Origin of the sequence: Nitrosomonas communis, assembly GCF_024102715.1 — a bacterium.
GTDB lineage: Bacteria > Pseudomonadota > Gammaproteobacteria > Burkholderiales > Nitrosomonadaceae > Nitrosomonas > Nitrosomonas communis_B.
The window spans coordinates 1-57,671 of the sequence record NZ_JAGFJM010000052.1; the positions used below are offsets into that span (position 1 = coordinate 1).

General features: G+C 47.5%; 50 protein-coding genes (1 of these 50 running past the window's edge). 12 read left to right on the forward strand and 38 right to left on the reverse strand.

All coding sequences use genetic code 11. The features are described from left to right. Nucleotides 1-106: 106 nt before the first annotated feature. The 5 genes from J5I83_RS04995 to J5I83_RS05015 form a co-directional block, all read right to left on the reverse strand. Nucleotides 107-418, reverse strand: a complete 312-nt coding sequence (locus J5I83_RS04995; RefSeq protein WP_304053791.1) for a SulP family inorganic anion transporter — start codon at nucleotides 416-418, stop codon at nucleotides 107-109. A gap of 174 nt (nucleotides 419-592) precedes the next feature. Beyond that, nucleotides 593-1,336, reverse strand: a complete 744-nt coding sequence (locus J5I83_RS05000; protein WP_304053792.1) for a DUF2182 domain-containing protein — start codon at nucleotides 1,334-1,336, stop codon at nucleotides 593-595. A 97-nt stretch (nucleotides 1,337-1,433) separates the two neighbouring features. Beyond that, nucleotides 1,434-2,042 carry a DUF1326 domain-containing protein gene (locus J5I83_RS05005; protein WP_304053793.1) on the reverse strand — a complete coding sequence of 203 codons (609 nt, stop codon included), beginning with the start codon at nucleotides 2,040-2,042 and terminating at the stop codon, nucleotides 1,434-1,436. A 22-nt stretch (nucleotides 2,043-2,064) separates the two neighbouring features. Beyond that, on the reverse strand, nucleotides 2,065-2,799 hold the full coding sequence (locus J5I83_RS05010; protein ID WP_304053796.1) for an SDR family NAD(P)-dependent oxidoreductase: 735 nt from the start codon (nucleotides 2,797-2,799) through the stop codon (nucleotides 2,065-2,067). Continuing rightward, on the reverse strand, nucleotides 2,796-3,455 hold the full coding sequence (locus J5I83_RS05015; RefSeq protein WP_304053797.1) for a DUF938 domain-containing protein: 660 nt from the start codon (nucleotides 3,453-3,455) through the stop codon (nucleotides 2,796-2,798). Before J5I83_RS05015 ends, J5I83_RS05010 begins: the two co-directional genes overlap by 4 nt. A 224-nt stretch (nucleotides 3,456-3,679) precedes the next feature. On the opposite strand from J5I83_RS05015, the gene J5I83_RS05020 reads away from it, so the two are divergent. Further along, on the forward strand, nucleotides 3,680-5,251 hold the full coding sequence (locus J5I83_RS05020; protein WP_304053890.1) for a sigma 54-interacting transcriptional regulator: 1,572 nt from the start codon (nucleotides 3,680-3,682) through the stop codon (nucleotides 5,249-5,251). Nucleotides 5,252-5,401: 150 nt separating this feature from the next. Here the strand turns inward: J5I83_RS05020 and J5I83_RS05025 are convergent, their stop codons facing one another. Both J5I83_RS05025 and J5I83_RS05030 read right to left on the reverse strand, forming a co-directional pair. Then, nucleotides 5,402-6,439 (reverse strand): cytochrome-c peroxidase, encoded by a 1,038-nt coding sequence (locus J5I83_RS05025; protein WP_304053799.1) that lies wholly within the window; start codon nucleotides 6,437-6,439, stop codon nucleotides 5,402-5,404. A 210-nt stretch (nucleotides 6,440-6,649) separates the two neighbouring features. Beyond that, nucleotides 6,650-8,047: a hypothetical protein gene (locus J5I83_RS05030; RefSeq protein ID WP_304053800.1), complete on the reverse strand. Its 1,398-nt coding sequence runs from the start codon at nucleotides 8,045-8,047 to the stop codon at nucleotides 6,650-6,652. A 294-nt stretch (nucleotides 8,048-8,341) separates the two neighbouring features. Here J5I83_RS05030 and J5I83_RS05035 point away from each other — a divergent pair, with 294 nt between their 5' ends. Further along, nucleotides 8,342-8,716 (forward strand): exosortase system-associated protein, TIGR04073 family, encoded by a 375-nt coding sequence (locus J5I83_RS05035; RefSeq protein ID WP_304053801.1) that lies wholly within the window; start codon nucleotides 8,342-8,344, stop codon nucleotides 8,714-8,716. A 192-nt stretch (nucleotides 8,717-8,908) separates the two neighbouring features. On the opposite strand, the gene J5I83_RS05040 is transcribed toward J5I83_RS05035, so the two are convergent. The 12 genes from J5I83_RS05040 to J5I83_RS05095 form a co-directional block, all read right to left on the reverse strand. Next, nucleotides 8,909-10,219 (reverse strand): MFS transporter, encoded by a 1,311-nt coding sequence (locus J5I83_RS05040; RefSeq protein WP_304053802.1) that lies wholly within the window; start codon nucleotides 10,217-10,219, stop codon nucleotides 8,909-8,911. 312 nt (nucleotides 10,220-10,531) lie between these two features. Next, on the reverse strand, nucleotides 10,532-11,041 hold the full coding sequence (locus tag J5I83_RS05045; RefSeq protein ID WP_304053803.1) for a hypothetical protein: 510 nt from the start codon (nucleotides 11,039-11,041) through the stop codon (nucleotides 10,532-10,534). Nucleotides 11,042-11,224: 183 nt separating this feature from the next. Next, nucleotides 11,225-11,725, reverse strand: a complete 501-nt coding sequence (locus tag J5I83_RS05050) for a hypothetical protein (protein ID WP_304053804.1) — start codon at nucleotides 11,723-11,725, stop codon at nucleotides 11,225-11,227. Nucleotides 11,726-12,124: 399 nt separating this feature from the next. Continuing rightward, nucleotides 12,125-12,664, reverse strand: a complete 540-nt coding sequence (locus tag J5I83_RS05055) for an Hsp20/alpha crystallin family protein (protein WP_304053805.1) — start codon at nucleotides 12,662-12,664, stop codon at nucleotides 12,125-12,127. A 41-nt stretch (nucleotides 12,665-12,705) separates the two neighbouring features. Beyond that, the gene (locus J5I83_RS05060; RefSeq protein WP_304053807.1) at nucleotides 12,706-13,104 is read right to left on the reverse strand and encodes a hypothetical protein; all 399 of its coding nucleotides are present in this window, start codon (nucleotides 13,102-13,104) and stop codon (nucleotides 12,706-12,708) included. Beyond that, nucleotides 13,101-13,295, reverse strand: a complete 195-nt coding sequence (locus J5I83_RS05065; RefSeq protein WP_304053810.1) for a DUF2934 domain-containing protein — start codon at nucleotides 13,293-13,295, stop codon at nucleotides 13,101-13,103. The genes J5I83_RS05060 and J5I83_RS05065 overlap by 4 nt, the downstream gene beginning before the upstream one ends. Before the next feature lie 239 nt (nucleotides 13,296-13,534). Continuing rightward, nucleotides 13,535-13,945 carry a hypothetical protein gene (locus J5I83_RS05070; protein ID WP_304053812.1) on the reverse strand — a complete coding sequence of 137 codons (411 nt, stop codon included), beginning with the start codon at nucleotides 13,943-13,945 and terminating at the stop codon, nucleotides 13,535-13,537. A gap of 23 nt (nucleotides 13,946-13,968) precedes the next feature. Next, nucleotides 13,969-15,042: a metallophosphoesterase gene (locus J5I83_RS05075; RefSeq protein WP_304053815.1), complete on the reverse strand. Its 1,074-nt coding sequence runs from the start codon at nucleotides 15,040-15,042 to the stop codon at nucleotides 13,969-13,971. Next, nucleotides 15,035-16,264: a cytochrome-c peroxidase gene (locus J5I83_RS05080; protein WP_304053818.1), complete on the reverse strand. Its 1,230-nt coding sequence runs from the start codon at nucleotides 16,262-16,264 to the stop codon at nucleotides 15,035-15,037. Before J5I83_RS05080 ends, J5I83_RS05075 begins: the two co-directional genes overlap by 8 nt. Nucleotides 16,265-16,536: 272 nt before the next feature. Next, the gene (gene raiA / locus J5I83_RS05085) at nucleotides 16,537-17,097 is read right to left on the reverse strand and encodes a ribosome-associated translation inhibitor RaiA (RefSeq protein WP_304053820.1); all 561 of its coding nucleotides are present in this window, start codon (nucleotides 17,095-17,097) and stop codon (nucleotides 16,537-16,539) included. A 20-nt stretch (nucleotides 17,098-17,117) separates the two neighbouring features. Further along, entirely contained in the window at nucleotides 17,118-17,570 is a 453-nt protein-coding gene (locus J5I83_RS05090) for a CBS domain-containing protein (protein ID WP_304053822.1), read from the reverse strand. A 50-nt stretch (nucleotides 17,571-17,620) separates the two neighbouring features. Next, nucleotides 17,621-17,809 (reverse strand): hypothetical protein, encoded by a 189-nt coding sequence (locus J5I83_RS05095; RefSeq protein WP_304053823.1) that lies wholly within the window; start codon nucleotides 17,807-17,809, stop codon nucleotides 17,621-17,623. A 412-nt stretch (nucleotides 17,810-18,221) separates the two neighbouring features. Between J5I83_RS05095 and J5I83_RS05100 the strand changes: the two genes are divergently transcribed. The 3 genes from J5I83_RS05100 to J5I83_RS05110 all read left to right on the forward strand — a co-directional run bounded on the left by J5I83_RS05100 (nucleotide 18,222) and on the right by J5I83_RS05110 (nucleotide 21,058). Continuing rightward, nucleotides 18,222-19,718, forward strand: coding sequence for a PAS domain-containing sensor histidine kinase (locus J5I83_RS05100; RefSeq protein ID WP_304053824.1), 1,497 nt, complete (start codon nucleotides 18,222-18,224; stop codon nucleotides 19,716-19,718). Next, nucleotides 19,715-20,338: a response regulator transcription factor gene (locus J5I83_RS05105; protein WP_304053826.1), complete on the forward strand. Its 624-nt coding sequence runs from the start codon at nucleotides 19,715-19,717 to the stop codon at nucleotides 20,336-20,338. The genes J5I83_RS05100 and J5I83_RS05105 overlap by 4 nt, the downstream gene beginning before the upstream one ends. A gap of 144 nt (nucleotides 20,339-20,482) precedes the next feature. Further along, nucleotides 20,483-21,058, forward strand: a complete 576-nt coding sequence (locus tag J5I83_RS05110) for a nitroreductase family protein (protein WP_304053827.1) — start codon at nucleotides 20,483-20,485, stop codon at nucleotides 21,056-21,058. 170 nt (nucleotides 21,059-21,228) lie between these two features. Here J5I83_RS05110 and J5I83_RS05115 read toward each other — a convergent pair whose 3' ends face one another. From J5I83_RS05115 to J5I83_RS05155, 9 genes are all read right to left on the reverse strand, one after another. Beyond that, the gene (locus J5I83_RS05115) at nucleotides 21,229-22,389 is read right to left on the reverse strand and encodes an N-acylneuraminate cytidylyltransferase (protein WP_304053891.1); all 1,161 of its coding nucleotides are present in this window, start codon (nucleotides 22,387-22,389) and stop codon (nucleotides 21,229-21,231) included. Continuing rightward, a complete protein-coding gene (locus J5I83_RS05120) occupies nucleotides 22,389-23,267 on the reverse strand; it encodes an N-acetylneuraminate synthase family protein (RefSeq protein ID WP_304053828.1) in 879 nt (292 codons plus the stop codon). Before J5I83_RS05120 ends, J5I83_RS05115 begins: the two co-directional genes overlap by 1 nt. A 125-nt stretch (nucleotides 23,268-23,392) precedes the next feature. Further along, on the reverse strand, nucleotides 23,393-24,793 hold the full coding sequence (locus J5I83_RS05125) for a surface carbohydrate biosynthesis protein (RefSeq protein ID WP_304053829.1): 1,401 nt from the start codon (nucleotides 24,791-24,793) through the stop codon (nucleotides 23,393-23,395). 24 nt (nucleotides 24,794-24,817) lie between these two features. Beyond that, a complete protein-coding gene (locus J5I83_RS05130; protein WP_304053831.1) occupies nucleotides 24,818-25,954 on the reverse strand; it encodes a phosphatidylserine/phosphatidylglycerophosphate/cardiolipin synthase family protein in 1,137 nt (378 codons plus the stop codon). 254 nt (nucleotides 25,955-26,208) lie between these two features. Then, entirely contained in the window at nucleotides 26,209-27,264 is a 1,056-nt protein-coding gene (locus tag J5I83_RS05135; protein WP_304053833.1) for a glycosyltransferase family 2 protein, read from the reverse strand. A gap of 145 nt (nucleotides 27,265-27,409) precedes the next feature. Further along, complete coding sequence (locus J5I83_RS05140; protein ID WP_304053835.1) at nucleotides 27,410-28,708, reverse strand: 2-hydroxyacyl-CoA dehydratase family protein; 1,299 nt, start codon at nucleotides 28,706-28,708, stop codon at nucleotides 27,410-27,412. A gap of 203 nt (nucleotides 28,709-28,911) precedes the next feature. After that, complete coding sequence (locus J5I83_RS05145) at nucleotides 28,912-29,838, reverse strand: rhamnan synthesis F family protein (protein ID WP_304053837.1); 927 nt, start codon at nucleotides 29,836-29,838, stop codon at nucleotides 28,912-28,914. Between the two features lie 28 nt (nucleotides 29,839-29,866). Then, on the reverse strand, nucleotides 29,867-32,380 hold the full coding sequence (locus J5I83_RS05150; RefSeq protein ID WP_304053839.1) for a vitamin K epoxide reductase family protein: 2,514 nt from the start codon (nucleotides 32,378-32,380) through the stop codon (nucleotides 29,867-29,869). A 395-nt stretch (nucleotides 32,381-32,775) separates the two neighbouring features. Continuing rightward, nucleotides 32,776-33,813, reverse strand: coding sequence for a hypothetical protein (locus J5I83_RS05155; protein ID WP_304053840.1), 1,038 nt, complete (start codon nucleotides 33,811-33,813; stop codon nucleotides 32,776-32,778). A 634-nt stretch (nucleotides 33,814-34,447) separates the two neighbouring features. Here J5I83_RS05155 and J5I83_RS05160 point away from each other — a divergent pair. Continuing rightward, entirely contained in the window at nucleotides 34,448-35,872 is a 1,425-nt protein-coding gene (locus J5I83_RS05160; protein WP_304053893.1) for a DEAD/DEAH box helicase, read from the forward strand. Nucleotides 35,873-36,056: 184 nt separating this feature from the next. Here J5I83_RS05160 and J5I83_RS05165 read toward each other — a convergent pair whose 3' ends face one another. After that, complete coding sequence (locus J5I83_RS05165) at nucleotides 36,057-36,314, reverse strand: hypothetical protein (RefSeq protein WP_304053842.1); 258 nt, start codon at nucleotides 36,312-36,314, stop codon at nucleotides 36,057-36,059. A gap of 15 nt (nucleotides 36,315-36,329) precedes the next feature. Between J5I83_RS05165 and J5I83_RS05170 the strand changes: the two genes are divergently transcribed. Next, the gene (locus J5I83_RS05170; protein WP_304053844.1) at nucleotides 36,330-37,892 is read left to right on the forward strand and encodes a hypothetical protein; all 1,563 of its coding nucleotides are present in this window, start codon (nucleotides 36,330-36,332) and stop codon (nucleotides 37,890-37,892) included. Nucleotides 37,893-38,087: 195 nt separating this feature from the next. Here the strand turns inward: J5I83_RS05170 and J5I83_RS05175 are convergent, their stop codons facing one another. The 5 genes from J5I83_RS05175 to J5I83_RS05195 all read right to left on the reverse strand — a co-directional run bounded on the left by J5I83_RS05175 (nucleotide 38,088) and on the right by J5I83_RS05195 (nucleotide 44,180). Beyond that, nucleotides 38,088-39,656 carry a bifunctional aminoglycoside phosphotransferase/ATP-binding protein gene (locus J5I83_RS05175; protein WP_304053846.1) on the reverse strand — a complete coding sequence of 523 codons (1,569 nt, stop codon included), beginning with the start codon at nucleotides 39,654-39,656 and terminating at the stop codon, nucleotides 38,088-38,090. A gap of 28 nt (nucleotides 39,657-39,684) precedes the next feature. Further along, nucleotides 39,685-40,083, reverse strand: coding sequence for a TraR/DksA family transcriptional regulator (locus J5I83_RS05180; protein WP_304053847.1), 399 nt, complete (start codon nucleotides 40,081-40,083; stop codon nucleotides 39,685-39,687). A gap of 234 nt (nucleotides 40,084-40,317) precedes the next feature. Beyond that, nucleotides 40,318-41,070: a sulfite exporter TauE/SafE family protein gene (locus J5I83_RS05185; RefSeq protein WP_304053849.1), complete on the reverse strand. Its 753-nt coding sequence runs from the start codon at nucleotides 41,068-41,070 to the stop codon at nucleotides 40,318-40,320. A gap of 330 nt (nucleotides 41,071-41,400) precedes the next feature. Then, nucleotides 41,401-44,004 carry a bifunctional diguanylate cyclase/phosphodiesterase gene (locus tag J5I83_RS05190; protein ID WP_304053850.1) on the reverse strand — a complete coding sequence of 868 codons (2,604 nt, stop codon included), beginning with the start codon at nucleotides 44,002-44,004 and terminating at the stop codon, nucleotides 41,401-41,403. Next, nucleotides 44,004-44,180, reverse strand: coding sequence for a hypothetical protein (locus J5I83_RS05195; RefSeq protein ID WP_304053852.1), 177 nt, complete (start codon nucleotides 44,178-44,180; stop codon nucleotides 44,004-44,006). Before J5I83_RS05195 ends, J5I83_RS05190 begins: the two co-directional genes overlap by 1 nt. Nucleotides 44,181-44,285: 105 nt before the next feature. Between J5I83_RS05195 and J5I83_RS05200 the strand changes: the two genes are divergently transcribed. The 3 genes from J5I83_RS05200 (at nucleotide 44,286) to J5I83_RS05210 (ending at nucleotide 46,991) form a co-directional block, all read left to right on the forward strand. Continuing rightward, nucleotides 44,286-44,411, forward strand: coding sequence for a hypothetical protein (locus tag J5I83_RS05200; protein ID WP_304053856.1), 126 nt, complete (start codon nucleotides 44,286-44,288; stop codon nucleotides 44,409-44,411). 610 nt (nucleotides 44,412-45,021) lie between these two features. After that, nucleotides 45,022-45,435 (forward strand): nitrosocyanin, encoded by a 414-nt coding sequence (locus J5I83_RS05205; RefSeq protein ID WP_304053858.1) that lies wholly within the window; start codon nucleotides 45,022-45,024, stop codon nucleotides 45,433-45,435. A 476-nt stretch (nucleotides 45,436-45,911) separates the two neighbouring features. Next, the gene (locus tag J5I83_RS05210) at nucleotides 45,912-46,991 is read left to right on the forward strand and encodes an endo alpha-1,4 polygalactosaminidase (protein ID WP_304053860.1); all 1,080 of its coding nucleotides are present in this window, start codon (nucleotides 45,912-45,914) and stop codon (nucleotides 46,989-46,991) included. Nucleotides 46,992-48,172: 1,181 nt separating this feature from the next. Here the strand turns inward: J5I83_RS05210 and J5I83_RS05215 are convergent. The 3 genes from J5I83_RS05215 to dnaK form a co-directional block, all read right to left on the reverse strand. Next, a complete protein-coding gene (locus J5I83_RS05215) occupies nucleotides 48,173-49,180 on the reverse strand; it encodes a sodium:calcium antiporter (protein ID WP_304053862.1) in 1,008 nt (335 codons plus the stop codon). Between the two features lie 111 nt (nucleotides 49,181-49,291). Then, nucleotides 49,292-51,691, reverse strand: coding sequence for a Lon protease family protein (locus J5I83_RS05220; protein ID WP_304053863.1), 2,400 nt, complete (start codon nucleotides 51,689-51,691; stop codon nucleotides 49,292-49,294). Nucleotides 51,692-51,834: 143 nt separating this feature from the next. Continuing rightward, nucleotides 51,835-53,730 carry a molecular chaperone DnaK gene (gene dnaK / locus J5I83_RS05225; protein ID WP_304053866.1) on the reverse strand — a complete coding sequence of 632 codons (1,896 nt, stop codon included), beginning with the start codon at nucleotides 53,728-53,730 and terminating at the stop codon, nucleotides 51,835-51,837. Between the two features lie 2,060 nt (nucleotides 53,731-55,790). Between dnaK and J5I83_RS05230 the strand changes: the two genes are divergently transcribed. Further along, nucleotides 55,791-56,288 (forward strand): CHRD domain-containing protein, encoded by a 498-nt coding sequence (locus tag J5I83_RS05230; protein WP_304053868.1) that lies wholly within the window; start codon nucleotides 55,791-55,793, stop codon nucleotides 56,286-56,288. A 231-nt stretch (nucleotides 56,289-56,519) separates the two neighbouring features. Next, nucleotides 56,520-56,801, forward strand: a complete 282-nt coding sequence (locus tag J5I83_RS05235) for a hypothetical protein (protein WP_304053871.1) — start codon at nucleotides 56,520-56,522, stop codon at nucleotides 56,799-56,801. Nucleotides 56,802-56,993: 192 nt separating this feature from the next. On the opposite strand, the gene J5I83_RS05240 is transcribed toward J5I83_RS05235, so the two are convergent. Continuing rightward, nucleotides 56,994-57,671, reverse strand: partial view of a hypothetical protein gene (locus J5I83_RS05240; RefSeq protein WP_304053873.1) — the 3' portion only. Its footprint extends 870 nt past the window's final position; 678 of the gene's 1,548 nt are visible here — the last part of the coding sequence; its start codon lies off the right edge, out of view; the stop codon is at nucleotides 56,994-56,996.

Sequence of the window (57,671 nt, forward strand, 5' to 3'; positions counted from 1 at the left end):
AAAAACGCGCCGCCGCCTGCGCAATGGTAAGTCCTTCCTTCTTGCGAACGGACAAAACTTTGCAGCGAAATGATGATGGATAAGTCATCTATGAATTGTAATCAATTTATTTGAGCTTTGCTATATATTCATCTGTTCCTGGCTCAGCAATGGAACTCACCCCTGTAGCTACCATCAATGCGACCATAGCAACCGGCCCGACTGAAAGCTGCCGGGAGGTACCGAATATGGCATAAAGAATTAAAGGAACGAGGGATGCATACAAGCCATAAATCGGTGGGAGTCCAGCGAGCATTGCGTATGCCATTCCTTGTGGGATGAGCATGATACCGACGGTCAAGCCTGCTGACACATCACCGCGCAAATCTGCTTTACCGTAATTAGGCAACCACGAAAGGATAGGTATAAGATTACTCATTTTCTTTACTGCGTTATCGCTGGAAATACGAGAAATTATTATCCAAACTTCTACAGGTAATAAAAAATGCTCATTCGTTCTACCGTTTTCCTACTGTGACGTTTCCCAAACTGCGTTTATCCATTTTTATCGGACTATTTTTCATAAGCACAGTGCGCTCAAACAAGATTTCGGTCAGATTAGCCAGATTCCCCAGCCTATCAGCAACACCCCCCCTGCGCTACCAATCATTCGGCTGGGGCCGGGCACTATTTTTTCCAGCGCAACAAGCAAAGTGATCAATACCATGCCAAGCAAATTCATGACACCCACGGCAAACATAATCAGCATCTGTGCCCAGCAGCACCCCACACAAATACTGCCATGCTTTAGTCCCATGTAAAAAGCACCTCTCATACCTTCTCGCCACTCCGTTAACAAAAAACCCAGCGGCGAGCGACAAGCTTGTAAAAAACCATGTTTCCATGGCGTAAACTGATAAATGCCCGCTCCAATAAAAATGGCGGCTGCCAGGCGCTCATTCTGGTTTTCCATCATCGGGGATAAAAAATGTAACCCATGCAATTGCCACTGCAGCCATGTCAGTCCTATACTGAACACTAGCCACACCACCAAGTAAGCCAGAATAAACAGCGCATTCAAATGAGGCAAGGATGGATTACGTTGCTTGCAGATCTTGGAAAACACTAAAAACATGGGGATGGCTGAGGGCAGCATCATGGCAGCCATCATCACCGCCCACATCAGATAAACCAGCCCAAAATCAATCAACTGCCAGGAAGCAATGTCTGTCGGAAGCATCCACATGGCCAACATGGGCAGTGAAGTCATCTGCCAGTGTTGATAAAACAGATAGCCCCAGCCTGCGATCATAACAGCCAGCAGGCACAGCAAAATTACCGCTTGGGTATTAGGCATGAAATAGTAATTGACGCCCCCTGCTCTCGCTGAACAAGGACTCTTGAATGTATTCCGCCATACTAGAAAAAGGCAACAACAGATTTCAATCAGCCGGTTAAGGTTGGTAGCTAAACGGAGAATAAAAACCATTGCGCTCAGTAAATTGCCAGGACTTATCGTAATCCTGGTACTGATAATTAATGGATCTGGCCACCACGGCTGGGTGGCTAGTCACCACGCATAACGGCGGGTTATTAATGGTGGCCTCCCCTCCCTTGATCCCTTGAATTCCTTCAATTTCTGCCTGCGCGATGCCAGGTATAATCAGTTGCCGTTTATTGCCTTCTTCCCGGTAATCAATTTCAATTTTCGTAGCACCCAATACTTCACTGACAAAACTCATCAAAATGGCTGGATGTCCACCCTGTTGACCACTGAAAATTTGAGTGATGGCATCAAACTGCGCATCGTCTGCTTGCTCATCCACATAAAGGGCAGCTTGCCAATTGCCCTTTATCATAGTTCCAGGAGAATAACAAGCCAAGGCGACATTCAACCCGTCCAGCGGCAATCCATCGAGATGACCTGACTCGATATGCCAGGCTACCAGTAATTTGCAATTACCTTCAGAGGGAGGCTGAAGCCAAATACAAGGGCAGGATGTCACACAATTACAGGTCTCAAAATAGCTACCCTGCAAACGCCAATTGGTTGTTTTATTCATGGTGTTTTCCTGATCGTTTTTTTCAAAAAGGTTCTTTAAAAGGACGCAAGTCCAGTTCATGTGTCCATGCACTAGGCTGCTGTTGATGGATGGTCCAATAGGTCTGGGCGATCGCTTCAGGTTGTAATAGTCCCGCTTCACCCTTTGCTTTTATATATTCCGGAAACTGGCTGCGTGCGCGCTCGCCGTCGATGACCCCGTCGATGATAGCATGAACGACGTGGATGCCCTGGGGAGAAAATTCTCTTGCCAGACCCTGCGCCAACGCCCTCAGACCAGCCTTGGTCGAGGCAAAGGCAGTAAAGGGGGGTTTGGCTCTTAATGAAGCAGTGGCACCGGTGAAAAATAAGGTGCCATGTTGCTGAGCCTGCATCATGCCGATCATTTGCTTGGCAAACAAAAAAGCGCCCAGGCAATTTTGTCGCCACAGAATTGCAAATGTCTTGGTCTCCGTTTCTAGAAAAGGAGCAGGAATGTTGCTGTCTACATTATAGGCTGCAATGTCGATGGCATCGCCCCGTAAGCGGACAATTTCGAACAATTGACTGACATTCTGTTCAATCGTGATATCCGCCACCACGGGCGTAACAGCGCCTCCTCGCTGCTGGATATGTTGCGCCACTTCCTTGAGTTTTTCTCCACTGCGGCCAGCAATGAAGACATGCAATCCTTTTTCAGCAAAAAGGGTGGCAAGTGCTGCCCCCAGCCCGCGTACCGGCCCGACACCTGCGATGATGGCTGAAGCCGACTGACTCACTGCGCTATTTTGCCAAAAACCAGCGAAAAATTATTGCTGGGCATTTCAATCTGCTCCTTGAGCGCCATGCCATGCTTTGCTGCTGCTTCTTTCAAATCAGTAATATCCTTGAGTCCCCATTCAGCTACACCTGCAGATCTGAGTGTGGCATCAAATTCTTTGTTGGAATCAGTCGAGAACGCTCCATGCACACGGAAAGGTCCGTAAATCAACAAGAATCCGTCATCCTTAAGCAGATGTTCTGCACATTTCATCATGCCATCGGCAATCGAAATGGGCGCTACCTGGAAAATGTTGATACAGAAGATCGCGGCAAATGATTTTTCCGGCCCTGGATTAAACCAGGTTTCAGGATTGATTAAATCCAGATGGACAGGATCAGCAATATTATTATTCCCGCGTTCGCTGGTAAGCTTCTTGATGTTGTCAAAAATTTCAATATCCTTATCAGACGGATGAAAATGCAAATGACTAAAATGGGGCGCAAAGTAGTTGATGTGCATTCCGCTGCCACTGGCCAATTCCAGAATACGTTCAGGATCCCTGGGCAACTTCTCCTTGAGCACGCCGAGAATGGGTTCACGATTGCGCGATCCTGCCCAGGCTACGTACTCGCTTAACGGATGAGGATCGAGCGGTGGCATCTCTTGATTCATACGTGACTTCTCCTAATGATGAAGTAAAACTAAAAGATTTAATCAAAAATCTGGGTTTATTCGTGCATTAACAATTTTAGACTCAATAAAATAGGAGCAAATTTCATACCATTGAGCATAAATAATTTCTTCTATGATTTACAATATGTTAACCAATAAACATTGCCTGATTAATGTAACTGTGATTCAATTTGTGAAGTTTTATTTCACAAAATTCATTGATCATGAGCAACAACCCTCTTTCTGAATTAACACCAATTTTTTTTCTGCAAACCTTTATTCTTGAGCTGATGCATGCCAGCGAGCAACAAGGACAAAAGCACTGTGAGCAGCTGATTGAGCATATCGCCAAAACCGCAGGATGTTTTTTTGAAGAAACTTATCGAGAAAATACACATAAAAATGAACAGCTCGATATTGAAAGTTATATCGAACTCATACTCGGCATTAAAAACAATATCGGCGGTAAATTTTCACTGGTCTCAACTAATCAGGACTGTATTACAGTTACCAATTCCCGCTGTCCTTTCGGTGAGCAAGTTACCAATTTTCCAGAATTATGCAGAATGACCTCCAGTGTATTTGGAGGTGTCGCGGCCAGAAACTTTGGTTATGCCAAAGTTGAAATCAAAAAAAGCATCGCCCGCCGGGACGGCAGGTGTGATGTATGTATTTACACCACCCCCCAGGCAGCAAAAGGGCATGCAGGAATGGAATATACCGATACAACACCGGTCAAGGAAATTAAGGACATTGATGAGCTGCACTGCCGGATTGAAACAAGTATGCAACGGCTTTGGCACAAACAGAGCAAGCAAATATCAAAAAAGGACCAGCCTCCAGCGATCGTAGCAAAATCATCCATGATGCAGAAAATACTGCAATCAATCGAGATTGTTGCACCCACCTTGGCAACGGTGTTAATTCAGGGCCAAACAGGGGTGGGTAAGGAGCTGATTGCACGTGCCGTCCATGCGATGAGCGATCGTAGCCAAAAACCGTTCATCGCCATTAACTGCGGGGCAATCCCAGAAAGTCTAATTGAGAGTGCCTTGTTTGGACATGAAAAAGGTGCTTTCACCGGAGCTATTGAAGTACACCAAGGCTATTTTGAGCGAGCCGAAGGTGGCACTCTGTTTCTAGATGAAATAGATTCATTATCCCCAGCGGCACAAACCCGATTGCTTCGTGTGATCCAGGAAGGTGAATTAGAAAGAGTAGGTGGCAGGCAAACGCTAACAGTTGATGTAAGAATCATTTCAGCAACAAACCAAAATCTGGAGCATCTCGTTAAACAAGATCTGTTTCGTAACGACCTGTACTACCGCATCAACGTAGTCTGTTTAAGCATTCCCTCCTTGGCTGAACGAGCAGAAGATTTACCTTATCTTGTGCAATTGATCATTCAGCGTTTGAACAAGCGGTATCATAAAGAAATTGAATCAGTCAGTCGTGACGTCATGCAAAAAATCCGGGCCTATCATTGGCCAGGCAACGTTCGTGAGCTGGAAAACATCCTCGAACGCAGTATTTTATTTGCCAACGGTAAAGAAATGAACGAACTAGATTTAGAACTTCCAACTGAGACAAAAAGTATTGTTGAATGGAAAGATGTGAAAGAACATACTCTCGCCAAAATTGAACAATCATTCCTTGAAAAAGCTTTAAAACAGCATCACGGAAATATAAAGAAAGTCGCTGAAAACATGGGTATTACATCACGCGCTGTTTATGCCAAATTAAAAAAATACAAAATAAACCTGGCAGATTACCGCAGGCTTGATCGAGAATCATAAAAGGATTGAATATTTTTGAATATAAACCTACATTTTCTGAATGTTAGAGATAAATCAATTAATGATTTGTTGAGGGTACAGAGTAATATTTCACCCTACTCTACACCCCCAATGCCAATATCAATCAATTTATTTTTATAATTCTTAAGCTTACTCCTGATCCTTGGCTGTCAGCGATCCCAGGAATGCTTTCACATCCCTGACAAACCCATCACCGACTTGCCGGCCGAGCTGATGCTCTGCCATTTCCCGAATCGCCTCATCCAGCGTTTTTACAGAACCATCATGGAAATACGGGCCCGTTTTGGTGATATTTCTAAGGCCAGGTACTTTAAATACCTTCCTGTCACTTTCAATGCCGGTGACTTCATAGCGTCCCATATCATTTGTTTCATAGGGCTTGACAAGACCCAATTTCTTGAATGAATTACCTCCAATGGCAACGCCATTGTGGCATGTGGCACATCCCATATGGACGAACTTTTTCAGTCCTCGTTTCTCATCTTCCTTCAGCGCATTTTCGTCACCTTTAAGGTAATCATCAAAGCGGGAAGGTGTGAGTAATGTTCGCTCAAAAGCACCAATAGCCTTACCAACATTTTTGTATTGGAATGGATCCTTATCATCTTTAAAAGCTTGTGGGAAAAGCTCTTGATACTCCTTGATTTTTTTCAATTTGCTGATAACAGCCGACTCACTCGGCATACCCATTTCTATTGGATTCAAGATTGGGCCAAGTGCTTGCTCCTCGACATCCTTCGCGCGTCCATCCCAAAACTGGGCGATATGCAGCGCTGCATTGAGAGTGGTGGGCGCATTCCTGCCGCCACGTTTACCTTCATGACCTGGCGAGGTTGGTTCATTATCTACCCCAAATTGATTAAGCAAGTGACAAGAATTACAAGCAATCTTGTCATTGACTGACAGCCTAGGATCCATATACAGCAATCGACCGAGCTTGATTAAAGTTTCGTTTTTTTTCTCGTCGATAATTGAGGCAGGCAATGGCTCAAAGTAAAGCTTGAGGGTAGCTGCATCCAGTTTATGACCCTCACCATGCATACCGCCATGGTGACCCCCATTGTGCATTCCGCCATGGTGACCACCACCTCCATGCTTTTTGCCTTCATGGCTCTCGGCGTATACGTGTGTACTCAAAATAAGCGTTAGCAATAAGATCAGTTTCATAGAGCCCCCATTAAATATGAATTGTTAAGATACCAGTTAAATCATTATTGAATTAGCAAATAACAAACTGATGTCTCGAGGAAATCACTAAAAAGTAAATCTTGCCTATTCAATCTAATGCTGAAGCTGGCCACTTCGCGTTTAATTGTATACCTAAGCTATAGTTCTTACACTCCCCACAAATACATTCAAATTTCTTTCCCAAAATAATCATTTGGCAATGGTAATGGGCAAACCGAGAGATTTTGCATCTGTCACAGTCAAGCGAAAAAGTATATAGAGCAATTGGAACGCATTTTTATTCCAATGCGCATCGGGTCCTGCGGTATTTATTGCATAATACTGATCATGCGAGCGAACCGATAACGCTGTATTTGCAATCGGCTTAACTGATATGAGAATGTCCATGGTATTAACAGGATTTTCATCTCTGGCAATAGGAGGAGTACGCGGATCTTTTTCTACATGGTATTCCAACTCTTCCCCAAGCGAATGACTGAGAAAATTGAGAATCGTATGAAAACTCCTTAACCGGAAAGCACCTCTGATAGGCCATTCTCCCCCAACATAGCCTGGGCGGATATCAAAAGCAACATCGTTCTCTATCCATAGATTGGTCAAATCATATAAATCTTCTCGTTCCTCGCAACACAGCGTATCGGGATCATAGTTGGTGATCAGAATAGGCCCTAATACTTGTTTGCTGAGCGTATAAGATTCCTCCTCCGGGTTGTATTTGACGGCAAATTCTTTTTCCAAAGATTGAAAACCTTCTGCTAATACAGCACTAACTGGAATAGTCCAGCTCCGCTCAAATGTCAGCGGCTCTGCATACAACTGCTTCTGATCCTGAATGGCTGACAGATGGAGCACTACGCGACGAAACATCTCATAGCCACTTCGATCCGATGGGCTGTTATGATAGGTAGCTTGCTGCAAGTGCCTTTGCTGCCGCAAACGCAGGCGACGCTCCTGCTCTTCGGTAAGTTGCATAGCCGAATGAAAGCGATGACGGCGGTCCTGCGCCTCAATGTATTCATCTAGCGTCTCGCGACGATCAGCTCGCTGCTTGGCATCATGATGGAAGCGGTGACGATGGCGATGCCTTATATTATCCTTCTGAGTAGGAGGAATGTTAATGGACTGTTCGTCATGTTGCAGACGGACTTCCTGCGCCATCATTCGCAGCATCATATCCACATCAAAGTGCTGGCGAAGCAATAGCGTAAGCTTATGCTGACTAAACGGTGTAAGAAGTCGTTGCGTAAATTCGTCACTTGCAATCGGATCAATACTGAAGGTAGGGTTCTCCGAAACGCCGCCGCCAAATATCGGGACGAGCATGCCACCGCTGTCACCAGTTAAAGCAGGGGTAGCGCCTGCATTTGCACTAAAATCGAATGTAGCCGCAATAGTGGAGACTCTGGTGAAATGGAGCGGTTGATGATGCTGGGCTCGAGCAATATTAACCAGTAGCTGCTTAGCATCTGCATTGACCACAGCTTCATCATAAGCCATCACCGCACGGTTGAGTGTAATGGGCGACAAGCATGCAGAAAGCATAGAAATAAACAAGCAACACAGAAGCAGACGCACTAACTGTTCCATAAATAATATGTAATTCTTTTAGCTGTCAGTTTACTCTCAGCATTTTGCAAATATCGCCAGTTTGATGCAACCAGCACCTAATCCAACTGGATCAACCAGACCAATTGTTTATAAAAACCCCGGGAGTGCAGCCTCCGTGTAAAGTAACAACGTTAACTTACGTTAAGAGGTTTTCAATATCATGAAAATGCGCTAGATTGATCGAACATTTTCAGTATACACATCTTCCTGATAAGAATTAAAATCAGCATGGATCCTGACAATTTTTACCACCACACCTCACAGGAGAAAGCAATGAAAAAACTAGCGGGTCTGTTACTCTCTGCCCTATTCTTTTTATCATCTCAAATAGCCATGGCGCAAACCTATACTATATATGGCGAAAGAATGACACAAAGTTATCCAACCATGGCGGGTGAGAAGCTCATGAATGGCATCGTTAATGCAGCGACAGGTTTTGTTGAACTACCCAAAACGATTATTTTAACCAGTCAGCGCGATGGCGCGCCCTATGGTTTAACAGTCGGACTGCTCACCGGTCTTATCCACACTGTTGGCCGCACTGTGTTTGGCGCATTGGATATTGCAACGTTTTTCATCCCCACGCGCCCAACAGTTTATCCACCCTATATCTGGCAAGATTTCCACAAAGAAACTACCTATGGATAAGAATTAGCAGATTTACAGGTCGTTGAAATGAAGGAAGTGAATTTACTACTACCGATTTTTTACGACCCGTGATCTGGCAAAAAATAGCAGAATGAGACTGCACCCCATTCCAGTCATCAGAATACTTTCCAATCCTGAATAATTTTGATCAATTACTCAGGATTTCAAAATAAGCATCCTCAGAAAGCTTTTTTATTTTTCAGGACTGTGTAACGCAGCCTCCTGCCCTCTCGGTACATTTACTCCCATTAAAATCGCCAGGCCAATAACAAAATAGCTCCCTGTTATCAACATAGCGAGACGATGATCACCATGTGACATCCAACTGACCAGTCCATAGGTAATCGGACCAAGGATAGATGACAGCTTTACCGCCAATCCCCATAGCCCGAAAAATTCTGCACGCCGGGAAGAAGGACTGAATAATCCGACCAATGCCCGTCCAGCGGATTGGGAAGCACCTAGGCACAAACCTGCGATATTGGCAGCCAACCAGAATATGACAACATTTTCAGCCTTCCAGATCAGCAAAATCATAATAATCCAGCCGATGAGCGTTAATACAATAGTAGGAACATGACCCAATTTATCTTGTATGTTACCAAAGACAAATGCCCCCAGCGCAGCAGTAACATTGACTAGCAGGATTAACCATATCGTATCACTTGTGTTAAATCCCATTGCTTGCTGGGCATAGATTGCTGCCAAAGCGATGACTGCTTGAATGCCTGCTTGATAGAAAACGAGGCAGGCAAGGAAGCGCACCAGATCTTGGTAATGGCGTACATGTTTGAGCGTGCTACCCAAGCGGATAAAAGCCTCTTTTATGACGTCTTGTCCGGCAAGATGGGGTTGTGGCACAGCTCGCTCTTTCAGGTAAAGAAAGGTGGGGACACAAGCAACAGCAAAAATAGCAGTAGTTATCAACATCGTTACCGGGACGAAATGATCAGCTTCTTGCCCTTGTTGCTGCGCCCATGTGACATAAGCAAGCGAACAAGCCAGGCTGAACAAGCCACCTATATAACCCAAACTCCATCCCCAGCCAGATACTTTTCCCAGCGCTCTGCTTTGTGCCAACTCGGGTAGAAAGGCAGCTATCAGATTTTCACCACTGCCAAAGAAAAAGTTGCTAAAAATAATGAGTATGATCGCTAACCATAAATCACCCGGCCCAGCGAAATAAAGTAAGGCGGTAAACAGCATGCATCCGGCAGTAGTCAGGAGAAGCAAGCGTTTTTTTTGGGCGTAAGCATCGGCATAGGCGCCTAGTGCTGGCGCGGTCAACATAATGAGTATATAGGAGACTGCCAGCGATGCTGTCCATGCAAATGTCCCCCAATCCTGGTTACCTGCTACGACCGCCACAAAGTAAGCGTTAAAAATGGCGGTAATCACGACAGTGGTATAGCCCGAGTTAGCAAAATCAAACATTGCCCAGGACCAAACCTCACGCCGGCTTACGCCCTCAGCAAGATATTGGGGTTCTTTCTTCGATGTCATGAAAAGTAAGTAGGGTTATTTTTGGCTGCGAGTGCTTGAAATTTTTCCTGCAAGCATTCTTGCAGCACTCTTTAGCAAGTGAGCATTAATTACAAACTAAGTCCCACTCCTACCTTATCACATTTATCACGAAGCTTGGTGCAACTGGAATACTATCCTAGCAACCACTGCATTTAGATTAATATCCGATAATTGCAGAAGATAAAAGGCTGCTTTTAATCCTATCCCACCAGCATTTATCCTTATTTATCCCGCTATGCCAGCCGTGAAATTCCCCACGCACACATTTGATCAGACCCAACTCCTGCAGCCTTAGGCCCACCCCATATTCAGATCTGGCAGCACATCAACAGACTGATGCAACCTTCGATTAGCTGAGCGCAAGATACCCAGTAAACAGATCATTTGAGAACGGAAATCCTCTCCAGAAGTCAGTCGATACCACTCGTCGCCATCTGGATCTTCTTCATCGAGACTACGCCAGAAAAGGCCGTCGAAGCGCCTGTAAGAAACAGGCCGTCCCCTAAGCAGATCATTCTTGATCCCTTCAACCCATGGACGACGTCTGCTGATCAAGCCTTCAGCACCTTTGTGGACGACGACGGAAAGATAATCATGCAGATCCATCGTGCTACAAATCTTGGCAAGCTCAGAAGTGCGCTGACCGACCATGGCATCTTTGAGCAGGCCACGCAAAGCTATTGTTGAAATTTCAAGACTAACACCTGTTTGCAGTGAATGAACTTTATCGATATACATTTTTAGAAAAAAATAAACCGTCACTAATTTATTATCCGATTTGAAATTTTCACTAAGGTTCATTTTTTTCTAAAAAAGCATTGTGCAGAAAAAAAACAGCCTTGTAACGGCATCTTACGATACTGTTAGAAACAATAGAACATAAGGCTTCCTGTCTGTATTTCCCCTACACACCCTATGCATAGCACAAGTTAGTAAGCGACAAAGCTGCAGTCCGGCTAGGCGGCATATTTCATGCGTTAGCAATTACTCGTAACGCAAAAAGCCCTCAGCCAGCGCCTCTTCACCGTAACGAGCAATCAGCGTATCAATCTCTGCCAGCAGCACGTCGTCTTCATCTTCGTCCAACACGCCCTCGCCAACCAATCTGGCTAATAACCCTGAAAAAATAGCCTCTTTTATCGCACCCAGCGTGGGTGGAGCCTGCCGGCTTTCGTCGTACATGACTGCTTCAATCACGCGGGAAAGCGGTTCACTGGCAACATCCTGCACAAAATCTACGGCCAATGCTGTTTCACCAAATTCCTCAATCAATTCATCTAGCTCATCAAGTAACGATTCATTGACATCAAAATGATGTAGTTGCTCCGTTTCAGTAAATGCAGTCGGCAACAAGCCGATGACGAATGCGCGGATGCTAGCAAGTGTTATAGGTTGTTCAATGTCTGCATCGTTGAGCCGACTTTCTATCAGCGCAGACAAATTAGAACTAACACGGGTAGCAACATCAATAGAATTACGGATCATGATGTTTTCCTTTAGGGATAGCAAAAACTCTAATAATCAATATGCCTATCAGCGACGTTCTTGCTGCTGTAAACCATGCAAACACGAACTCACTTACCGTTATCTTGCAAAAGATCAATCAATCTTCTGCTGTTGTCACACTGCTGGATAAAACACAAAATTAAAACTGCCAACTGCTCCTTCTATCTCCCGTCCTCATTATCGCAACCTTGCCCATATCGCTTCCTCCAGCGGGAGACTCCTCAGGGAGGGTAACGCTGAAATAGCTGATAATGTGATTACGCTGACGCAACTTTTTTAATGTGCGGTAGCAGCTCATTCATCACAGTACGATCAATCATGTCAATGCAGATCTCAAGCCTCCATTCGAGCATATCGAATGGAGGCATTCTCGCAACCTTATTGCACAGTGATAGTACGCCGCTTGGACGACTCAACTTTAGGCAAGGTAATTTCCAAAATCCCATTCTTCAAAGAAGCGGCCGTGTTGGAAGCGTCCACTGCCCCAGGCAATGTAATCGAACGAGAGAACGTAAAGCTAGAAATTTCGTGTCTGTAGTAATCGCCTTTTTCTTCTTTCGATTCAGTAGCCGCTTGACCTTTTATCGTCAGCAGATTATCTGTGAGAGAAATATTCAGGTCTTTCTTTTCGATGCCGGGAATTTCGGCACGAACCAGGATTTCGTTATCACGGTCGATCACATCCAAACTCGGTGACCGCTGTCCTTCCAATTCAAATAGACTATCCAGTCCCGGCATATCGCGCCACCGCCGTAATGCAGGCCATCCTCCTCTGAAAAAGCGGTCAAAAGCACGCTCCATTTCAGTAAAAGCACGCTCCATTTCGCTAACTGGACGTATGGCAGGCACTTCAGTTTTCGCCTCCTCTTTCGTCGTTGTCACAGGAATACTCTCTTTTTCTTTACTTTCTTTTGACATGATGACTCTCCTCTCCTTAGATTAAAGAACTTTCCGGTTTTTTAATGCAGGGTATTTTCTTGACAAACCGGCTGGATCATGACAATTAGCCGGTGCAGACCACAATCTTCTACATCGCTAAAAAAAAGTTTTCCTGCAAAACGCGCTCCGCTCATACTCACCACTTCAAAATGATGTCCTATGCGTGAAAGAAAACGCAAATAGGGATTAGTCCGCTCCCCTTTCAGCAGCTCTATCTTCGCCAGCTTTGGTAATAAACTGGAGATATGCAGCTTTGGCAAATTTTTGTGCAAACCGGCTAATAAATTCGCACCCGCTTCATTGCAATCGCAAATCAAACCGTCCTCGGAAAGTATCAGAACTGCATATTCACTTTCATGCGTCTTGGCTCTACCCTTGGAATCATTTTTTACCAATATTTCACTAACTAATGGATTCATTGTTTCTCCTCCGCTTCGGCAGCCAGCCAGTCATCCAGTTCATACCCTGGCTCAAATCCTCTGGCCTGTGCCTTGTAATAAGCCGAAACAGCGATACGAGCAAAGCGATCTGCTCCATTTGGCTTATCACCGCTGCCTACAACTGCTGTTTTTTTCCTCGTACTTTTAGTAGGTGATTTAATCGTTTCCATGCAGCCTCCTCGTTTAAGCAAAACAATACCCAAATGATTACAGAGATAATTGCGGTTTTACATCACGCGCTAATTAGCCATAATTTATCGAAAAACAGAATGCAATTAAATACGTATAAACACGTAGGTAATTATTGTCATATTTCATGCTAACGCGTCCGCTCATGGCAAAGGGGTGATTTCTTGATCCTAACCGTCCCGATCACGATCGCGCAGGAGTCGCTCTACGCACTGCTGAATCAGTGTTTACCGGGATCGAGCTTCACGCCACGGCGTTCATAGTAGATATAAGCTTGCAGTGCCACCAGGCGAGGATCACTTGCTTCCAGACTCTTTCCCTCAAGCGGGTTACGAATGCACCAGTTGATCATCTCCCATATCGGGACAACTCTGCCGAGCTGCTTCTGAAACTTGGGATAGGTTTCGGGATGAGTGTTCGCAGCATTCGGGTGGCATTGAGCACATGTCACGCCGTTGCTACCCAATTCCGGGTCAGTAAAAGCCTGCCGCCCTTGTTTTACCACGGATAGATATTCACTTTCCCAGCGCGTCAGATCTTGTTGACTAAACTCATCAGCTATCGCCGTAGCAGCTGCACCTGCTACGGTCATGAACAAGAAGATCAAACCAAACTTATTGATACGTTCCATAGCCATCTCCTTTTGGTTCTTATCTAATAATGCACCTGGGGTGGAATACGCTCGTCTTCCGCCTGATAACTTGAATCTTCCGGCTGCCCATTTTTCTTATTGAAGGCAATGGTTCGGCTGGTATTGTCGTAAAGCGTGTAATGCATATCGACATTGCCATTGGCCAGATTGATAAACTGCCAACCAGTAGCATCACGTTCGAAAAATGGATCGGCCCGGTTCATGGGCACAGTGAGCTTGGGCAAATAATGCTCAGCGTGCGCGTAGGAGGAAGGATATGGCCACGGCCAGGCTGTTGCCATCACCCCATGAAAACTGATATTGCCAATCTGGTTGTACTGGATTTGATGGACGTGTCCATAGATCACTGTGACTTTCTTAAACGGCGTAAGCAATGCTTGCACCTGCTCGGCATCATCGGTCCAGAAATTCCAGCCCTTGTAGATCTTCTGTAACGGTGAATGCGAAAATACGACCAAGGGTGTGTCTTTATTTACTTTTTCTAAATCCTGACGCAGCCACTCGCGCTGCTTCTCTCCCACCATGAACGGAGAACCATTCGGATTGTCGAGTCCCGCCATCTCCAGCATCCGCTGCTCAGCTGTCGGCCAGCGTCGATAAGTCCATTCGTCGTCGGTTAGTATGCTGTTGAGTACGATGAAATGCACTCCCTTGTGATCAAAGCTGTAGTAATGCGGACCAAACAGCTTGGACCAGTATTCCCCCAAATCAAGATAATAATCATGCTCACCCATCACATAATACGTTTTGTAATTCAGAGCAGACATCATCTCAGCACCGTGATCCAGCTCGGATTTTTTGGCGAGTTGCGCCAGATCACCGCCATAAACCACAAAATCGGGTTTTGGGTTAAGCAGATTGACTTCGGCTACAGCACGGATCAGACCACGATCCCAATTGCGCACAAACTGATTCCCTTTGATGTGCTGAACGTGTGAATCAGAAATATGAGCAAAGGTAAAGTTTTGGGTTGGATCAGCAAAAGCCAGTTCCACGATACTAATCGGCAAGGTCGCAGCAGTTGCCAGAACACCTGTTTTTTTGAGAAAATCTCGACGTGTAATGAGTCTACTCATAACTAAGCTTCCCCTTATCTTTGACCGCTTTGCTCCCCTTCTCATACTCAGGGCTAGTCAGCGCTTCCATGAATGTAACCAAATCTGAAATCTGCTGTTGATTCAGCATCAGCGGACGGATACCGCCGCTCAGGTAATCGTTGGCACGGCCGGTTTTAGGGTCTACACCACCACTGTTGTAGTGGATGACGACATCTGTAAGTGTCTTGAGACTGCCATCATGCATATAGGGCGCCGTCACTGCCACATTGCGCAGAGTGGGTGTCTTGAAAGCGCCAATCATGTTAAACTCATTCGTCACTGCGAATCTCCCTAGTTCGGAGGTTTTTTTGTCGCTCAATACCGCCAGGTCAACATCGGCGCCTTGTGCCTTGGCTTTAAGAAATTCGCTCGTCAACCGTGCGACATCCTGCTGTATTGCGTTAATGCCTATGCCGATATTATGAAAGCGGCTGTCGGTAAACAGCGCCTGCGTTTGTTCCACGATATGACAGGATACGCAGCGTCCCTGACCGATGAAAACCTGAAAGCCGCGTATCTGTGCCGGGGTCATGGCAGTTTGATCACCACCATAGCGCCAGCGATCAAATGGCGAATCCCCTGAAACCACGGCACGCTCAAAGCTGGCAATGGCTTGTATCACCTCCTTCATAGTGATTTGCTCACCACTCTTATTAAATACCGTCTTAAACGATTCTTTGTATTCAGAGTCAGTACGCACAATCTTGAGGATGGGATCGTGGTTTTTAAGCCCCATCTCAATCGGATTGACGAATGGATGCAGTGCCTGATCTTCCAGATCTGGCGAGCGACCATCCCAGAATTGGCGAGCCAGGTAAGCAGCATTGACAACAGTGGGAGCATTGCGGGTACCAGTTAGTCCATTGATACCTACTGAGGTAGGCAGCGGACTATCAGTGAAAGCTCTTGCCGCATCGTGGCAAGTGGCACAGCTCACTGTACCGGTAGCACTGAAACGCATATCATTAAAGAGTTTTTCTCCCAGCCTGACCTTCTCTGCAGTTTGCGGATTATCTGCCGGAATAGGTATAGGTGGCAGTCCTAGCGGAGTCGCATGCGCTGTGGCCATGGCAATCAGTCCAGCTACTAGGATGCATAAGCCTAATAACCGCACGCGCATGATTTTTTCATTACTTGCATAAGGTTCCAGCACTGCCCTGCTTTCCAACCAAGTAAAGCGTTTGCGTACATCCTGGTGCATATATAGTTCCTCCACGCCTTATTGCAGTTTCTGACAAGAGATCAAGGATGTATGGCAATATCATTGACATTAACTATTTTTGCACTCTATCGAAAAACAAGAGTTAATCCTATACGTGTAAATACGTATGGACTCATCACCCTGATATCTCCTCCCAATCTGGAAGAAAAGCTTCGCCTGCAAGACACGAGCTTCCCAGCTCTAGGCCCTTCACGATGAATTTGAAATACATCAGGGAGAGGAGGCATGACAAATTCCACTCCCTGCTCCCATCATTCTGGTAAATGATGCTTACCGATACTTACCCGCTTGGCTTGTGGACTCTCGGCGCCCATTTCCTCTCCCAATTCCTCAATGAACTTGACTTCATCACCTTCCTGCAGCCGTTCAAAGCTTGGATCAATGACATTGTCGCGATGAAAATAACGCTCAACGCTATCCTGCCCTGTGATAAAACCATACCCTTCATCGTGGAAGATTCGCGTAACATATCCAATGTGATCAGCAACGTGCGCCTTAGTTTTATGTTGCATGCGACGCACATGATCCTCCAGCCGGCGCTTAGCTGCATCAAAAGCATCACGCAAGGCTACATAGGGATCTTGGTGATGATCGCGGTTAACAACAATGTCATTCCCAGGCACACCAATATGAATGCGCACATTGAACTCCTTCCCCTGATGATGGTGCTTATGCGGCATTTCTACCACAACATGACAAGAAACAAGGTGATCAAAAAAGTTTTCGAGCTTTTCCACTTTTTCACGTATGTGCGCTTCCAATGCGTCAGATGACGTGATATCGCGTATAGTGATTTGTAATGGACTTTGCATGATTATTGTTCTCCTTTAAATTATACGCGGCGAGTGCCTGCCTCTTTTTGCTGCTCGTGCGCCACAAGTTTGACGAGCGCATCGAGTTCCTCTGACAATAACGCTAGCAAGTCATCAAGCGTAACAATACCGATCAGTTCGTTATCATCATCCACTACCGGCATACGACGCACACCCTTGACACGCATGTACTGGATTGATTCAAACACACCAGCATTTTCCTTTACGGTAGCAAAATCAGACACCATAATATCGCCCACCGTAATCGCAGCAGGATCAAGTCCCGTTGCAATCACTTCCACCACCAGATCGCGGTCAGTTACGATACCAACCGGCACTCGCTTCCCGTTTCCATCATCGACAACCATTACATCACCGACATGATGCTGTCGCATCAGCTTGGCCGCCTGCAAAACGGTATCTTCGCGCTGGGTAATCACTACTTCTCGCTTGCAGATTTCACCGATAGGCATGATATTCTCCTCTCATCTATGATTAACTTTCAGGATTGGTGCGATAGCCGCTATTTATTTAGCACAGAGCAACCGAAACACCGCCCGCAACAGCATAAATCTTCTCTACAGCACTCCCGGCGCTGATAGGCGCGAGAGGGGGAAGTGCCTTGGCTTAGCAGTCTGTTAGCGCCACCACGAGCAATCAGCACTAGTGATACCATGGTAATAACAGTAATAACAACCAATATATTTTCCATTTCCAACCTCCTTGACAGCGAACAGAAATCCCTCAAACGTGACCTGATGTTTAATTGCAAAGATAAGATATGTTGTTATTAAGAATAACCATCTGTTTTATATAAATATATTTCTTAAAAGGCTTGTATCGAATTAATGCAATTAAACACTAGCTTGCGATTGTTACAGCTTTTACCTCTTTAATCCGCACTTACATGTTGCGCTTTTTCATCTCCGTTTGTATATCTTTAATCTTCACCACCAACATAATTTATCGAAAAAAAGCGAAGAATTAAATACGTGCAGACACGTATGGATACCCTCACCTTGAATTGACTGCCATCAGACGATAGACGACGATAGACGCAGCCTATTTTTTTATCGTAGACTGTAACGCCTATACAGCATACGAATCTAATCATCAAATATACTGTGATTGACTCATTTACGGACCCAAGTTTCCAAACACTGCTCAATGCAGTATCAGACGCTATATTGCTGATCGATGATTCTGGCCGCGTAGTGCTGACAAACTCAGCCGCACAACACCTATTCGGTTATACCGATCATGAACTTTGTGGCCTGGAGGTTGAGGAATTCATACCATTCCACTACCGGGAGCATTATCAGCGCTATCGGGAAGCTTATCTCAGTAAACCACATAAACGCGCCATGGCTAATGGCAGAGCGCTTACCATCTTAAACCGTGATAAACAGGAACTGAAGGTAGATCTCCGTCTGAGCCCTCTGGCAGCACTCGGCAGGCTTTATATCTTAATTACACTAAATGTTACCGACCGGCGTCATCAAGCAGAAGTCGCTCTCCAAGTCAGCGAAGAACGGTTGTGGCTGGCCAAACAAGCATCAGGTTTAGGCGTTTTTGATTTCGACTTGGAATACAACGTGATGCACTCGGATGAACGAATGCGCGAACTTTGGGGCTGCAGAAGTGATGAAGAGATGACTTATGAGAGATATCTCTGCGCGATTCATGCGAAAGACCGTGCTACTCACCAGGCTGCTTTCGATAAAGCCATCGACCCGGCCGGAGATGGCATCTATCAAATTGAAATTCGCGTCACCAATCCTCTTGATGAAATCGAACGCTGGATACTCATCATTGGGCAAGTTCACTTTGAGATAGGACGCGCAATCAGGCTTGTAGGATTAGTACAAGACATCAGCAAGCGTAAAATGCTCGAAAAAGAGCTTCAAATGCAGCGCGCTGAAACAGAAGTACTTTTTAAGCAACAAATAGCAATTCATACAGCTTCCGCTATTGCGCATGAACTTAACCAGCCGCTTACTGCCATTTCTGCCTATAGTGAAGTTGCATTACGCGCGATGGAAAGCGGCGCTTTCAATACCAATGAAGTAAAACGTGCGCTCGAGGGCTGCGTCAAGCAATCTCAGCATGCCGGCCATAGACTGCACGAATTGGTTGACTTTCTGCAGAAAGGCGAAATAGTTACTGAAAAACTAAACTTGAACGAAGTCATAATGGATGCTTTGAGAATCGCACGCAACGATGGTTATAGCGATTTTCATCAAGTATTGCAATTAGAGCCCAATCTCCCCGCAGTGCTCGCTAATCGTCTACACATTCAAAAAACCTTGGTGAATCTAGTGAGAAACGCCGTAGAATCAATGCGCACAGCGAATGTATCCCTTTCAGCGATTACGATCACCGTAAAGACGTTGAAAGAAAAAAACTTGGCTATGGTGTCGATAGTTGATACTGGTCCTGGAATTGATCAAGAAATAGTTAGGTATATTTTCGATCCCTTCTTCACCACCAAACCAACCGGCATCGGTATGGGGTTGTCGATCAGCCGCGCGCTCATCGAAGCAAATGGCGGTCAACTCTGGGTTGATCCGGATACCAAGAATGGCACCAAATTTCATTTCACGCTACCTTTTGCATCATGACTTCACAACACCCTGTCGTATTTATCGTGGATGATGAGCCCGCAGTAAGAGATTCCCTGGCACTCCTGCTCGGGCAGGAAGGAGTCAGGGTGCAGACTTTTGAGAATGCAGAATCCTTTCTGAGCGCCTATCAGCCTGATTACATAGGTTGCATTATCCTTGATGTACGCATGCCGGGAATAGATGGCCTGCAGCTTCAGGAAAAACTATCCCAGTGCAACTGCATTATGCCTATCATTTTTCTGACAGGGCATGGTGATATCCCCACCAGTGTCAGGGCAATCAAGACGGGCGCAACCGATTTTCTAACCAAACCGATTACCCGGGCAAAGCTCCTTGCCGCCATCCAATCAGCTTTTCTTGAAAATGAAAAGCTGATAGAAGCGAATAAACATAACAAGGATGCCTTAACGCGCCTGGCAAGCCTTACCAAACGTGAACGTGAAGTCATGATGCTTGCTATCCAAGGATATCATAATAAGGAAATCGCTTCCCGTCTTGGCATCAGCTTTCGCACAGTAGAAATTCACAGATCCAATATTATGCACAAAATGGGCGCAATCAATTTACTTGATCTGGCACGCATTGCCTATGAAAGCGGTTTAAGCACAGAAATATAGCCCTACGCTCAACCACCATTAGCTCACCGCGCCTTCTCTCCAGCAAGCTGCAGCAGAGACATACGTATTTATACGGATAGTCTGTCGTAGTAATTCTTGATACGGTAACACTTTACGGATCAAAACATCAAATGGGAGTTTGCTATGCAAGAATCGCAAGTTGACATGACTGTTTTTGAAGCGATTTTGGCTAAGCGATGCGTTCGCAGCTATACTGCGCAAGCAGTCAGCCTGGATACTATTCATATACTGCTGGAAGCAGCCGCGCATGCGCCCACGGCGCTGCATCATGAACCATGGGCATTTGCCATTATTCGTGATAAGCAGCTATTAAAAGACATTTCAAATTGCGCTAAACCACTGTTTGTTCAAGAGCTGCAAAAAACAGGCAGCACTCCTGGCTGCCTTGCTGAGCCTGATTTTGACATTTTCTACGAAGCCAGCACGCTGATTCTGATTTGCTCGAAACAAACAGGACCTTTTATGATAGCAGATTGCTGGTTAGCGGCCGAGAATCTAATGCTGGCCGCATGCGCTATGAAATTGGGAAGTTGCGTGATCGGTGCCGCTTTGACAGCTTTGAACATGCCGGACATCAAGGTCAAATTAAATATTCCAGAAGAATTTTCCGTTATTGCTCCGATTATCCTGGGTTACCCAAGCGGCGACACGCCCCCTAGTCCACGCAAAAAACCGCTCATTCTAACGCTAACCAGTTAGCTGACTGACTCATTGTCAACTCGGTGTTATCTCCACTACTCCCGCTGGAAAGCCAGGCATGCGCTGGACTTGAGCAATTATAGTAAACCAGGGGAGCAGCTTCGCTGCAAACTGAGCCCAATTCTCAGCCCAGGGATAGGGGTGATGAAGTAAGCAGCTAGTGGATTGTTTTAAGATAAAGCAGCAGCGCCTGGCTTTATTCTCAGGATCAGATCACAAGCTTCACGGACAGCTCCATATCCAGCCGGGCGTGTACAAATATAATGGGCTCGTTGCAGAATTTCAGGCACAGCGTCTGCTGGACAAATAGCAGCACCTACACGGCCTAGGCAGTCTAAATCACAGAGGTCATCTCCCATATAAGCAATCTCTTGTAAAGAAATACCCCAGGATTTAATTCTGTTTTCAAGCACTGCTAATTTATTTTTTATTCCAGGGTAGTACTCATCAATCTTGAGCTTCTTCATTCTTGCGGCAACAGCAGGACTATCTTCGGAACTAAAGACACAGACCTTGACGCCATTCTCACGCAGCAATTGCAAACCATGTGCATCGCGCGTATTAAACTTTTTGAGTGCCTCGCCAGCGGGCCCATAATACATGCCACCATCGGTCAAGGTGCCGTCTACATCGAGAACGAATGCTTTAATCTGTGAAACGCCCAGCCGGCTTGATATTTGCCTCAGCAAAAGTTGCTCCACCACAATCCAGTCAGTTTCATCGTCTATCTCAATGGCTGTTTCAGCATTCATCTCATGAATACCTATGCATCCTCCCAAACGGCTGCCCGTCTCTTGCAATAATTTCGCGCGTGTCAGATAAAAAGCGCCATTTTCCATTAACCATCCTTCGAAATCCTGCCGTCTTGGACGTTTTGCAGGTTCATAGTTGATGGGCGCTCCTGATTTAGTCCAAAAAAAACGTTTTGATGGTACGGCTGTCAGCAGAGAATCCAGATTGTCTGTAACAAATTGGTGCTGGGCGGCCCGGAAATCGTTTGCATGGGTAAGCGGTGAAGTCGCCTGAATCAGCGCGATGACATCGAATGAAACTTGCCGTTGAAACTCAAGCATGGCGCTTTCTGTACTTGCCGTGTCTGTGCAGGTTTCAGCCGAACGCTCCAACACTGTAACGCTGGCAGGAAATTCATCCAGCACTATTTTGCGGATTCTTGCTGAATCAGTGGCAACATAGATTTCGTCGAAGCACTGGGAAGCAATCGCCTGTTCCAGACTCCATGCAAATAATGGCCGCCCCGCGATCCGGCGGATATTCTTATCAGGAATCGATTTTGAGTTGGCACGCAGCGGCATGAAAGCAACCCAGCGCATCAATTGAAATGAACTCCTTTAAAACGTTTGAGTTTATTACGCTGCGGTAATTCGATTTCCAGTATAGGCTGATCCTTAACTGTCAAAGCACTGGATACGGCGCGCGTATCCCGCACCAATTTGCGCAACCCATCCGGTTCCAAGGAGGCAGCATGATCGGTTCCCTTCCAAGTGCGATCGAGCGTAAAGTGCCGCTCAATCCAGGATGCGCCGAGCGCTACGGCTGCAGAGTCAATGGCGATACCAAGATGATGACCTGAAAATCCGATTTCCTTAACACGCAATCCAAATCGATCTTTGATCGTTCGCAACTCCAGCAAGCAAACCTGTTCAAAAGGCACAGGATAGCCGGAAGTACAGGCATATAGGACGACTTGATGGGCAGCGCCATACGCCTCCATCAAAGCCACGATCTGCTCCAGCTCGGAAGGCGTGGTCATACCAGCAGAGATATGGATCTCACCACGATAATTGCGCGCAAGAAATTCCAGCATGGCGAAATTGAGATTACATGCTGATGGTATCTTGATGAACTCCGGGTCGAGACTTGCAATTTCCTTGGCAGAAGTAAGATCCCAGACTGAAGTCGAATAACCAATGCCATATGCTTCGCACCACTGCTTTAACTGATGATGCTGTTTGATGTTAAATTCCAGGAATTCGCGATGAGTGCCATAGGTTTCCCCATAACTGTTTTGCGGATTGGGATGGGGCGCATGGTATTCCTCCGGCGTAAGCAATTCCTTGTTCGATCGTTTCTGAAACTTGACGAAATCGCATTTAGCAAAATTTGCAGCAACCCTTATCATCTCACGTGCAATCTCAATATCACCTTTATGGTTACAGCCTATTTCAGCAACAACTTTGGGTGTTTTCATAGATATCAATCGGCTAGTAATTAGATGCTATAGCATAGCAATTTTTCAATATAAATTTATGTACTGCAATTTGGTCATCATCTAAATGATATCGCTCGTTAATGGTCCAGTATAACGCAGCGATTTTAAGCACTGATCTTGAACACATGCTTTGCATATGGCTCAACTTTAATAGTATCAAAGCGTTTCAAAAGCTCACCAAAGCGCGTGATTCTCTGCTCAATTTCGGCTACTGAGATTTCAGGAAAACGGTGATTGTGGTAAGCCAGCCGATTAGGACCTGGGCGACGCATATAGAGGCTCGTCGCAGCAGCTTTTAGCTTGGTAAATAACCACCCTTGAAGATAGGTGCCGATTGGCCTGGCTGGTGGCTGTTTTTTTCTGTAACCGCTTGCTTCCAGAACATCAACAATCCGCTCGCAAGCGAATGGACCGTCTTGTGCCGCCAAATAGTAATCAATCAGATCCTGGCGTTCCTGGCTCTGGGCCACTCCCAACTCACCCGCAAGAATGCGCGCCAAAGTATCTGCCAATTCCTGGAAATTGAAACATTGATGACTGAGCTTGGTAGGCAAGCCTTGAAAATCATAGTCGTAATATTCGTTCAATGTCGCCAAATAAGAAATAGCAGGAATCCCTAATACATAAGCTTCCAGACCGGTCGTGCATCCATTGTGCAACATTGCCTTGGCAGCGAGTAACCAGGGAATAACATTGCCTTGATTGGTTATGATTACCCGCTGGCACTTAGCAGCAATCTCATGGTAAATCTGATAGCTTTCACTCGGATGAGGTCGAACAATAATAGTTACTCCGGGAAATACCTGTTCAAGCAGAGGAATGAGCTGCTTGAAATCCTCTAGAATCGCCAATTTATGATCATGCAACCCTTCAGCAAATTTCCTGCTCATGCCAATGCCAGACTGGCCAAGCGGCGCTGGTTTTGACTGATCTTTTGTCGGCAAAAAAAGACCCACATGAGGAATATACGGGTTAACATCGCTAAAATTGGTGTTGACCAGAATAAAATCCCCATAAAGATTACGCAACCTTGCAACCTCAGGAGCAAAGTAAGGCCGAATTTCTGGCCGCAGCATATCACCGCGCGGATTTCCGGTGATATGGATAGGCATATTCTCTGGCAGTGCAGGATACTGCTGAAGCAAATCAACATTCTCCTGACCCCAGGCAAATACATGCGATACCTTTTTAATGGTCCCGGGCGACAGCCGCAGAGAAAAATAGGTATCCGCCGGTGGATGGACCAGCGCCTCTTCTTCCCATGCAGCGATCTCATAGCCAAGCTGCCGCAAAATCCTGAACATCGAGTCACTCATGCTGCGCATGCTTTTCGCTAAGTAAATCCCGCGTGGAATCGAAGCCACTTGGAAATGTGTATACGCGCGGGAACCCATGATGACCGGAAAACCGCGCTCGGCTGCAACACAGGACAAAAGGATTTTTGCATCCAGTTCGCGAACCTGGCTCTCAACAGGAATAATCAATGTTGAAGCTTGATTGTTCATATGAATAGCGCCCAAATCAAATAATTAAACTGCCATTAAACTAAATCCATCGGATGTTGGTGGTGTGATGGCTTGGTTATTTTCCAGTATTCTCCAACGATCGGAAAAAGCGCCGAAAACCTGAGGATTATTTGAAATGGCGATAATCTCGTGATTTAGCCAGAATGAAGGATTGGTCCAATTAAAACTACCGAAAATGGACCAATTCTGATTTCGTTCTTCCACCAGCACAAACTTAAGATGCATGGGGAAATTATCGTCATTTTTACTCCGCTTGAAGCGGATGCCGGCTGCAATTAAGTGTTGTTCTACGCCTGGCGTAACGCGCCTGAGCGTGGGTTCTGCAATAATTTCCACCATTGCACCCCGCTTGGCAAGCTCGACCATCACATCAACTGCCCGTTTCGTTCTGATATGCGAGGCAGCAATGCGGACATGCGCACCTTTACCCACCTGGCGCAGGAATTGCATTACAGGATGAGGACGCATGCTGGGTAAAAAGTGAATAGTGGTGTCAATACCTTTGATAATGCGGTTTGCATTTGCAGAAAATCGATAAAGCAGTCCTGGCGGTTTTTGGTGCAGTTGCTGAGCATGTTGCACCAATTGCTCAACCAGCAATGGCTCACGCAATCCAATCAGCATATTATGACCCTGATCCTGATCACCAATCTCTCGAATGATATCCGTCCTCTCTTCCAACTGGTTCCCTGATGGATTGAACGAACCGATGAAGGCAACAGGTTGCGGATGTGAAAAACAGTACAGCTTTTCATGTAATTGCGGTTTCCATGCTCTTTTGCGCGGGGAAGGTATGCCCGCCATCGTCACAGTGCGCAAGCCATCACCCAGACTTTCCGGCCCTGAAAGCATGGCGATCACCTCATCATTGGCATCGGAAACACGGGGTTTGCCTGCCAGGCATACCCTCACCCTGACCCCTCTCCTGTGAGCCTGGAGCAGCGCTCTTGCCAGCTCCAGATCACGAAAATAATAAGTAACCCAGTCAATGGCACCGCCTGCCGGCACAGCAGCGATATGCCGCGCCAGCACATTGCGTAGATAACCCGCTGACCGATCTGGCCCGCCAAAATAGATCTCGTAAGCCGATCCCATTTGCATAACGAATACACCTCCAAGGCAGTATACTTGATCACACATGTCTATTTCAGATTAACTGCCAACAGTTTGGCTGTGCCACCTTTTATTGGCGTGTCGATCAAACGAGGCCCTCTGGCAAGTATAGCAACATCCCAGTCGGTTATCACCGGATCTGCACAAACCCAGCCACAGACACGCTGGAAAAATAGATCAACTTAGCGGCTGGCAGCACAAAAAAATGCATTGGTTTCAGGTTACCGCTCATACCATGCGTCGGCAATTACCTCCAGACCTCCCCATCGCCTTTTCCTCACTCAACAGCTAGGTGTCATCACTTGCTTAAGCGATAGCTCTTTTATTTCCAGCCCAAACACACGACCCCAAACGATCAGTAAGGTGCGCAATAAAAGTGGAATGCCGTCCATCATCCAGATAGCCGAGATGCGCCTGTCCGCACGCCACCAGTTTCTAAGGGTGATCCAGATCGCCGCGCTTAAGCGCAGTGGTTGACTATACATCTGCAGGCTCAGCAATGCGGGCGATATGGCCGGTGTAAACCAGTGCACATAGCCTCCTTCGCGAAACACATTCTCAATTGCAGCAAGAATGGACGGAGAAAAGTCTGCAAGAGACCATTCGGTCGAGAACAGCAGAATATTCTGTCGCGCTTTAGGGTAACGTGAAAGATATAAGGCACGATTACGCTGCGCGAGTTGTTTCTGTGCCTGTTCGTTGCCGAACGAGCCCTTCATCTTATGGTAAATGCAGGCGCCAGGATGCACACCGAAGCGCCAACCGCGAAGGTCAAGCCGGCGGCCAAGATCGATGTCTTCATAATAGCCTCGTCCAAACACTGGATCGAAGCCTCCGATTTCCTGAAAAATGTCACGGCGGATCAGTATGGCATGTCCGCGAAGATAATAGGTCGGTATATAGCCACCCTCTTGCAGCACATAGCGCCCGAGATCATATTTGGCATAACTGTTACCGGCAGGAATGATGGCTGCCAATCTAGGATCAGCTGCTAGCGTTGCGCATAACAATGGCAGGAAATCATGACTTATTTCAGTATCCGAATTGAGGATTAATACATAGCAAGCGTCAGATCGGCTGACAGCCTCGTTCACTGAAAGACCAAAGCCCTGATTCTTTTCCGCGTGATAAACATCAACGCAACCGTACGGCAGACTATCCAGCATCTCACGCGTCTCACGATCGGAAGCATCATCCTGAATGATGATGCGTCTGATGGATTGGCTAAGGCAGGTGACAATGGAATCAATACAGCGCCGCGTCAAATTAGGGGCATTATAGACCGGAATCACGACATCGATTGATTTGCCGGCGGATAGCTCCAAGCTACCACTCATGATAACTTAATCAAATTGTAAGAAACCAGACTATAATACATACCACTCCATCTCATCTTTAGGCTATCTTCTAACTATGAAAGACAGCGCTAAATTTCGCCAGTTCTTCCAATTTGACTAATTTTAAGATCAAACCGAGATCACTTCAAATTATATCGATCGTTCCTTTATTTACCGATTTCATCTGCGCTTGCGTTTCCAGCAAATTCACATAATGCGGCAGCACATCTGCATCGGGGCCATCGATCATTTCCTTGATAAAACGCAATCGATGTTCCTCTACGTAGAAAGAATTGCAGCCGTCAGCAAGAAACTTATCAATTTTTTGATAAACGTCATCGCGGCAACGCAGCTCTGTCTCGGGCATAAACTCTGCGACAGCAGAACGGCCAGCATGCAAGTAGTCAGCCGCCAGCACCGGTTTCTTCGCTTTGATCGCTTCAAATACCACAGAAGTGGCAAGATCGATAATGATATCCGCCCAGTCCATCAGATGAATCGAGTGAATTTTATCTTCAGCAATGCTTACATTCGGCAATTGCTGCAGTGAAGCATCCTTGGTCAAAGCTTGTTTCCGCCCGCCGCGCGTGTGTGGCTTGATCACCAATACAATTCCCGGGAAAGCAGCAATCATCCGCACCACCTCACCAACTTCCTCCCAGAAGATGGTAAAGTCGTCCTTTCTCAGGAACATCACAATTTTGAATTGATTGCTGGCGCTTGCTAGCGGTGAAGGTGGTAACAGCTCTGCCAATTTAGCTAACCACTCATCACAGTAACGCGGCGAGCCCAGCACGGCTAATGACTGCGCAGGCAGGAACGGGTGAAAGCGCTTGGCGCATAATTCGTTTGGCACGACCAGTTTGTCAAATATCCGGCCAGCAGCATACTGACTATCCGGCTGAAGACGCCACTCTCCATGCCGTATCAACTGATTGGCATGAGGACTGTCCCCGTGGGGGAGCGATACTGCTCCAAAACCCAAGGCATGCGCCATGGATACAACCGTTTCGACCCACTCCAGACAAACAGGCGAATTTCTTGTAATCCAGTCAAACACCACCACCCCTTTGTCCAGGTTTATAAAACTATGCATGAGCACGCGATGTGCCGTACTTCGCCACAGTCGCTCCCGCTTATCAGCATCGTAAATCCAGCTCAATGCAGCAGCAAGCGGCCCCAGCATTGAACGCCGCAAGCTCCGCTTCAATAACAGTGTCTGCAGTCGCCAGCCAACGTATTCAACTCCTGGCAACAATTCACGGATATGCGCAGCACGTACGTTCTCCAGTTTGCTTAAATATTGAATGCGGTAATCATTCCGAAACTTAGGATTGCCGATCAGAATGACATCGCAAGCGTGACCGGCTTCAATCCATTTGGATATGACGGGGGTAATATGATCGATATCATTATAATGACGAAGAAAGAACAACGCTTTCATGCAAATTTTTCAGAAAGTAGTGGCACCAGGGTGTGAACGACAGGCTGTATGATTTTACACCGGTCTGAATGGCGCAAAATTTGGTGCAGATGCCATGATGGGGTGATTCAATTCCTGCTTGATGAAATCGATCATAGCAAAAAGAAGTCTTGATCTGTCATAAGTATCATCCATTCAGTCTCCGCGTTATCATCTGTACCTAGCTAAGGCGACCCAATATAATCGGTCAACATATCGACTGTATAATTTGCATCACTGCCGACAAGTACTTGGGAAATTTCTTCTATGCTTACTCCCCTTTTTATCAGGAGATTTTTTTTGAGAAAAGGAAATTTAAATTCAGAAATAAGAGGTTCCCATAAATAGATAGTTGCATCGATCCAGTCCTTCGGCCTCTCAGGGTGTATCCGATTTAAAATGCTTTCCAGGCTATAAAGCGCTGATAGTTTAAAGCGGCGGCCAAGAGTCCGGGAAAAGCCGACTTCATATTTTCTGACTATCGCCATCTTAAATGTCAATACATCAATTTTGCTAAAAAACTCGATGAACTCTTTTGAGGTAATGACTGATTTTTTACAATAGAGAAAGTATGATTGCAGATGAGGATGAAAATGCAGAGAGTCTGTCATTGCGACGATATCAGCAGCAACATTCTCCAATTTCGCAATGATATGCTGCATACTGAAAAGCGGCCCCAGCACGCTGTCATTCGCTAACAGCAGCGCGCTGTGCGCATGATATGAAGGATACGCTTGCATCCCTATTTTCCAGCCGTAAAAATCGTAGCCTCTATTTTCCCGTACAATCATCCTTATACAAAGCTTGGACAGTTTCTTCAGATCGGTATCTGAGACTGTATTGTTCGAACTGATGAATACAATATCGAATCCCGCACGCATAAGCTCGCCAAGATAATGATATACGTTCTTCCTGATGACGTCTTTTTGGTCATAGTTGCAGAAGAAACAGACTGGTCTGGCATAATCTGGCACCACACTCCCCAGTTCCGAGTATCGGATCAACGGCTTTTCGCGGGCAGCTCTTTTTGTGAGCAGATGAAAAAACATGTCACGCAGAAACTTCAAATCTCTGATGACCTTTTTAGCATGCCAGAATGCTGAATTTCTCATAAAAGCGGCAGATTGGTACCACCATAGCTCAAACAATAAACCGCTCCCAGTTTCCGTAACGGTTATATATCGCGCCACGCGGCAAACTGAATGCGATTAAAAGTAAGCCGCATAATATACTGGAAATTAACGACACCATACTTGTGTCATAAAAGAAGGGGGTAACCAATAAAGCAGTGCCAAGCGGCATGATGAAAAAGCGAGTAGCGCGCCCCGATTCGGCCAGCGCAGTGATGGCCACAGTCAACACCAGCGAGCCAATCAAATGATCTGCATTGGCCATGCTTGTTCCTGCGTCCAAGGTGACACGAGTAAACATGAGCCAGATACCAATGGGAATACATGCCGCCAAGTTCCAGGGTAGCGTCACGCCGCCACCCAGTACTTCCTTAAAGATTTTTGCTGGTTTTTGCGCAAAATCTTCTTCAATTGACTCCCCTTTTCCTTCATCTGTATCCCCTTGGAAGAACACGCGCAGGAGTGAGCGTCCCTGCTTCTTTCTGCGGGAGAGAAATTGACCCGTTGCGATCAATTCATCAATGGAATAGGGAATTTGTATCAGCATGGCCACTGCAGCGATCAGGCATAATGTGCACCATGTTCCGATCAGAATGGGTTGAATGATGATAAAGAAAATGGACACAATGCCCAATGGCACGATCATGATACCGAATAATATCACCAGCCATGGCATCGTGCGCCAGCGTCTTGCTGAACCGATTATGCCAGTCAGAATTTCCAATGCATAGGTCAACGCTCCCAGACCGGCATCCGGCACCGGCCATGCTTTAGAAATAGATGAAGTGATAATTTCTTCCGTGCCATTTCGTGGATCTTGCGCTGAACCGGCAAAAAATGGCTCCCATACACCATCGATATGACCAAGCTGATAAGCGCACAAATAGCGGGAGATAAAGAAACCGATAAATGCCAGCACGATGATCGGCAGGCGCTGAAACCAGCTGGAAGGCGAGTAGGACCAACCCGGCGGTATCGTCGGACCGGTTTGTGCCGCAACTGATGAAACACCTGGTTCCGGCCGGGTTAACACCGCAAAACCCATGACTAGCATGCCGATAATCGTGTCATTGAGATAAGCAGCTGCAGTCGGCGCCCAGAAAATCAATGGCGCGCTCAGCAACCAGAATCCCACAGCAGCACACAGCCAGCGAACCAAAGCAAAACGCCACGACAAGGACATAAATGATAAGACCAGCAGCACCACACCCGAAATAATATCGCTCCAGACCAAGGCTTGCGATTGGTATTCCATCATGAAAGGAGCAGTCATGAGCCAGAAGGCCAGGCCCATATTGAGGAAATGTGCCCAGAGATTTTCGTTATGTTGACGGCGGAATTCTGTTTCATGCTTGTGTCTGATCTGATCAGCATTCTTATGCTTTTCTTGCGCTGTTTGCACCCAGTCCGGCAGCGGAATGCCATTCCTGTGATACCATCCGGCAGGATCTTTTTTCAGACTGGCAATAAGATCTTTTAAGCCATCATAAATATGATGTCTGGGTTGCCAATCCAGTAATTCTCGCGCCCGGCTGCTATCGAGATCATAATGATCAGAAGCCAGATCAATCATGAAGGGTTTGATAAAAGGTTTCTTGCCTTGATCAATTGCATCAGGAATGATGGGTTCAGCTTGCTCCTCCAGCCATGCGCCGGATTTGGCGACAAACTCCGGAATATCTATCGTTTGCCACTCCTTCTTGCCGAAAATCAGATGGCCAATCCGATTTTGCAATTCCCGGTAGCCCATCACCTCGGGCTCGCCAGCAAGCATGATATTGGCTTTCGGCAATTGCTTGCGGCGATCCACGACCCGAACGAACAGATCCACCATATCTTCTTTATGAAGAAAGGCCTGGCCGGCCATCAAATCACCAGCATAAAGATGGCTTTTGAAGTCGCGCTCGTAAATGCGCGCAATCTGGTGAGACAATGTCGGCACTGCGCTATTGTTGTCATACACGCCACCTAACCGCAAAATGGTATAGGGTATCTTGCCGTGCTGCTGCTTAATGATTTTTTCTGCTTCCGCTTTGGATTGAGGATAGGCCCAGCCGGGTTTGAGAGGCGTATCTTCATTGATTTTCCGGCCAGGCGCGCCTGGCTCATGAACCAGTATAGTGCTGGAATAAATGAAGCGTTCAGTCTCAAAACCCTGCAGCGCTTTAAGTAGTCGCCGAGTGCCATCAATAGTGACGCTTTGATAAAGCGGGCTATTTTCGCCAGTAAAATCAAAATAGGCAGCGAGATGAATAACGGCAGCAATTTTCTGCCCATGCTGTGTCTGTATTTTGTTAAAAGCTGATTTCACGGAATCTTCCGCTGACAGATTACACTCGATACTGTCATCAGCTTTTTCACATGGCTTGATATCAAGCCCGACTACGTAGTAATTTTTTTTCAAGGCTGCACAGAGCGTGCCTCCGATATTACCCGACGCCCCGGTGATAAGGATAAGCGGTTTTTGTCGATTAACCATGTCTTGATTTTCACCAAAAATGGGTTTTTCATTTTTCAGAATCATTTTGCATGCCCTCACAAAACAGAACATTTACTTTCTGATCAGAAAATAGCCGCAAAAAAAACCAAACTACCATTGCTCTACGCAATCTTCAGCGCATTGGCTTTAGCTTCAGCAAACAGCCTTTATTCATCATACATGAATTATATAATTAGAATATCAGTTCTTGCGTGAGTTTTACGGCACTCCTTGCTGCTTTTGTTTATAGCAGCAAAGGATCAGGTTAATTTTTTGCTATCACCATTTTCTGTCCTATCGTGCAAAAAATAACAACTCAGTCTTTTCTACTGATAATTATTAATGCTTTGACTTCAATCCACATCTTCAGAAACAGGAGTAATTAGTGGTAGCAGGATCAATTTATCATCGCCGAGCCTGTTCCAGCTCATCTTACCGGCTCACAATTGCAAGTCTGCAAAAATTTCTTGTGTGAAGGCTTGTTTGGCTAGAGCAGGGGCAATCATCAGAAAGAAGCCAATATTCTGATAACCATAATCAATTTGCATGTTCCCGGTGTAGGCCTCGCCCACCTCCCATTCCTGAGACGGCCGCCCTGACAGGTGCAACCGCAGGGTTCCCAAGCTGTAATGATGAGTCGCCATCACCAGTTGGCCCAGATAAATCCCCTCATCGACCTGCACTAGCTCTTCAATCAGGCAAGTCATCGGAAAAACCGGATGGAGTTCATGCCAACGGTAGTTCAGTTGATACACTTCTTTGCCGTTCATTTCCCCGGCGACCGACTTGCCCGGCAATGCCAGAAAAATCCCCCCGGTCTTGACATAGGGAATGGCTTTTTCTTTAGCGAGATTGGTCGCAAGCAATTGGCTGTCGAATCCCAAAGCATTTGCATCCAGAGGACGCTCCTGCAACGCCCAGAACTGCGTAAGCACTGGCAAACCAAGGCGTTGCAAGAAACTGGCTTGATAGGGTTCGCGGAAAAAATTGCGACCTATTCTAGTGCTGGCTGGATGATACCTTGCCATCATCTCTGGATTGTTGCCACATTTAACAGCGAAGACCTCTCGGCGAAGAGGCTCAAAGGTTTTGCCCACCCAGAACCCCCTATATGCGTACGCAGCATTCCACAGCGCCGCCATCCACTTGATATGAGCCAGCATAGACCGGTTATAGCCGTGTTTTTTAGCCACCTCCTTAAAATAATCGCTATCACGGATGAAAAGTGAAATACCAATCATCGGCCCATCCACAGGCATGCTTTTTCCACATTTGAACAGTGTCATCAATTTTTCATACGCGCCATTCCACTCTTCACGCCGCTGATTGTCTACCAGAACTTTCTGGTAGCTGGCCAGCATGTCCAGCATCTCACCCTTGAAATCATTGGTTAAAATCGCATCCAGCAATCTGATCAAGGCCTGCTTCTCTTCCTCTGTCACACTTGGAAAATTCACAGCATTGAGATAATGGTTCACCTTCCTTCCCTTTTCAATAAGCTGGTCGCGTCAGATTCAAGGCCATCTTCAAGTTCAGATTGCAGGCAATGAATGCAACGCTGAATCTATGCGAATCCTATTGGCGTATTTCCTAATCATTCTGAAGCGTCCAAATTTGCCCTGCCGCAATGGACGGTATTCCTGAGATTTTTATCAGCGGCAGTAATAGCGGGGGTATAATGCTTAGTTAAGGATAGAAGAAGCGCATTGGCAGAATATTGATTTTTGTCAATATTCTCGTCGGGCAAGCAAGTCCATTGCTTTCATTTTCCTATGCTGATAAAGCGAGACATTTTGTGTCTTTTCCACTTGGTGGGAACGGATTCTCTATCTGCATAAAGAGATCACTTTTCATCTGATAAACATCCATTTTTATTCCGTAACTCCGTATAATGCGAGATTCCTGCACCTAACCAATCAGTGCAGAGATCTTACTTTTACCTGATCAGTTCGATATTTTCTGATGTCGATCACTCATGATCTTTTATTCGTCTGCCTCGATTGGTGCTACTTATCAGTAGCAGGCCGTCGCAGGAGCATACCCTTGTCTGTTGAATCAAAAAAACCAGAAACACCCCTTACTACAACCCTCACCACGTTTGACTTCGAAGCACTGGGGCTAATTCAGCCCATCATACGCGCCGTTACTGACGCCGGCTACACCACTCCGACGCCCATCCAGGTGAAAGCTATTCCACAAATATTGTGCGGTGGCGACCTGCTTGCTGGCGCACAAACAGGTACCGGTAAAACCGCAGGTTTCACTTTACCCATCCTGCAGCTACTGAGCCGCAGAAAATCTACCGCTATGACAGGCGGCCGCCCGCGTTGTCTGATATTGACGCCTACGCGTGAACTCGCTGCACAAGTAGAAGAAGCAGTCGGAACCTATGGCAAATATCTGCCACTGACTTCTACCGTGATATTTGGCGGCGTGAATATCAATCCGCAAATCACACGCTTGCGCAAGCCTCTGGATATTCTGGTGGCCACCCCCGGCCGTCTGCTCGATCATGCAGGGCAGAAAACGCTGGATTTATCCGCCATTGAGATTCTGGTGCTGGATGAAGCCGATCGCATGCTGGATATGGGTTTCATTCACGATATCAAGAAGATTCTTGCGTTGCTGCCTAAACAAAGGCAAAGCCTACTGTTCTCAGCCACATTCTCTGATGAAATCAGGGCGCTGGCCGCTGGCCTGTTGCACAACCCCGGTTATGTTGAAGCTGCTCGCCGCAACACTGCATCGGAATTGGTCGAGCAAACAGTGCATTTAGTGGATCAAAGCCATAAACGTGAGCTGATGAGCCATCTGATCAAGCAGCATAACTGGCAGCAAGTGCTGGTTTTTACCCGTACCAAGCATGGCGCCAATCGCCTGACAGAAAAGCTGCTCAAAGATGGTATCGAGGCCGCCGCCATTCATGGCAACAAGAGTCAAGGCGCCCGCAGCAAAGCCTTGTCCCAATTCAAGGAAGGATCAATACGCGTGCTGGTAGCGACCGATATCGCCGCACGCGGCCTGGATATCGATCAGCTACCGCAGGTAGTCAATTTTGAATTACCGAACGTCCCCGAAGACTATGTGCACCGCATCGGCCGCACGGGCCGGGCAGGCAGCCCGGGTGCAGCGATATCGCTGGTAGATCAGGAAGAAATGAAGCACCTTCGTGGGATTGAACGTTTGATTAAACGCGAGATTCCAAAAATAGCCGTCGCAGGATTTGTCGCACCTGTCAGAATGGAAACGGTGGCAGCACGATCATCCAAGCAGCGTCACCGCGCTGACAACCAAGGCCTGAAGACAGACAGAAACGGCAAACAAGCTGAAGAACGCAGCAAGCTACCGGCAAATGGACGCGTGGGAAAGAAGCAGTTAGGACAGCATCATCTCAACCATACGCTTAAATCAAAACCGGCAAGCAGTCAGCTACCAGGTAATGTGCCCACCTCAGCCACCAAACAATCTGCCAAAGGAATGTCCGAAGCCGCGCGCCATCAGGCCATGTCCCAGACAAGCCGGCTGTCAGGCAGATAATAGCTTTTGTATGGGCGCTACCAGCAGGTAATCGCAGCGAAACTCGCGTAACCGTTCAAACAGCGCCAGCCTGGAGTAAAGGAGTTCATGAGTGATGACGCTAAGCTTTTCAAAATCAACTCTGCAGAAACCGCAAAACAGCAGATGGATAGCCCTGAGATTAAGCGCGCTACATTTATACTGCTTAGCCAATCGCTCCCATGCAGTAAAGTGGCGTCAATGCTTCGGAACATGGCCAGCCGGCCCTGTTGGCTATTTCCTCACCTGCCTGCTGGCATGGATTAGCATGCCAGTGGCGCTCGCTCAGGATGATGCCTGCGCCCAGATCAGCGAGGCGCATATCTGGATCTCGCCCCGCAACCCCGAAGCCGATGGGCCAATCAAGATCATGGCCGTGTCCACAAACGGTCCCGCGTCGGAACTCGCCCTGATCGACAGTCAAGGCCGACGCGTACCTGTGCCGGCCCACCGCCGCGGCGGCCCGCCTTGGAGTCTTGCCGCCGAACTGACAGGATTCAACGAAGGACATTATCGCGTGGAAGCGAGCAGAGATGGCAGGTTGATCGCGTGCCAGCGCCTCGCCATTGGCCGCGCCATTGACGATTCAAGCATACCAGTAAGAAATGCCCAAACATGGGATCTTGCCACTGAAGCCTTTTATTCCGCCTGGATCGAAACATTGTTTGGCGCACCGCCTGAAGAAAACCTCAGCTTCCCTTCCCTACAGCCAGTGTTGCGCAACAGTGCGCGCAACTTCCTGCACAATCATCTCGGCCTCAACGAAGACGATAACCTGCCGCTTACTCCCGATTGCGCCGACCTACCCTATACCTTGCGAGCTTATTTTGCCTGGAAGATCAGTTTGCCAATCGCCTTCCGCGCCTGCAACCGTGGTTCGGCCAAGATGCCACCGCACTGCAGCGCAGCCACCGTCAAGACCGAATTTACCCACGGCATCAATTCGCAGGCCAGCTTCAGGAAAATCAGCCGGCAGTTGGTGAATACGGTTCATTCTGGCTCGTTGCGCACCGGGCTTAAGAACGAATCCACTGATCTGTATCCCATCTCGCTCAGCCGCGAAACACTCTGGCCGGGAACGGTTTATGCCGATCCCTACGGTCATGTATTGGTCCTGGTTGAATGGCTGCCGCAGACGGAAGGCCGCCCGGGCAGTTTGCTGGCGGTCGACGCCCAGCCGGACAACACGGTCAACCGCAAGCGCGTATGGGAAGGCACCATGCTGTTCGCCAATAGTACAAGCGCCGGACCAGGCTTCAAGGCTTTCCGGCCATTAGTCCCCACAGCCTCCGGCAGATGGCGAGCACTTGCCAACGAGGAACTGATCGACCAGTCCGATTTCGCGCCCTTTTCCTTAGAACAAGATCAGTTCACTCCTGATGACTTCTATACCAGGCTGGCCAAACTCATCAATCCCAACGGCCTTGATCCCAAGCAAGCTTACGAAGCTGCCCTGGACGCCTTGGTCGAGCAAATCGAAACCCGCGTGATTTCAGTGAACAATGGCGAGACGTATTTCCGCAAATACCCTGGCAGCGTCATTCCCATGCCTCGCGGCGCGGCGATTTTTCAGACTATCGGCCCTTGGGAGGATTACTCCACGCCTTCCCGCGACATGCGCCTCCTCATTGCCATTAATGTGCTAAATGACTTGCCCGGCAAGATCGTGCGCCACCCCGCATTGTTCGTGCTGAATGGCCAGCATCCTGAAGAAGCCAAGGTCGAAATCATGCAGCATCACGCAAAACGCATCCATGAGCGCAGCATCCGTTATACGCGCACGGATGGCAGTTCGTGGACGCTGTCCGTGGCTGAGGTGCTGGCACGCAAACCGGCTTATGAAATGGCTTATAATCCCAATGACTGCGCCGAAAAACGCTGGGGCGCCAAACCCAACACGGAAGAATATGCCACCTGCCGCCGCCACGCACCCGCAGAACAGCACGCCAAAATGGAGCAATACCGCATCTGGTTCCGTGAAATACGCAGACCGGTACCATGAAAATACCCTCAGAGCGTAAAGGAAACGCTACCGCATATTATTTATTCATATGCATCTTCGATAAGAAAGGATCACGCTTTTTTTCTTTCACCTAGCGAGTATATCGTCTAAGTGTTTCTGCAGCTTTTGCCAAACTGGCATCTCCAGGTTCGATAGATTGCGGGTGCAGCATGTCTGCTTAACCGTTTGACCCGGTCAAAGATGGTCAACGGTTTTTAATCGTGCCACCACGGCTTCGACAGTGGTCGCCGCCACCATCCAACGCATTTCAGCAGGCGTTAGCGGCTCCGCTGTTCTTAACTGCAACTCCAGAATGGTGATATCCGCTTCGGAAGCATCTTTGCCTGCCACGCTGCGGGCTTGAACACGCTGCCTGAGCAATGCTTCCGGCACAGCAAAATCCAGGATATGAAATGCTACTGCACAACGCGCAGCGAGCTGCTGGAATAATTCACGTTGCCAGCGCGCAATGAAAGTAGCATCTATTAGTACGTTCCAGCCTGAGTTCAGCAGCGTCTCGGCAAGCTCTGCCAGATGGGCATAGGTGCGCCGGGAAAACTCCCTGCTGTAAATGCCCCTTTCAGCCACTGTGCCGCTTTTGGCCAGCGCATCCAGTCCCGCCAGGCGTTTGCGCTCGATGTCGGAGCGCAGGCTGATCATCTCCATTTGCATGATCAACTGCTGGCTAAACACGGTCTTACCTGAACCTGACAAGCCATGCGTGATCATTAGCACGGGTTTAGCCGGCCGGGTAAGTCCATCAGCCAGCCGGAGATGCGCCAACCCTTGCTGCTTTTCGTGTTCTACTTGCTCTTTAGACAAATGCGGCTGGCTTGCGCGGATAAAGGCAACCTTGGCACGCACCATGGCGCGGTAAACCGTGTAGTAACGCATGAGTTTTATGCCAACATAATCACCGGTGCGCTCCAGGTAACGGTTAAGAAAACGGCAAGCAAGATCACGATGATCACGATACAACAAGTCCATGTAACAGAACGCGGCTTCTGAGATCACATCGATCCAGCGCAACGCCGGATTGAATTCAATGCAATCAAAAATCAGCAGTTTCCCTGCTTCCCACGCCATGTTGCCGAGATGTAAATCACCATGGCATTCCCGCACATGACCCTGAGCGCGGCGCTTGTCAAAATCAGGCAATAACCTGCTGTGCTCGGCTGCACTCCATTGCTGAATAGCCTCCAGCCAGTTAAGCGCTGCAGGATACTTGCCAGTCTGCAGCGTGATCTGCTGAAAGTTTTCGGTAACCGGCTGCCAGATGGTTGTCGCCCTGCCCCATGGTGAATCGTCTGGCACGCAAGGGATATGCGCATGAAATACCGCCAAGGTGCTGGCAATCGTATCGATCTGCTGCAGCGATAATTGCGCCAACTCGTCGAGTCGGTCCAGAGTTGACGCTGGATCAAACTGGCGCATTTTGATGGCATAATCCAGCACCGGGCCGGAGCCGTTGATGCAGGGTGCCGCTGCTTCTCCGTTAAAGGTGACGACTGCAAGATAGACATCCGGCGCGAGCCGGCGGTTGAGGCGCAGCTCCTCCTCGCAATAGAAGCGGCGCTTATCCAGCGTGCTGAAATCAAGAAAGCCAAGATTCAGCGGCTTCTTCAACTTGTAAACGTAATCGCCTGTGAGTAGCAGATGGGAAATATGCGTCTCCACATGCTGAATATGCCTGACCGGGTGGGGATAACACCCGGGATCAAGCAATGCTTCAACCAGCTGGTTCTGGGCGCTGCCTTCTTTCATGTTGTCCTAGCCATTATCCCGGCCTTTCTCAGAGACTCGGATGCCCCTCATGCGCATACATCTGCTCATGCCTTTCCTGGCAGCTTACACAACGCATAGCTGTCGGGTAAGCCAGCAAGCGTTGCAAGCCGATTTCCATGCCGCAATCAGCACACTCATTCAGATTGCCTGCTCTGACTTGTGCTAATTTGGTTTCAATCTCGCGCAATTCGTTAATTTGGCGATCGACCCGCACGATGTTCAGATCAGCCAGCACATCAGCCAGCGATATATCACAGCTATCACCGGGGTCATTGTCCATTATGGCCGCTAGGTGCTGATTTTCTCGCTCGTCGAGCTCAGCACGGATTTCTTCGAGCAGTGCGTGCTGACGTTGGCGTAATTTATTTTCAATTGATTCGATCTCGCTCTGGGTCAGTTGCGTCATGATTCATCTTCCTGGCTAAAAGAACAATTATCCTCTTTTAACCCAAAGGGCGCACAGCAAAAAATCGACAGATACAGTGTAGTGTTTGTTATGTTGGCAAGGACACTAATTTTAACCAATTGATCCAATCCAAACTGCCAGAAGACGGGATACGAGACCTTCCAAGACTATAAAAATAACCGCTTACAATGCAAAACCGATATTGATTCTGGTTGAGGTTGAATTCATTGCCATTTAAACCAACAACCTCAGTCCCACCAAAAAAGTCACGATCTCAAAACTACGCTTGATAAAGCGATTACCTTTGACGATGGCGAAATGTGCACCGAGATAGCCGCCGACCATCGAACCCAATAACAACGCCGGCAGCCAGTCCCATTTGATTTCACCGAGCATACCGAGTGTCACCGCTCCAGCGCCATTCCAGAACAATCCAACCAAAACCAGGGTATAGGCCACAGCCTGCTTGTAATCCAGCCCAAACCAGTAAACGAGCCAAAGCGTCACGAACAACCCCGTCCCAGAGGTCAATGAACCATTGAGCACACCAATCAAACACAACACTAAACCACCGACAAGGTACCCCGGCCGATCACGATGTCGCAAGTCTGCCGTTACCCCGAGTTGCGGTGTAAAAAATGAGTAAAGACTCATACCTATCGTCAGCATGCCCAACGCCATTTGTGCTGCGCGGTCCGGCACATTAAGAATTACCGCTGCTCCCGCCACTACCCCAGGCAAGCCCGCAGCTATTACTAAGATAGCAAAACGAATATCGAGCGACCTTTCCCGCCAGTGACGCAATGTTGCTCCCACCCCGAGTGCAACGCTGGCGATCTTATGGGTGGCGAGCGCTATCCCAAACGGCAGTCCCAAAAATATCAAGGCAGGCAATTGAATCAATCCTGCCCCACCTCCGGCTAGCGCTGAAAAGGCGTTAGCCGCCAATGAAACCAGCAATAATACGATCTGTTCACTCCAATCCACCGCTCTCTCGCGTTACAATGAACAATTAAATTTTCTCCACGATACGATTAAGATTACCTGTTGACTCCTGTTCATCGGCAAAATCACCTGTACAACCCCGAGAAGACATTTAAATTATTCCGTTAGACGATAAAATGACATCACTCATTGCGGTAAACAGGCAACCACAAGCAGTATACCCAAAAGCAATATAAAGCCGTCATTCAGTATATTCATCATGTAACACTTTCATTGGTAAGCCGCAGATATAATCTAATCATCTAGGATAATCGACCATGCGCTTCTGTGACAGTAGCGACCCTATGCGCGTTGCACAGTTAGCCTGATTCGCTATCGCCTTGGCAGACAAGCCTGCCCGTTAACGTCATTCAGAACCTTGATAAAATCTTCCAGCGGGACTGGCCTGCCGAAATAATAACCCTGCAGTTCATGGCATCCCTGAGTAGTCAGCGATGTCGCCTGCTCAAGTGTCTCTACACCCTCCGCAGTAACCCGGAGATCCAAGCTTTTCGCCAATGCGAGAATTGCCTGTACAATGGCCTCATCCTGACTGCTTTGGGCAATGCTGGATACAAACGAACGATCGATCTTGAGTCCCGTGATTGGGAAGCGTTTGAGGTATGCCAAGGAAGAGTAACCGGTGCCAAAATCGTCGATCGCGATTCCGCCGATGCCGAGCTCTCGCAGCTCGTGAAGAATCTGCGAAGCCTGTTGCGGCCCCTTCATCAGCAGACTCTCGGTCAACTCGAGCTCCAGCCGACCTGCATCGACTCCAGTAGTCCTGACTGCTCGCAACAGGCCTTCCCGTAAGCTCGGCTTGCCAAGCTGCCGTGCCGAAACGTTCACCGCAATATTGATTCGCCTGCTGCTGGCCTGGTCCAAGCGCAGGATATCCTCGCATACCTGCCGGATGATCCAACCCCAGAAGTCAATAATCAACCCGGTCTCCTCGAGTAATGGCACAAACTTCGAGGGTGGCATCAATCCTTGTTCGGGATGGCGCCAGCGCAACAACGCCTCCGCGCCAACAATCACTGAAGTAGACGCCTGCACTTTGGGCTGGTAATAGATGGTCATTTCATTACGCTCCAGTACGTGCCGCAACTGCCCTTCCAGCTGAAGACGCTCGAGGCCTCCTCCATTCATACGCGCATGGAAAAACTGCACGCCGTTGCGACCCTGTCCCTTGACCTCGTACATTGCCGCATCGGCGTTCTTCAACAGTTCCTCCAGCGTTTCACCGTCTTTGGGGTAGAGGGCAATGCCGACGCTTGCACTGATGAAAGTCTCATGCCCGTTCAGGTTCACCCCTTCGGTCATCCGCTCTGCGATCTTGCGCGCCAAGCCTGCGGCGATTTCTGTTCGTGGCAAATCTTCGATCAAGACGACGAATTCATCTCCGCTCAAGCGCGCCACAACATCGTGCGCACGCACACACTCGCGAATGCGTGAAGCGGCCACTTTGAGCAATGCATCGCCTGCAGCATGTCCAAGCGAATCGTTAACTGCTTTGAACCGGTCAAGATCAAGAAAAAGTAGTCCAAGTGGGCGATTGCTTGCCTGCATCCGTTCTATGGCTCTGCGCAAGTGATCATAGAAATGCTTGCGGTTTGGCAATCCCGTCAAAAAATCATAATGAGCAAGCAGATCGAGCTCGCGGCTTGAGCGATAGCGATCAATTGCGATAGAGCACATCTGGCTTGCGATATGCACAAGCTGACCATCCCGCTCGAAGCCGCGGTCTGAACTGGCGCGATAGTGCGCGAGCACCAGACCGATAGTATCCCCTGTGGAACCCCTGATTGGCTCCAGAATAGTTTGACTGACCGCCAGTCGCTCCATGAGTTGCTGGTAGGGACGGGACCCGAACCAACGGTTGGGTATCTCGCTATCGATACAATCCGGATCATCCTTGTACCGACCGATGCGCGGGTGAAGAGCCAGCAACTGTTCCTGGTACCAAGACGGTAGACTGCGGCCAGTGACAACATTCAGATTGGTCGTACGGCCATCTTCGCAGAAGAAAATGGCACAGAACATATCGCCTGATTCGCGCTCAATGGCATTTGCCACCACAAATAGCGCATCTTCCAGCGGCGCCCCGCGCACTACCTTTTCAAGAACGGTCTTTTCTGTGGACAGCAACACCTCTGCTCGCCTGCTTTCGCTCACATCCCTGAAGATGGAGATTCGTCCCACCACCTCTCCCAGAACACGCTGGGGACGCGATATCCATTCGAAGGAACGACCATCCTGGAGTTCTAAATACTCAGTCAGCTCAATGGTAGGCGCAGCCAGCAATTGTTGGTTGCGTTCCAGAAAAACCTTCGGATCGCGGATTTTTGCCGCTAGCGAGGTGAAGAGCATGCAATCACCTTGCATTGACTCACACTCACGCTCAGTCAGCTTCCACAGCTCAAGATAGCGGGTATTGCACGCCACAACCCGTCCGTGGCCATCAATTGCCACAATTCCTTCAGCCGTCGACTCCAATATCGCCGAAAACAGTGAGTTGGCTGTACGTAGCCGCTGCTCCGCTTCGGTACGCCGTTCCAGCTCACTCATGGCGATGTCCAGCATCCTGCGCGGATACGCTTGCGCTGCACGGAACACCAGAAATCCTATCAACGCACCCGGAAGCAAACCAAGCGCCGCAGCAATGAATATGGGTTGCAGAGGTCGCAATACGGCCAAGGTAGTCCTGCTCCCGTCTGCTTTACGTAACTCAACGTGCTTCCGGACAAAACCCAGCGCACTGTTGCTATCCGCTGCGTTCGGAATGACTTTGCTCCCACTGCCAATAGTGACAGCACGCAGCAGTTGCTCCAGTGCGTCCCGGCCTCCACCGCTTAGGCTTAGGGAGTGCGATTGCTTTTGTAGTTTGACCACCTCGGAGAGTATCGCCGCCTCATTCTCCGCGAGCAGATGCTGCATCACATAGAACCAAAGCCCAGCACCAGCAATGGAATCAGCAATGCCGCAGCAATAGCTGCCAGCCAGGCGATCCTGCTAATCCGTTGCCCAAGCTGATCAGCATCAGGAGCGCTGACCGCTGCTTTTGCGCACAAACTCGTTGTCGTGCGTTCCCTGACCGTTGTACTGTTAAACATTTTCTGGCAGGCGCATTGTTGCAACAGGTATTACCCCCAGAAAAATCGGTACAATAATAAATATCAATGCATTACCTGTTACCGTCCCCTTATTCATAATCATTCGTGATTGAATTTGTTGATCACGGAAGTGTTCAGCCGATTGCTGCCAATCTCCTCAACTTGATGGATTATCATGCCTTATTAGCAGATTATTGCCACTTAATTGCCAGCGACATTAAAGTGGAATAGCTGGTCAATGAGTTACTTTTTTCTCGCAAAATGAGGAATCAGGCCCCGGCAGCGAGCATGACATAACATCTCATGCCTGCAATTATGCTTAAATCCTTTATGCCTTGAGGGAAAAAACAACCAGATAAAAAGCTGTTAATTCAACGCGCACAGGAAAATAAACGCTTTTTCATCAGAAATGAATGCAGTCGGAAGCGGATTGATTTTCCAAACATTGATAATCGATCAGCTCTTGCGTAATGCGGCAGGTATTGACTGCCATCTCGCTGTACAAGCGATACGCGCTTTGGTGTTTGCTGCAGCAACAACTTAATTCATAGCGAACTGGTCTGCCACTGGCAACTCACCGCTCCTGAAATGCGCTGAAGAACACACTCTATAACGATAGTAGCGCTGGTTTTTAGCACAAATGAGTGAGATTGAAACATCCTTCTTTGAATTAGCAACGATCTTGACATGCTTGATCTTCCCATCTAAAGTATCGTGCCTGTACTATGTGCTAACAAGGCAAATCCTTAGAAAAGCACAAAAAATTTCAACGTTAACACTAAACAGCGCTTGGAAAAGCGGGCGTTATTTCACTAAATCGTAAATTGAATGGAGGGAAGTAATGAAGAAAATAACCAAAACATTATGTGCGAGTTTGGCAGCGGGACTACTGTTTGCAGGTGCCGCACAAGCAGCAGAACAAAACTTTAAAATCGTTGTTAACGCTTATGACACCAATATTCCTGAACTCAACATCGAAGGTGTCACCGTCAAAAACATTCGTGCTTTTAATGTTCTTAATGAACCTGAAACGCTGGCTGTCCATAAAGGCACCAATGTAAAAATTACCGTAGAAAACAAATCCCCCATCAGCGAAGGATTTTCCATCGATGAATATGGCATTCAGGAAGTGATCAAAGCGGGAGAAACCAAAACTATTTCTTTCGTAGCTGATAAAGTCGGCGCATTCACCATTTGGTGCCAACTCCATCCTAAAAACATTCACTTACCAGGAACTCTGAACGTTATCGAATAATGAGTCTAATGGCGTCTGTGAAGAAGTCGTAACAGAATCCAGCATCTCATTTGCTGTTAACCGTATGGCCGGATTCAACCCGGCCATACTTTTTTCATACAGTTTTGATTGCAAGATTTTTTGCGCCCCAATTCTGAATTTCTCTCTCATCCGTTGGTATTTTGTAAGTACCATTCTTAAACTTTAGTCTCAGAATAAATAGCGCCTCACTGCAGGACAACTGCCGATAAAGACTGAACGGTATTAACAAATGAAAATTGTATGCATCTGCATTATTGCCTACCTATCTGTTATTCATTAATATTAATTATCGTGGATTAATATTGATTTGATCAGATGCCATTCTCCTCTTCAGAGAATCAGGAAGTGGAATCAAACACTCAGTCGCTCTGGTCACCACTATGAATTGATAAATCTAACCATTATTCAATAAAAGTATGCGGACAAATTACCAGATAAAATTAATCACACTCATAGTGTTGCTGCTATTAACGCATCACCCTGCAGTAGCGGAAGCGTTGACGCCGCCCTCCATTGTAGTGACCCAAGACCGCACCACAGTGTCTGTTGCCTGGTCGCCAGTTCCCAGCGCCAATGGTTATCGTTTATTTTATGCATCTTACCCTTATACTGGGCCAGACAGTACTCAAAGTATTGATCTGGACGGTGGTGCCACTTCTATCTCAGCTGAATTATGGGATGGCGCCGCTTTCTACATCGCGGTAACCGCCCATAATGATACAGCTAGTAGCGATTTCTCCAATATTGAATTATTTTTTCTTTCTACAGCGCCGCTGCTAGATGCTGATGCATTGCCTGTTACTGGTACCAGCTGGTACAAGCCCCCCGTGTCAATAACCTGGCATTGGCAGCTGAAGGGCGAGGTCAATACCAGCTATCCGGCCAAACTTTATGATATTGATCTGTTTAATTCCTCTGCAGCCTTGATTAACACCCTTAAAGCTTCTGGAAAAAAAGTCATCTGTTATTTCTCAGCCGGCTCTTATGAGGATTTTAGAGAAGATAAAGATAAATTCAAGACTGCTGAACTGGGTAATGCTTTAGTCGATAGGCTAAATGAGCGGTGGCTTGATATTCGTTCACTTAATGTGGCCGGAATAATGATCTCACGGCTTAATCTGGCCGCCCTAAAAGGTTGTGATGGCGTGGAACCGGATAATATGGATGCCTATTTAAATAATTCTGGCTTTGATTTAAGCGCCAGAGATCAGTTGGCATTCAATAAGTTTATTGCCAATGAAGCACATAAGAGGGGATTGTCAGTTGGACTTAAAAATAATATGGAACAGATTCCTGAGTTAATCGATTTCTTTGACTTTAGTGTCAATGAGCAATGTCATGAGTTCCATGAGTGTAACGTACTGAGAGGTTTTATTATAAACGGCAAGCCGGTGTTAAATGCAGAATATCAGCAAAGTTATGTTGACAATCCAGCTGAGCGCGAGGCGCTTTGTAATATCTCTAATGGCATACAATTCAGCACGCTGATTCTGTCAAGAAATTTAGATGATAGTTTGCGATTTAGCTGCCTCTAAACCAATGAGCAAATTCATAATCGATTATTTTCAGCGTCTTGATTGCCAGAAATCCTGTCAGATGCGTGAACATACTCTGCCTCCTCACATTTTGTCCGACAATGACGTGGTTAACAGGCAGCAGCAAGCGGCTCCCGCTTTGACAGAACCACTGATGCCAAACTTTGGAGGCTGTCTGTCCGCATCATTTATCTCACCGCTTCTTACGCCGGATAAATCCTTTTTCTTCAGCTCTCCGCAAGGCTTCATATCTGCAATGCGACTTCAAGTACGCAAGAACCCGTTGAAACTCGGTTCGAATGGTTGCCGGAGAGCGGTTTAAGTGATCTGCGAGAATTTTAGTATTGGTTGTATTCTTCTCGAGACACGCTTCTAACAATCTACGTAGCGCGGGAGTAAGTCGTTTTTCCTGACCATGGTTCTTCTTATCATTTGTATTTACACTCATAAGCAATCCTTTCTAGGAAAACCGAACTCAGCATACCTCAATCGAAGACAGTCTGCGCGCCATCACTTGTCGTCTAGAAGCTCGGCCGTCTCACTCGGTATACAACCGCATACCCGACGGCCCTGTTCACAGCAACTGCAAGGTAGTTAGCTTTGGTAAAAAGCTTGCAGGGCGGACAAATCCATATTCGTGACTAGCGCACTGGAGAGGTAACGAGCAAAAACACTATCATCTGCATTAAAAAACACCGTCTTGATCTGGCATCATCAGGACGATTATCGATTCTTTGCCGTTTACCCGCCACTCATAGCGTTCCTACAGACGCATGAGTCTCATTTAGTCAAGCATCCGCTTCATCAATCGCGTACCACCCACGCTGTAATCTCTTTATTGAAAATAGAAACTCAAAAACTCGCGCACAGCCCCCAAAGAAAATATGTACCAATCAAACTACCCTGAATTACTATAACACCATTATTTTCAAGAACTTATTATAATGGTGTCGATGAAAGTATTTTCTAATGGAAAATCTAGAGTAAGCCTTCTTCTCAGAGACTTTGTTTGGCCAATTTAGAACTTACTCTTTTTTGCAGGAAATTAAAATAAGCAAAAACCTTATTTTATCTTAGGATAATACTTAAGACTCACCGCTCCTCGTTCACAAAACAACAACCAATCGATATATAAAAACAATGTTGCCAAAACAAAATATTATCCTGAGGTGCTTTCAGAATTATTGTTTTGTGTAGAGGTAGAAAGCAAAGGTGTTGAACAGATAAACTGACAGCAAGAAAAAGCTGATCCAGCCAACAGTTTTAAACAGACGTTTCTTGGGACGATAGAACAGACCGACGATGGCGATACCGCTCATCATCATGGCTGACAGGGCCGATACTGCATGAGACTGGGAAACACCGGCAAGCAGCGGGCCTGGCAAGTAAAAGAGATCGTCGATAGCCAGGATGGCCATATTGAACAAGTTGCTGCCAAACAGGTTGCCCAAGGCCATGTCCAGAGCGCCCAGGCGCACAGCAGCAATTGACACTGCCGCCTCGGGTAGGGAGGTGACGGCAGCCACGAACAGGGTGCCGACAAAACTCTCACCCCAACCCATGACTTCCGCGATAGTCTTACCCACGAACGGCAGCCAGATACCGGCTGCCACTACTACCACGGCAGCCATGGTGTAACCTAACACCGCCTGCCTGAGGGTAATATGCTTATAGCGCTTGTCAGCCACATCTGCTACCGGCAATTCCTGTATCTGCTCATAACGGAATACCGTGCGCATGGCCAGGGTATAAATGAGCAAAATGAACGGCGTATACAGCCCCACATGCGCGAGGGACAGATGTATGCCACTGTGCGATAGCAGCAGGTTGATGCCTACAAAGCCAATGAGGATGACACCGAAACCGGCCGACAGGACATGTCCCATATTGGCCCGGGTATAGACTGATTCCTGACGGTGCAGAAAGTCCAGAATGACGATCAGCAGCAGATTGAAAACGCAAGAACCCAGCACATCGCCAGCCGCAATATCCGGCGTCTGGGCGACGGTGACTGAGCTGATCCCGGTAACAAGCTCAGGCAGGGATGTCACCGAAGCTACCATAACCACCCCAATCCAGGAACGGGACAGCTCCAGCTTCTCGCCGATTATGTCACCGTAAAGGGACAGCCGGTAGCCAGCCACAGCAATCAGCAGCAGGCAGACGATAAATTCAAACCAGACCAGCATAACTTGATCTCTTGGCAGCCTCTGCTACTACCCAATGCGCTTCCATGGTGCTCAAAAGAAAGCAGAAAATCATACAAAATCTCTTGCTAGCCATTGCTGTTATATTCCTTTTTAATTCTTTCCCCCCTGCTGTGCTAATGATTTGCTGATTTTGGTGAGCTCTGTCAATCGTGCCGCCACCAGATAATTGATGCTACCTTCTGGATATTCACCGTTAGCGTCAGCTTCGCCAGCAGGCAAGCCAGTCAACAACGCAATGGCATGATCGACATTTTCTACGGCATAAATGTGGAATCTACCAGCGGCTGCGGCATCAACCACATTCTTGCGCAACATCAGGTGCTGAACATTGGCAACAGGAATCAATACCCCTTGTTGACCAGTCAACCCCCGCGCCGCGCAGATATCAAAAAATCCTTCGATTTTTTCATTTACAGCGCCGATGGCTTGCGCCTGGCCGAGCTGATTGACTGAGCCTGTGATCGCCAATGACTGGTTGATCGGCACATTCGCCAGATTGGAAAGCAGTGCACACAACTCAGCCATGGACGCGCTATCACCTTCGATCATGCCATAAGATTGTTCAAACGCCAGGCTGGCAGACAACGCCAGCGGCTGATTTTTGGCGTAGCGTGCCGCCAGAAAAGCGGACAGAATCAACACCCCTTTGGAGTGAATCGCGCCAGAAAGCTTTACTTCACGTTCGATATTGACCAGATCGCCTTTGCCGAAGCGGGTGGTAGCGGTAATCCGGGTCGGCTGCGCAAAAGCAAAGCCACCCAGTTCGATCACTGATAACCCATTGACCTGCCCGGTCACCCCCCCTTGCGTATCGATCATCAAAGTGCCGCGCAGGATCGCTTCATAGAGGCGATCTCTTACCCGATCCTGCCGGCGAATCTGAGAATCGATCGCCTGCTGGACATCGTTCGCCAGCACCACCTCATGGCCTGCTTCACGCGCCCAATAATCTGCCTCACGCAGCAAATCGGCAATACTGCGCATATGCATGGAAAGTTTGGCCGAATCGCCCACCAGCCGTGCGCTACGCTCGATCACCCTGGCGACGGCTTGACGGTCATAGGGCAATAACTTCTCTTTACGCGTTAGCGTGGCAATCAATTGTGCATAAAGGAGATGAGTTTCAGTATTGCGCTCGATTGTCTCTTCAAAATCTGCCGCCACCTTGAACAGCTCACCGAACTCCGGATCATACTCCTGCAGCAGGTAATAAAATAAGCGGTCACCAAACAATACCACTTTGACATCGAGTGGAACCGGCTCAGGCTCGAGCGATACCGTACTGACGAGACTATATAGCTGACCCAGCGATTCAATATGAATTTTGCGCGACTGTAGTGCCCGTTTCAGCCCTTCCCAGGCAAAAGGCTGCATCAGCACTTTGCGCACATCCAGCAACAGGTAACCACCATTCGCCCGATGTAATGCGCCAGGCTTAATCAGCGTGAAATTGGTCACCAGCGCGCCAAACTGGGCAATATGCTCCACTCGTCCAACCAGGTTGCTATAGGTCGGATTATCTTCGCTGATGATCGGTGCACCTGGTTTTTTATGGTTCGAGGCCAGTACATTAACGTGATAATTAATAAATGTCTGATGACTGACAACCGTCATGCCAGAAATGTTGACAGTTTCATCGGGTTTGCGGAAATCATCTACATGCAGCACCATATCCCGCTGCACCGCAGCGAGAAAATCGAGCACCTCGGGCAAGTCGGCATAGATCGCACGCAGCTCATTGATCATGTGCTCGACGATGGAGAGCATGATAGCGCGGTTAAGTTGCTTGATTCGCTCACTCCGCTCACGCCGGCGCTGCGGCAAATGGCTCAGCATTTTTTCCAGATGCGCCTGCAGCTCGGCAATGGCCGCTTCTATCCGGTCTTTTTCTGCCTGCGGCAGCTTGTCATATTCTTCTGGCGGAATCACCTCACGATTATGACTCGGCGCCAGCGCAAACCCTTCGGGCGTACGCAGCAAAACAATCTCCTTTTTCTCGGCTTCTTCTCCTAATTCCTTGATCTCACGTTCTTGCTGCTCGTTATACTCCTGCTGGATTGCGCTGACTCTGTTCCGGTATTCCTCGCTTTCAAATTGCGCCGGAATGGCGCTGCGCAAATAATCCACCAGCCGCTCCATGTGTATGCGTAATTCCTCTCCTCTGCCGGGAGGAAGCTTAAGCACTTTTGGTTTGTGCGGCTGAGCAAAGTTATTGAGGTAGCACCAGTCCGCCGGTTCGGATTCCTTGCTTGCTTTTTTTTCGAGGAATTGCTGCACCAGGCTGTACTTGCCCATACCAGGCGAACCCAGCACAAAAAGATTGTAGCCTTCCTGGCGGATACCCGAACCGAAGTGTACGGCGTCCATGGCACGCGCCTGACCGATGATCTCGGTCAGATCGGGCAACTCCGCCGTCGTCTGAAAGGTGAACTGATCGGCGTCACAGGATAGATATAGCCGTTGCGGTTCCAAAGGAAGAATGGTTGTCATTGTTTTTCTTGAGAAAAATCAGATAAAAAATAATGCCGTCCTGATTACCTCAACCTGGACAGGATGGCAACGAAATCATCCACACAAAACAGCGCGCTATTTTAATGAACAAGCGCTCGGCGCGAATGCACATCATCCAAAAGCTACTTATTTTCACGATACTCGGCATCCACGACCTTACCGCGCGGGCCCGATCCGCTGGGACGGGGTTCACGGGAAGCAGCATCGACATTGGGCGGCGGCTCTGGCCCTTCCCAGCGGGTTTCTGCATAAGGTCCACCCTTGGGCGCCTGGCCTGATTGCGCATAAAGCGTCGCACCGACCTCCTTAAGCAGTTTTTTGAGCGCATCCGCCCGCTCAGTGGCCAGCGCCACATCCTTCTTGATGAACGCTTCTTTGGTTTCACGCAAAGACGCCTCCAGGCGTTTCTTCAGATCATCAGTCAATTTATCTGCAAAGTTGGCGAGCAGCTTCTCCGCCTCATAGCAGCTTGCATCCGCTGCGTTGAGCTTTTCCGCATCCTCCCGCCGTTTCTTGTCTGCTTCGGCATAACGCGCTGCATCATCCACCATGCGTTTCTTATCCTCTTCCGACAGTTGCGTTGATCCGGTAATGCTGATGGACTGGGACTTGCCGCTAGCCAGGTCTTTTGCTGACACGCTCAGAATGCCATTTGAATCAATATCGAAGGTTACTTCAATCTTCGGTATCCCACGCGGTGCCGGAGGCAATCCCTCCAGATTGAATTCACCCAGACTGACATTATCTGATGCCATGGGCCGCTCCCCCTGAAAAACATGAATGGTGACACTGGTCTGCATATCCGCTGCCGTAGTAAAGGTTTCTGTACGTTTGACCGGAATAGGGGTATTACGCCCGATCAACGGTGTGGCGATGCCACCCAGTGTTTCCACACCCAGTGTGAGTGGCGTGACATCCACCAGCACGATCCCGCTCACCTCCCCTGCCAGCACACCGGCCTGAATCGCTGCTCCCGCTGCCACGCACTCCATCGGATCAACTCCCATTTCTGCCTCGCGCCCGAACAACTCCTCAAAGAAAGCACGCACCACCGGCATACGCGTCGGCCCACCCACGAATACCACCCGATCCACCTCGCGTGGACTGATAGCCGCATCATGCAAAGCCTGTTCGACCGGGCGACGGCAACGCTCGATCACCGGCCGCACCAAACGCTCAAGTTCAGTCCGGTTCAAATCCAGTTCGAGATGACGTGGCTCACCGGCTACTGAAGTTAAATAGGGCAAACTGATATGGGTCGTAACGCTGGCGGTCAGTTCGATCTTGGCCATTTCCGCCGCCTCAATCAAACGTGCCGCCGCCTTACGGTCAGCGCGCACATCGACCCCGGTCACCATCTGGAAACGCTCAGCCAGATGCTCAAAAATACATTGGTTCATGTCCGTGCCACCGAGCTGAGTATCGCCACTGGTCGCTTTTACTTCAAATACGCCTTTGCCGAATTCCATGATAGTGATATCCAGCGTGCCGCCGCCCAGATCGATCACCACGATGCGCAATTCCTGGCCCAGCCGGTCCAAGCCATAGGCTAATGAAGCAGCAGTCGGTTCATTAACCAGCCGCACCACCTCCAGACCGGCGATGCGGCAGGCATCCTTGGTGGCTGCGCGTTGGTTGTCGTCAAAATAGGCTGGCACTGTCACCACCGCCTTTTCCACCGGCTCACCTAAAAAAGCCTCGGCATCACGTTTGATTTTTTGTAGTAAAAAAGCTGAAAGCTGCTCCGGACTATATTCCCGCTCCCTGAGCCGAATTGTTTCGCGTTTACCCATTCTGCGCTTGAACGCAGTCGCCGTACCCTCGGCGTTCGCAGCCATCTGACGGCGCGCAGGTTCGCCCACCAGAATCTGCCCGTCACTGGTCAGCGCCACATAACTCGGAAATGCCTTGCCACCGATGCTGATCCCTTCGGCGCTGGGAATAATAACGGGGCGCCCCCCGCGCAGTACTGCAGCCGCCGAATTGGAAGTACCCAGATCAATACCTATGATAGCCATATATCCCCCTTCCTATCTCATTCAATTCACTTGATAGATGATAGCTGCACTATGGCAACATGATACTTCATCCAGAGTCTTCATGGCGCGCTTCTGGCACTAAATGACACAATCACTGTTAAGCTCCGTTCTATGTTGACCTCATATTTCTGGTTGATTTGCCGTTCGATACCCCGTTCCCATCCGCTAGAAAATGGTGGTTTAAGTGAGCAACCCCATTGCTCTGGATCGATGTCAAAAGAGCAAATACCGAGCCTCCAGGCCTAATCGCTGCTTACTGCACCGCAGCTGGATCAAAAAACCAAGGTTTATTTTCTATGGTTTTATTCATCCTATTTGTCTGTGAATCTACCAAAGATTGTTGTTATGATGAAAAATAAATCGACGTATTTCTATAAAACATAAGAAGATAACATGCAGCTTGTCGTGTTGAACTAAACCGCTATTGCGGTGACCATCCAACATTATTGTCTTCATACGTTTCGCCGATCCACTCTGCTTGCCGCAATTAACATAGAAATCTCCGATCCTTAATCTCGGGGAATATCCCCGCTTCCACCATTAAGGAGAGGAAGATGAAAACATTACGTGGACAGATGGACGATGTCATGATACTGCGTGGTTTTGCATTGCGCACGCGTGAATCATACCTGGCAGCGGTTGGCGCGTTGGCGAAGTGACCAGATCAAAAAGATCTTTAAGGAATTGGCTTGTCTACCGATTACAGTATTTCGCGAAATCTTATCGTGATTATTCCAAGAAATCTTTCCCCGCCCGGATCGCATGATCCGGGCGGGGTTTATCGCAATCAGCTCGAAGTGTCAGCAAAGTACATTGATATAATAATCAAAGCCGTCAATACGCCGAATATGAATGCGATATTGATACCAAAATCTCTAAGTGTTTTAGAATCATCTTTTGTCTCTTCTACTGAACTCATATCGCTGTTACTCCTATAATTATGTGTAACAGTAAAAATCATGAACCGAATCAGTGCTAACTTCATTGATCTAGATCAAAAAGATGCTAATTGCAGATCTCAGTGACTTTAGTTGTTTGGCCCCACAATACATTGAAAAAACCAGGAAAGCAGTACAGGAAAATAACTCAGTACAGAAATAGTGATATCGATGCTTGGAAATAAATGGCTAAAAGAGAAATTAGAAAAATAAATTCAATTAAAACTAAAGTAAAAGAATAACCTACCGACAAAAATCCTTCACGGAAGCGATTTCGTGAATATTCCCTTGGTTGGCAAAAAATCACCCGCCGGATTTGCACAAGTCTGGCGATCTTTTTGTTTAAATTCTTTTGAACTTTCTTGTTGAGAATGAATCTCATTAGTACTCCTAGATTTTAGGAGTACTTCAATACGCTTTTGCTGACATTTTCCTAGAGTGTCAGAAAGAGTTGCGATGTCCCCCCCACTGCGGTGCATAGTACAAACCTTCTCTCCTACTCAGTGCTATGCGCCGCACCTTTCAATTTGGATTTAACGTTGATGTGATTATCCGTTGCTTGATCCCAGTTCATTAATTCTTTCTATTCAGATCAGTATTGTTTTTCCCGTTAACCGTCTCCAGGTCAAATTGTTACTGGTTCTTTTAATTATGAATCTACACAAAACTTTGAAACTTTAGGGTACAGAATCATGAATTCTTATTCTTGCGAACAATAACCTCGTCGTTCTTGTTTTTATTGATTCGCGACTTAAACCTCTTCGAACCTGTCTGATTTTAGATCACACTAATGCTCACGACTCTTTGCATTTTAGAGCTAGCCCTTTTCCTTGAGTGTCTTTCACTTGAAAGGCAAAAATGCATTCAGTTTCTGACGTATTTGACGTATTACATACTTTAGCTAAAAAATGACTTTTTAATTGCTTATCAGCAAAAATTATTCCTACTCGTTTATACGTATTTTTTAACCAGCGTACTTTGATAATCTATTGAAGCATTATAGATTTAATTAAAAGGTGTTTATTTTCCCCATGCCTCATCTTGGGTTCCATAAAGCGCTTTTCACATAAAAACATTTAATAACCAAAAGGAAATTGATTTATGAAGGCAGCTGTTACAGTATCGTCACTGTTAGTTCTTATACTTCTGGCTGGAAACGCTTATAGTAACGACTCGCTTGAATTCAAGGCCAAACTTCACGGAGACCAAGAGTTTCCACCTGTGGATTCCCGGGTTCGGGGAGTGGTACAATTTGAAGTTAATAAAGACCATACGATGATAGATTACAAGCTTGAGGTTAAAACTCGTAAGAAAGAACCAGTGGGTTTACTTGGAGCCGCGGGCGCGCATATACATTGTGCACCTGTCGGTGAGAATGGACCGGCGGTGGCCTTTCTCGCAGGTGCTATTAGCGGTGGATTCGAAGGCAAGGTTGAGATTAAAGCGACTCTTACGGACGCAAATATTGTCAACACTAGTTGCGGTGCAACCATACAGGAACTTGTCGAAGCGATGCGCGCTGGGAATACCTACGCGAATATACACAGCGTCAAAAATCCCTCTGGTGAAGCACGGGGACAGATAGAGCTAGACGATTGATAACTCACCTGAAGCTAAAAAGAGGCGGTAGGCGGCACATGCCATATTAACTTGGCTATTTGCTGTTGTAACCGCCTTCTTTCATTACAAAGAATACCTACTATTCCAGGTTCTGAGCGAAGTTGAAAGATTTTCATCAGCGCTGTCCAGTTAACGTATCGATTAAGGGGCTTTCGGGAAATTGCTCAGAAATTAAGCGCTAATGTAGAAAATTAAAATCAGGTGGATTTTTTGATGAGGAAAAGGGAGCAAGGCAATTTATTTGTCAACGCTGGATGCACTGGTGCCATTGGAACACCCTATTGCAAACTGGACAAACTGGATCAAGATCGTTGGCTATCAGCAATTCGTGCACCCTATGAACGTGTGTTTGCGCATCGCAATAAGAAAGTTCGCTATCGTGGGTTGGTAAAAGTGCAGTTTCAGGTGGGTGTTCGCGCGCTGGCAATCAATCTCAAGCGGCTTATGACATTGGGGGTAGCACCGAATTACGTTGTGCCATACATAGGATAGGGTAAAAAAAGCTTCTTTGAAGTAGCGCTTCCACTAATTTTGCGATTTTCTTGGTTCACTTTACTGGATTCTTTGTTTTTAGCAGTTTTTTTGAGTTTTCCGACAGACCCATATTTGACAACACACCACAGGTTACCCGTTGTGGTGTAAAGCGAATAGCCTACACCACAAGGCTCCGATTAACTCAGTAACTTATTGAAAGTTATACTGGATGATATGTTTGGCAATATCGGTATTGATGTAGTCGATATACACAATATTTGGTTTTTTTGCCCCGCCACTCATTTGCGTTTGCAGCACACTTGGCAAGTGCCCATTTGCTTCTTTCGCTAAAGTACTGACCCATGTCAGCCCTTGGGGCGTAAGCGTCCATGACAACAAGAATAAGCGATCAGACCACACACCTGCGCTGCTGTTCCATTTGCTGATTTGATCACGACTCATTGTGTCGTAGTCATCGGTATTCTTATACTTGTCGCAGATGGTAATATTGGTATTTGATTGGCCACTACATACATCCGCATGAAACCCATCCTTATAACGGAAGCGACCTTCTGAAGGTTGAATATAAGGCGGTTGTTTGGGATCGCTGGAGTTGCCATAATCAAATACAAGGATCATTTTTCCTTTGACGTCACGCAGTGTCTTTGTTTGCAGATTGACATTGGCATCAGATGAGGTATAGAAAAAACCTTTATAAGGGCTGCTGTTTAAATAGTTTACAATCCGTGTTTTGGTGGCTGCTGCATCACCGCGATCATTACGGATATGCGAAATTTTTAAGATGGCAGTTTCTGTTGGATGCTGCTGCAAGAAGGTACTTACCTCTTTTAATACCGCCTCAAAACTCTGGCCGTTACAGCCATTGCC

Bases quoted from the DNA above. Each gene is read 5' to 3' on its own strand.
- J5I83_RS04995 (WP_304053791.1), bottom strand. From the start codon at position 418: ATGAGTAATCTTATACCTATCCTTTCGTGGTTGCCTAATTACGGTAAA.
- J5I83_RS05000 (WP_304053792.1), bottom strand. From the start codon at position 1,336: ATGCCTAATACCCAAGCGGTAATTTTGCTGTGCCTGCTGGCTGTTATG.
- J5I83_RS05005 (WP_304053793.1), bottom strand. From the start codon at position 2,042: ATGAATAAAACAACCAATTGGCGTTTGCAGGGTAGCTATTTTGAGACC.
- J5I83_RS05015 (WP_304053797.1), bottom strand. From the start codon at position 3,455: ATGAATCAAGAGATGCCACCGCTCGATCCTCATCCGTTAAGCGAGTAC.
- J5I83_RS05020 (WP_304053890.1), top strand. From the start codon at position 3,680: ATGAGCAACAACCCTCTTTCTGAATTAACACCAATTTTTTTTCTGCAA.
- J5I83_RS05025 (WP_304053799.1), bottom strand. From the start codon at position 6,439: ATGAAACTGATCTTATTGCTAACGCTTATTTTGAGTACACACGTATAC.
- J5I83_RS05030 (WP_304053800.1), bottom strand. From the start codon at position 8,047: ATGGAACAGTTAGTGCGTCTGCTTCTGTGTTGCTTGTTTATTTCTATG.
- J5I83_RS05035 (WP_304053801.1), top strand. From the start codon at position 8,342: ATGAAAAAACTAGCGGGTCTGTTACTCTCTGCCCTATTCTTTTTATCA.
- J5I83_RS05040 (WP_304053802.1), bottom strand. From the start codon at position 10,219: ATGACATCGAAGAAAGAACCCCAATATCTTGCTGAGGGCGTAAGCCGG.
- J5I83_RS05045 (WP_304053803.1), bottom strand. From the start codon at position 11,041: ATGAACCTTAGTGAAAATTTCAAATCGGATAATAAATTAGTGACGGTT.
- J5I83_RS05050 (WP_304053804.1), bottom strand. From the start codon at position 11,725: ATGATCCGTAATTCTATTGATGTTGCTACCCGTGTTAGTTCTAATTTG.
- J5I83_RS05055 (WP_304053805.1), bottom strand. From the start codon at position 12,664: ATGTCAAAAGAAAGTAAAGAAAAAGAGAGTATTCCTGTGACAACGACG.
- J5I83_RS05060 (WP_304053807.1), bottom strand. From the start codon at position 13,104: ATGAATCCATTAGTTAGTGAAATATTGGTAAAAAATGATTCCAAGGGT.
- J5I83_RS05065 (WP_304053810.1), bottom strand. From the start codon at position 13,295: ATGGAAACGATTAAATCACCTACTAAAAGTACGAGGAAAAAAACAGCA.
- J5I83_RS05070 (WP_304053812.1), bottom strand. From the start codon at position 13,945: ATGGAACGTATCAATAAGTTTGGTTTGATCTTCTTGTTCATGACCGTA.
- J5I83_RS05075 (WP_304053815.1), bottom strand. From the start codon at position 15,042: ATGAGTAGACTCATTACACGTCGAGATTTTCTCAAAAAAACAGGTGTT.
- J5I83_RS05080 (WP_304053818.1), bottom strand. From the start codon at position 16,264: ATGCACCAGGATGTACGCAAACGCTTTACTTGGTTGGAAAGCAGGGCA.
- raiA (WP_304053820.1), bottom strand. From the start codon at position 17,097: ATGCAAAGTCCATTACAAATCACTATACGCGATATCACGTCATCTGAC.
- J5I83_RS05090 (WP_304053822.1), bottom strand. From the start codon at position 17,570: ATGCCTATCGGTGAAATCTGCAAGCGAGAAGTAGTGATTACCCAGCGC.
- J5I83_RS05095 (WP_304053823.1), bottom strand. From the start codon at position 17,809: ATGGAAAATATATTGGTTGTTATTACTGTTATTACCATGGTATCACTA.
- J5I83_RS05105 (WP_304053826.1), top strand. From the start codon at position 19,715: ATGACTTCACAACACCCTGTCGTATTTATCGTGGATGATGAGCCCGCA.
- J5I83_RS05110 (WP_304053827.1), top strand. From the start codon at position 20,483: ATGCAAGAATCGCAAGTTGACATGACTGTTTTTGAAGCGATTTTGGCT.
- J5I83_RS05115 (WP_304053891.1), bottom strand. From the start codon at position 22,389: ATGCGCTGGGTTGCTTTCATGCCGCTGCGTGCCAACTCAAAATCGATT.
- J5I83_RS05120 (WP_304053828.1), bottom strand. From the start codon at position 23,267: ATGAAAACACCCAAAGTTGTTGCTGAAATAGGCTGTAACCATAAAGGT.
- J5I83_RS05125 (WP_304053829.1), bottom strand. From the start codon at position 24,793: ATGAACAATCAAGCTTCAACATTGATTATTCCTGTTGAGAGCCAGGTT.
- J5I83_RS05130 (WP_304053831.1), bottom strand. From the start codon at position 25,954: ATGTGTGATCAAGTATACTGCCTTGGAGGTGTATTCGTTATGCAAATG.
- J5I83_RS05135 (WP_304053833.1), bottom strand. From the start codon at position 27,264: ATGAGTGGTAGCTTGGAGCTATCCGCCGGCAAATCAATCGATGTCGTG.
- J5I83_RS05140 (WP_304053835.1), bottom strand. From the start codon at position 28,708: ATGAAAGCGTTGTTCTTTCTTCGTCATTATAATGATATCGATCATATT.
- J5I83_RS05145 (WP_304053837.1), bottom strand. From the start codon at position 29,838: ATGAGAAATTCAGCATTCTGGCATGCTAAAAAGGTCATCAGAGATTTG.
- J5I83_RS05150 (WP_304053839.1), bottom strand. From the start codon at position 32,380: ATGATTCTGAAAAATGAAAAACCCATTTTTGGTGAAAATCAAGACATG.
- J5I83_RS05175 (WP_304053846.1), bottom strand. From the start codon at position 39,656: ATGAAAGAAGGCAGCGCCCAGAACCAGCTGGTTGAAGCATTGCTTGAT.
- J5I83_RS05180 (WP_304053847.1), bottom strand. From the start codon at position 40,083: ATGACGCAACTGACCCAGAGCGAGATCGAATCAATTGAAAATAAATTA.
- J5I83_RS05190 (WP_304053850.1), bottom strand. From the start codon at position 44,004: ATGCAGCATCTGCTCGCGGAGAATGAGGCGGCGATACTCTCCGAGGTG.
- J5I83_RS05195 (WP_304053852.1), bottom strand. From the start codon at position 44,180: ATGTTTAACAGTACAACGGTCAGGGAACGCACGACAACGAGTTTGTGC.
- J5I83_RS05205 (WP_304053858.1), top strand. From the start codon at position 45,022: ATGAAGAAAATAACCAAAACATTATGTGCGAGTTTGGCAGCGGGACTA.
- J5I83_RS05215 (WP_304053862.1), bottom strand. From the start codon at position 49,180: ATGCTGGTCTGGTTTGAATTTATCGTCTGCCTGCTGCTGATTGCTGTG.
- J5I83_RS05220 (WP_304053863.1), bottom strand. From the start codon at position 51,691: ATGACAACCATTCTTCCTTTGGAACCGCAACGGCTATATCTATCCTGT.
- dnaK (WP_304053866.1), bottom strand. From the start codon at position 53,730: ATGGCTATCATAGGTATTGATCTGGGTACTTCCAATTCGGCGGCTGCA.
- J5I83_RS05230 (WP_304053868.1), top strand. From the start codon at position 55,791: ATGAAGGCAGCTGTTACAGTATCGTCACTGTTAGTTCTTATACTTCTG.